This window comes from Streptomyces uncialis (assembly GCF_036250755.1).
Classification (GTDB): domain Bacteria; phylum Actinomycetota; class Actinomycetes; order Streptomycetales; family Streptomycetaceae; genus Streptomyces; species Streptomyces uncialis.
Map to the genome: position 1 here is coordinate 1,955,837 of NZ_CP109583.1, position 56,598 is coordinate 2,012,434.

Here is a 56,598-nt window from a genome sequence, read left to right on the forward strand (position 1 = left end):
AGGGCGTCGTCGCCGGCCCTCGGGCAGGTAGCCGATCCGGATTCGCTGGTCCGGAGCCGGGAGGTACACATTGCCGTCATCGTCGTGGGCGAGTTTCCAGTCGGCGTCGAGTCCGGGCTGCAGGCCGGGGTCGCCGATGGCGGTCGAACCTGCCAGGTGACGGGGGTGGACGTAGGCGTCCCCGTCGAGGTCAGTCACAGGCATTCCTGGAAGAGCTGATCGGGGCGGTGGCATGGCTCTGCGGCGGGGATGCGGCGGCGCGCAGGGTTCGGTTCGCCCGGATCCACTGGTGCAGCGCCCGTGCGGGTTCCGTCGCCTCGGCGGGAACGGCGCCCTGGGCGAGGAGGGAGAGGGTGGCCCGGACGCGAGTGGTGAAGTCGGCGCGCTGGGTGGGGTAGTGGTGGGCGCGGGCCCAGCGGGCGGCGGTGTCGTACACATCGGCCAGGGCGGTGCCGCTGCCGGTGAGCTGATAGGCGGGCTGCCCCGCCCGCTGTCCGGCCCGCACGAGCCGGTGTTCGCGGACCAGTACGGACCCGTCGCGGACCTGCTGGAGGGGGAGATCCGGGAGGGTGCGGCTGAGCATGTGCCGGGCGACGGGGCCGTGGTCATCGATCTCGGCGATCAGCCGGATCACCCCCGGATGGCCCAGAACCGCGACAGCTCGGTCGGCCTGATCGGCGGTCAGCGTCATCGGCGGTGTCCCCCCGTCAGGGTTCCTGCGGACGCACGGGCCGGTACCGGGTGCCGGTGGGAGAAGAGTTCACCGGCTCGCCACTGGGCGGATGGCGTGGTCTGCAGAGCCGGTGCAGGCGCGGCGGGGGCCGGGAGGCGGGAGGCGGCGGAGGCCCACATGCCGCCCGCGACCTGGGACGGGGCCGGCGGGTGGCCCCACACGGGATGGGTGGCGGCGTCGGTGAGAGGGCGCCCAGTGGCCCAGGCTGAGAGGGCGCGGTACACCGGGGCCAGGGCCTGGCCGGGCGGGGAGAGCCGGTAGTCGGCTTCATCCGCGTCGGTGTCGGTGTCGGTGTCGACAAGTCGGTCGTCGACGAGCTGGCGCAGGCGCGGGTAGACGGCGCTGAGGCCGTGGCCGGGCATCGCGTCGGCGGCGACCGCCTTGGCGCTGGAAGTTCCGCGGGCCTGGAGGGACCACAGGATCGGGGTGGCGTGCCGGGCGCCGATCAGGACCAGGGTGTCCTCGATGTTCTGGACAACCGCGCCGGCCCGCGCATCCGCTGTGCCAGGCGGGGCGGGGGTGGGCTTCTCCAGGTGGGTGCCGCCCCAGGCTGCGATCACCGCGAGGACCGGCAGGAGATCGGTGCTGCGGGCGGAGAGGCCGTAGGTGACGTGACGGGTGCCGTGTTCGGTGCGGTCGAGGAGCCCGGCGGCGGTCAGCCAGCGGAGCTTGGGGTGGAGCTGGCCGTCCTGCAGCCACGGCATCCGGGCCTTGATCTCCGTGTACCGCAGGGCCTGTGCGGAGACGGTGGTGAGGATCTGGACGTTCCAGCGGGGGCTGAGCATGCCGAGGGATTCGCTGACCCGTGACAGGTCGGCATGGACGGGGCGGGGCAGACCGGTGGGGATCAAGAGAGGGGAACTCCAGGGACATAGGGGGCGGGTCATTGCGTCCGGGCCGGGGCGGCGGGAGCGGGTCTGGCCGACGGAACAGGCGGGGCTGCTGCCGGGGTGGGCTGGGGCGTCGGGGCGGGGACGCGATGCAGGCTCTGCAGGACCGCACTGAGCGTTCTGGCATGGGCGTCGCGGACGGCGACGGCTTCGCCTATACGGCGGGCGTTGTCGAGCATGTGACCCGCGTCAAACGCTTCGATCGAACGCTCTGGGTGCGCGAGTTGGCGCAGCCGATCTTGATGGAAGGTGATACTCCGCTCGGCGAGCTGGAGATCGGTCAGGCTGCCGAGGAGGGCACTCAGCATGCTGTCGTGCGGAGCGGTTGCGATGTGGCCTTCGAGTGCGGCGAGCGGCTGTCCGTACAGGGTCTCGATCCGCTCGACCAGCATCCGGGCCGTGGGGGTGGGACGGGGTGTGGTCAATCAGCGGGCCTTCGCGATCGGAACCCCTGCCGTCCCGGCCCGCGCGGGGGCGGCCGGGGCGTCGGGGGGCAGGGCGGTGGTGATCCTGGCCTGGGCGAACTCCACCGGTCGGCCGGCCGACGGTCCGGGTGGGGGCATGGACCGCAGCAGGCCGGTCAGAGCGGTGAGGTATCCGTCGCGGGCGCTGAGTGCGGCGTCCAGCCACTGGGCGTCGACACGCAGGGCACCGGCGAACAGCTCACCCAGGTCACGGCCAGGGTCGGTGGCCTGGTGGACGCGGTCGCGGACCCGGACCGCCTGCTCCTCGGCCAAGGCCAGGAACGACCGCAGCTCCAGCGCCCGGCGCAGCGCGGCGGAGGTCCCGGGGGCGGTGGCGGCCACGTACAGGTGGTGGAGCGGGGCGCCGAACGCCTCCTCCAGCGCGGTGTCCTGGCTGGTGGGCCTGCTGGTCACGCTCACCGCGACACACCCCGCACCTCGGATACCGGAACGGCGGGGCGGGCCGGGACGGTGGTGTTCGGGGCGGGGCCCCGGCGGGGTGCCGGGGTGCTCCCGCGCCAGGCGCCCGGGCCGTGCTTGCCCGGCGCGTCCGGGTCGAGGAGGAAGCGTAGGACCATGGCCCGCCCGTCACGGAGGTCGACAGCGGCATTCACCCGGTGGGCGACCTCCATGGCCGGATCGTCGAGCTCGCCGCCCGGTTCGGCCATGAGGACTGTGACGAGGGCGTCCTCGGCGCGTTGCAGCGCTTCCTGAGCGGTGGTGAGGAGGCCGTACCAGCGCACGGCCTCCACCGCTTCGGCGCTGGCATGCGGTGCGGCTGCCACCGCTCGGCGCAGCGCCGGGAGGGTCATCTGGAACCGTTCCTCGATCCGATCCTTCAGGACGCCCATCACATCGTCGGATTCATCGGACACTGCACGTCTCCTCTTCATGATTCGGCCGTTCCGGGGCGGGAATGGCGTGGCCAAATGCTCTTGTTCAGCGGGAATCACGGCGGATACGGACGGCGGCTCGGAGTTCCGCAGCGGCGTCTAGTAGCTCAGGCACATGCGGACGTCGCGGTAGACGTAGGTGCCCGAGACCCAGCCCTTGACCTTGGTGGTCTTGTTGGTGATGTGGTGCCAATTGCCGCTGGTCTTGTGGACGGTGAAACTCTGCCCGCGGTAGAGGATGCCGACGGCCGTGGACTTGGTGGTCGCCTTGGAGCGCATGGTGACGGCCTTCGTGCCGATCACCCACGGTCCGGGCCGGTCACACGGCCGATGGCCATGCTCGGCAAAGATGGCAGGTGCGGCAGTCGGGGCAGCGGCGGTCGCCGTCGGTGCGGCGGCGAGAGGAAACGCGAGTGCGCCGAAAGCGGCGGCACAGACAGCGAAACGGGTCGAGCGCATGAGAAACTCCGGGCGTGACAGGAGAATGACGAAATGGCGCCCCGGGCGCAGCGTTCGGGGCAGTTCCAGAGTCCGGAGAATCCCCGGTTTCACGAACCGGGAATGTGCTGCTAACTTTCGCCAACCCCGCGCAGAGCAGGCGGGACTGATCCCTCGCATTCCCGGGACAAACGGGTGCCGGGAATGGGATTTTCAGCGGGCGCGCCCGGGCCCTGGTACGGCGGGAGGCCGGGGCGGCAGTCCGGGAACGGAAGTACGGCGCGCGGGGTGCGCGGGAGCCGGCAGCGGAACAGCCTCACCGCTCCAGTGGCCCTCCCACCAGGCGGTCGCCTCCTCGAACGACGAGAAGGCTCCTTCGCGCAGCGTGTGCGTCCAGGCATCGGTGTCGACCACTTCCAGCAGCACCCGAAAGGGAAGCGGCTCCCCCTCGTCCAACGCTCTCAGCAGCACGGTGGTCGTCGGCTTGGTGGAGGTGTCATCGGTGTAGCTGGTGAGGAGGACGAAGTCGTCACCGCCGCGCGTGAGGCGTTCTTCCAGGGCGCGGGTGGTGTCGTCGGCGGATGCTGTGCCCATGTCGTCGGGGAGGCGGATGGCGTCGGCCGGGCATCCGCGGGCGATGAGCCAGGACTGGGCCATGGCGGGCAGTGGCAGCGTGGTGTGCTGAAAGCGGAACGTTCGGCTTTCAGCGATGCGCTGTAGGTGGAGGGCGATGAGCTGAGGTTCGCCGGGAATGCCCCAGGTGACCGTTCTGTCGTGGAGGACGTAGTGACTGTGCCGCCCGTCGTCACTGTGATGTTCGGCGAGTCTGGTGAGGTCGTTCTGATTGATGGCGATGTGCTGCCAGAAGGCTTTATCGGCGTGGGGGTTGACGGCCTTGTAGCCGTCGAGGCGGAAATCCGGGGTGTGTGAAGGCAAGGAGGGGCTCTCGGGTGGTCGGATACGTGCGCCGTGAGGTGTCATGGTGGTTCAGTTGCGGGAGCGGGCTGCTGAGGGCCACGTCCCCGTCCGCGGAACGGCTCCGGTGACAGCTGCCGGTGGGCGCCGCGTTCCGGCAAGCGCGCTGCGGCCGGCGTCGGTGAGGGTGACGGGCTGTCCGGCGTGGACGGGGTGGCCGGTGTCCCGGACGACGAGGCCGGACCGCTCCAGTTGCTGGAGCTGCTCGTATCCGACACGGGTCCCGGAGGCGGTGACCACGGAGAGCCGCTGTGTGAGGAGGTGCTCGTGAAGTTTGGCGCCCTGGGTGATCGCGAGCAGGGCGGCGATATCCCGGGCAGGAAGGTCCACCGCACCGGCGGGCGCTTGCGCGCGGGCGGCCTCCTCGACCGGCTCCAGCACGGCCAGCACGCTCCTATGCTGCTCGTCGCGGGCGGCAGCCGCCTCTTGCAGCTGATCGACAGTGCGGCCGATCCGGTCGACCAGGGCCTCGTCGACCGGGAACTCTCCCGACGCCAGTCGGTGGAGCAGGACACGGTAGAAGGTCACCGAGGTCTCAGCCGACACGAGCGCGCGGTGAGCGTCGACCAGGCGGGCGCGCGGCTCGTCGAGGAGACCGGCGTCACGCTGGTCCCACAGGGTGTCGATGCTGTGACCGACGGCTGCCTCGACACGGTGGTCCAGGCCGGTGAGTGCCTTGGGCGCCGGCTGGGGCGCCGGTCTCACGGGCCCGGCTCCCCCGTCTTCGGTTCTGCCCCCGTCACCGGCGGCCCGCCGGTGCAGTGGCGAGCGCGGCACGCCGGTACGCCTTGCGGCGGCGGCCGTCCGGCAGGGTGACATCGCGGGTCGATATCTCGTAGGGGGCCAGCAACTGGGCGAGGCGTGCCTGGGTGAGGTCGGCGTAGCGCCAGCGGCCTTCGGCCACCCCCGGTAGTCGCCGCAGCGCGGCCACCAGCTCCTGCGAGGCGACGGCGTCCGGGTCACCGAGCTCGGCGAAGACGTCGAGGGCCGCCTGGACGATGCCGGAGGGGCGCGGGTGCTCGCCCGGGCAGGACAGGAAGTCCGCGTCGTCCTCGGTCATGTCCTCTTCCGCGGCGTCCGGGTAGCAGCAGGCGTGGGAGGAGAGGAGGAGGGCGAGGTCATGGCCGGCGGCGAGGCGTTCGGCGAGTGCTCCGGTGAGCTGGTCCAGCTGTCCCGCGTCGCCGAGCGGGCCGAGGGCGGTGAGATGTGGGCCGGTGATCCGCTCGTCCAGCCGCTGAACCTCGGCGAACGTGTCAAGGATGGCGCGGTGGTGGGGGTTCTCCCGGGGCAGTTCGACACCGCGCAGGGTGGCGGTGAGCTGGTCGAGGAGGGTGGGGAACGCGGTCGTCATCGAACGGGTCCTTTCGGGGGTGGTGCGGGGTGGGGAAGGCCGGGCCGCATGGCGGAAGGTGGCCCCGGCTTGGGAATCTGAGCCTCGTTGGCGGCCAGTTGGGGGGATCGGGTGCGGGCGGCGTGGGTGAGGGCGCTCATGGGGCGGCGGGTGATGCCGAGGCGGGAGCGGGCGGTGTCGTACGCGTCCTGCCGGGCGCGGGGCCGTACCGCCACCACGTGGATTTCCGCGCGGTGCGCCGACGCGGGCGGTGCCGGGCGCTGGGCGTAGACGACGCGCCACTCGGCGCGGTGATCCACGTAGAGCTTGCGGAATCCGTCGAGGTCGCCGGTCAGCCTGCCTCCGAACAGCTTCGCGGTGACGAGGTCCTGGAGCTGGGCGAGGACCAGGTCGCGGATGTCGCCCGGGGCGGCGAGGAGGTCGGTCAGGGCGCGCGGGTCGAAGCTGAGACCGAATGCCGGTGGCGGTGAGCCCCCGGTCATGATCCGGGCTCGCCCGGCGTCTCGGTCTGCGAGCGGACCGAGGGGGTGGGTCCGGCCAGCAGGCGGTGGGAGGGCCGGTCCGGGTCGGTCATGCACGCGGACAGCGGCCCGCCCGGGGCCCGGACCGCGGCCATGGCATGGGTGAGGAAGTCGCGGTGCCACACGAACAGCCCGGCCAGCCCGGCTTCGGGGTCCTTGTGCTGCTGGTAGGCCATCCACAGGGCGTGCAGCCAGGCAGTGACGTCCTGGTGGTCCTGCCACTGCTTGCACCACGGCGCTCCGGTGGTGACCTCCGCGCCATAGGCGGGCATAAGGAAGTCGTCCACCCAGTCCGACAGCGAGTCGAGTTCGTTCTCGTACGCCTCCCCGTCCAGTTCCAGGATCGGTTTCGGCTCGGGCGGAGGCGGGGGCATGCCGGGCATCCCCGCGAAGCCGGACAGGCCGAAGCCCGGGAACGGGTCCGGGCGGGGAGCGGGGTCCGGGGCGGCCGAGAGGCTGTCGAGCTGCCGTGCCTGCTCCGCCGTCTGGTCAAGCAGTTTGCGGACGCTCGCCTCGATGGACTCCAGACCAGCATCGGGCAGCCGCACCGGGGAAAATTCCCCGTCGCCTCGGGATTCTGTGGATTCGGGCACGAAAGGGGTCTCCTTGAAGCCGCCGCCGTTGAATCGGAATTGCGGCACCAACGATCCGAACGACTCCCGGTTTCGCCAACCGGGGATCCGGTGCTATATGCGCTCCGTGTACGGCCCGGACGGGCCAGCATGAGCTAACCGGCGCGTCCGGACCGGACAGCCGCAGGCTATGCGGTGAGGCCGAAGTCAGCCTGTGCGCGGGTCTTTTGCAGGGTTTCGGTGAGCCGGTCGGAGGCGATCTGCGCGTAGTGCTCCGTCTTCTCGACGCCGATGAAGTCGCGGCCCTCCAGCAGAGCCGCCACCCCTGTCGAGCCGGAGCCTGCACAGAAGTCGAGGACGGTGCCGCCCGGCGGAGCGATCTTGACCAGTTCCCGCATCACCGACACCGGCTTCTGCGTAATGTGCTGCCGGGCCTTCCCCGACGGCTGCGAAGCACTGTAGAGCCCGGGGAGGTAGACGGGGTTCCGGGCGGCGCCGATCGGACCGTTACTGGCCCACACAACGAACTCACAGTTTTGGGTGAACCTGCCGCGTTGCGGCCTGGCCTGCGGCTTGTGCCAGGCCAGGACGCCGCGCCACAGCCAGCCGGCCGCCTGGATCGCGTCCGTCGTGACCGGGAGCTGGCGCCAGTCGGTGAAGACGAGCGCGGTCCCGCCGACCTTGGTGAGGCGGTGGGCCTCGGTCATGATCTGCGTCAGCCAGAAGCCGTACGACCTCTGGTCCATGTTCTCGCCGGTGAAGTCCGGCAGGTCATGCCCGGCGTCGGCCGAGGTGTATTTCTGGCGGGCGCTACGGCTGGTGCGCTCCTTCGCGGTCCGGCCGCCGGAGTTGTACGGCGGGTCGGTGATCACGGAGTCGACGCAGTCGTCGGGAAGGGCGGCGAGGACGGTCAGGGCGTCGCCCTGGTGGAGGGAAAAAGGCAAAGGGATACCCCGGATTCGGGTCGGGAATGAGGGCAGGAGGAATCACCCCGGCTCGGCACCTGGCCTCGTCTGCAAAATCACGCATGCCGAAGCTCCCGCAGAAGGGCGGGGGCGCGAGGGGGAGATACCGAAACTCTAGGGCACGATCCCCGGTTGGCCGCTATCGCCACCGAACCGGCACCGAAGTGGCGAACTATTTCGCCAACCGGGGATCGGGGCTTACTGTTTTGGAACTGCCCGGCGAACACCGCCGCTGGCCATTTCCGATCACGCCCATTGGAGCATTCCCATGTCCTGAACGACACCGCTTCCCTGGGGCGCGAGCGGCAACTCGTGCCCCGGAGAACATCCCTGACGCCTCACCACCGGTCGTCGTCTCTCACACAGGACACCGCGGCCGAACCTCACTTCAAGGAACCCTCCCTGTGACACACCTCCGCTCCGCCATGTCCGGCGACCGGCCACCCGCTGACGATTCCACTCCGGGAGGCGGCACCGGTTGAAGGCCGCAGCCGCCGCCATCGGCGTCTTCTGCCTCTCCCCCCTCCTTCTCGCCGGGACCGCCGTCGTGGTCGCGTCCGGCAGCAGCGCCGCCCTCGACCACACCTTTTGCACCACCGGCACCGACGTCGACACCGAGGCGGTCGCGAAACAGGTCGCTGCCATCCTCGGCGGCGAAGGAGCCGACCAAGACCTGAAGATCGAGGGCCTCGAACTGCCCGCCGAGCAGATCCCTCACGCGAAGACCATCGTCGCCACCGGCATCTCCCTCGGCGTGCCCGACCGCGGGCAGGTCGTCGCCCTGGCCACCGCCCTCCAGGAATCACGGCTCCGGAACCTCGACTACGGCGACCGCGACAGCTTGGGGCTGTTCCAGCAGCGGCCGAGCATGGGCTGGGGCACCCCCGATCAGATCCGCGATCCCGTCTACTCCTCCACCCAGTTCTACGAAGGGCTGCTGGACACCCCGGGCTGGCAGCAGATGACCATCACCCAGGCAGCCCAGGCAGTCCAGAAGTCCGGGCTCCCCGACGCGTACGCGCAGTGGGAACCGCTCTCCCGGGCGCTGCAGACGGCGATCATCGAGATCCTTCCCGACCAGGGCGAAAGCTCCGGCGAGCCGGCCGGGGGCACGGCCGGGTGTGTGCCCGGTGAGGACGGGTCCGAGTTCGGGCCGATCCCTGAGGGCGCGGTACCGGAGGGATATGAGATCCCCAAGGACGCCGATCCGAAGGCCCGCAAGGCAATCACCTGGGCGATGCGGCAGCTCGGCACTCCCTATCAGTGGGGCGGAACCTGCACCGATCCGCGCGGGCCCGACCCGATGGGCCGCTGCGACTGCTCCAGCCTGACCCAGCAGGCGTACCGCGCGGCCGGCCTCACCCTGACCCGCACGACATACACACAGGTCAAGGAAGGCAAGGCTGTGTCCGCGCAGTCCATGCGTCCCGGTGACCTGATCTTCTCCCGCGGCACCGCCGCCGTGCCCGAGCACGTCAGCCTCTACATGGGCTCCGGGCTCCTGGTCAACGCACCGCGGACCGGGACGGACGTCCGGATCGAGCCGGTGAAGAACACCAAGATCCTCACCGTGCGCCGCGTCCTGTGACGACCCTCTCCCCTCCGGCACCTCGGCCGGCGTCCCCTCCCCCTCTTTCTCTTCCTCCGTTTTCCGCAGACCCGGTTGGTCTGCGTATGCAAGGAGTTCCGCCATAGCCATGTCTCTCGCCGACCGCGTCACCTATCTCGCCTTCGACCCGGGCATCACCCCCAAGGGCGGCGGCCTGCCGGGCCTCGATGTCCTCCGCAACGTCGTGAGCAGCATCAATATGTTCGGGATCATCGCCGTGGTCGGGGCGCTGGCTGTCTCCCTCGGGGTGTGGGCCTGGGGCCACCACTCCGGCGGCCACCAGGCCGAGGCCAACGGCAAGAAGGGCGCCCTCGTCTCTGCGGGCGCCGCGCTCGGCCTCGGTGCCGCGAACGGCATCGTCGCCTTCTTCTCCGCGCTGGGAACGCAGGTCAACTGAGATGAAACGATCCCGCACCACGGCCGCCCTGCACCGTCACACCGCCGGCTGGTCGGCCAACCGCCGCGTCCTTGCCGTTACCGCAGTGATCGCCGTCCTGGTCACCGTCGCCGGCCTCGCCGCCTACTTCACCGGCCGGGGCGAACAGGCGAGCAGCCCCTCCGCTCCCAGCGCTCCCGCGCATCCCTCTGCCCCGCCCACCGGCAAGGACGGCGATCCGACGCAGGGCCGGGGCTCGGTGGCCGCGCCCCCGCAGGTCTCCGACCCCCTCGCCTACGGCAAGGCCGCCGCCGCGATGCTCTGGTCCTACGACACCCGCACCACCAGCCGTGACCAGCAGCTCACCGGGATGCGGGCGTGGATGACCAACGAGGCGAAGTACAGCGACTGGACGGGTGTTCAGGCGCAGGTGCCGGATCCGGTGCTGTGGTCGCGGATGCGGGACAACGCGCAGCACGCCACGGCGAAGATCGGCGATGCCCGGTTTCCGTCGGCGTTCAAGCAGGCCCTGGCGGAGGACCCGACCGCATTGAGTGAGGCGTACATCTACGCCGTCACCGTCACCGGCAAGCAGTCGATCCGCTGGAAGGGCGGCGGGGGTGGGGCTGAGGACCGTTCGGTGACCCTCGCCGTCCAGTGCCGGCCGAGCGCGGACTGCACGCTCGTGTCCATCGCGCCGCTCATCGCCCCGTAACCGACCCCGCCACCCCGAGAGGAGGTGCGTTACCCCATGGATTTCTGTGACATCCCCCTGGCGAACACCGTGTGCGGTGTCGTCGATGCCGCGAAGTTCGTGTCCGACCCGGGCGCCGCCATCGGCTCCTGGATGGCGAAGAGTGCCGGTGAACTCGCCGCCGCGGCAGCCGATCTCGCGGCGGACGCAGTCAACGCAACCACCAGTATCGACCTCAACGCCTCCTGGTTTCGCGACAACTACGCGACGCTGCTGCCGATCGGTCTGATCGTGCTGGTCGCCACGTTCTGCGCCCAGTTGATCCGTGCCGCGATGAAACGCGACGGACAGGCGCTTGCCCAGGCATTCACCGGCACCGCCTCCGGTGTGATCTTCGCGTTCGCCGCGGTCTCCCTCACCACGGTCGCGATCGAGGTTACCGATGCCCTGTCGGACGGACTGTTCAGAGCGGCGAACTCGTCGATCGAGGACGCGGTACGGCGCATGGTCAAGGTGTCCCAGATCGCCGGCCTGTCCGGCCTGGGCTGGCTGGTGATGGTGTTCGCCGCCCTCGGCGCCGCCGTCGGTGCGTTCCTGTACTGGTGCGTGATGATGGTCCGCAAGGTCGGCATCCTCGTCCTGGTGACCCTCGCGGTGTTCGCCGCTGCGGGCGGCGGCTGGGAGGCGACGCGCCGGTGGCGCCGTGGCTGGATCGAGGCCACCGCCACCCTCATCGTCAGCAAGCTCCTGATGACCGTGGTGTTCCTGCTCGGGATCTCCGCCATGGGCAACACCGACGCCGACGGCGGCATCGCCGCACTCGCCGACGTCATGGCCGGCATCGTCATCATGATGCTCGTCCTCCTCTGTCCCTACGCCACGTTCAAGTTCGTCCACTGGGCATCCGAGGGCACCAACGGCGAGGACATCCACCGTGCCGGTGGCGCCGGTGCCCAGCTGGCGAAGCAGCACGCAGAGCGCGCCGGCCGGAAGGCCGCCGCGATGGCGGCGACCGCCGGGACCGGCGGAGCGGCGGGTGCCGCAGGCGGGGCGGGAAGTGCCGCGCCGCAGGGCCCGGACTTCGCCGACGGTGGGTTCCCGGGCGATATCGCCTCCTCGTCCACCAGCAGCGACAGCGGTTGCGAGCAGAGTGGTCAGGGCAGTGGTGGCCTGGGGGGTGTGTCGCCCGCTGCCGGCGCGATGGCCAAGGGCGTGAAGCAGGCCGTCCAGGAAGCCCCGGTCAGCCCCGCACCGGACAACGGCTCCAGCTCCAGCTCCGGCTCCAGCTCCGGCTCCGGTGGGCAGCAGGGCGGACCGGTACCGACGGCCGCGGAGCAGGACGGCAACAGCCAGTCGTCTCCTGCACCCCAGGCTGTGCCGCCCGCGGGGCCCGCGTCACGCGGTGCCCCGGTGAGTACCGCGCCGCCGCCCCCGCAGGGCGCTCCGCCCGCGCCGGACACCACGGCCAAGACCGGTCCGGTCTCGTCCGGCGGGCCGGCGAGCCCGCCGCCCTCGCCTACCGGTTCCTGACCTCTTCCTCCCCCTGCCGAGCGGGGTGCCACGGGCAGTTTGTCTGTGGTGCCCCGCCCGGCCTCCGCCCCCGCGATTCCCGGAACGGTTCTCGTCTTGTCTGAACTTGTCGCAGCCACACCCGTCGCACCGGTGACGGTGAAGTTCCCGCACCGCTCGCGGCGCGGCATCCTCCTGGGCCTGTCGCTGCCCCAGCTGACCCTGGTCTCCGGCGCGCTCGCCCTGCTGATGGTCACCGTCGTGTCCACCGGCCTGACCGGCGCCGCGGCCCTCGCTCCGCTGTGGGCTGCGGTCGCCGCCCTTGTCTTCATCCGCCGCGGCGGGCGTTCGCTGATCGACTGGGCGCCCATCGTCGCGCGTTACGCGTTCCGGCGGCGCTCCGGGCAGACGAAGTGGCTGGCCAGGCCGGTGTCGCGGCCCCGTAAAGACGGCGTCCTCCATCTGCCCGGCACCGCCGCCTCGCTGCGGGTCGTCACCCCGCACGGGTCCGAGGCCGCCGCGGTGCACGACCCGCACCGCCAGACCCTGACCGCCGTCGCCCGCATCTCCTCCCGCGCGTTCGCGCTCCTCGACCCCGCGACACAGAACGCCAACGTGAGCGGCTGGGGTCGGGCGCTGGCGAGCGTCTCCCGCACCGGGCACATCGCCGCGATCCAGGTCCTGGAGCGCACCGTGCCGGACTCCGGCGACACCCTGACCCGGCACTGGGTCCAGCAGGGCCATCCCGACACCCCGGTCGCCGGGCAGGTGTATGCCGACCTCGTCGCCTCCGCCGGACCGGCCGCCGCCCCCCACGAGTCCTACCTCGTCATCTCGCTCGACCTGAAGGCCGCCAAAAGACTGATCAGCCAGGCGGGCGGAGGCTTGCCCGGTGCGTTCACGGTGATGGAGCAGACCACCTCCTCGGTCACACAGGCCGCGCGTGGTGCGGGGCTGACGGTGAACGGGTGGCTGACCGCCCCGGAGATCGCCGCCGTGATCCGTACCGCCTACGATCCGGCGTCCCTGTCCCGGCTGCAGCAGTGGTCCGAGAACGGCCGGGCCGAAGCCACTCACTCAGCCGCCGGGCCGGTCGTCCAGGTCGAGGAGTACGACCGGCTGATCACCGACTCCGCCCGGCACGCCACCTACTGGGTCGAGGACTGGCCGAGAACCGAGACGTCGGCGGGCTTCCTCCACGGGCTGATGTTCACCGCCGGAGTCCGCCGCAGCCTCTCCCTCATCTACGTGCCCAAAACCCTGGAGGCCGCGCTGCGCGATGTGCAGCGCACCAAGGCGACGATCATCGCCGACGCGGCGGAGCGCAGGCGCCGGGGCATGGTCGACTCCGAGGCCGACAGCATCGAGTACGCCGACGCCAAAAACCGTGAGCGGCAGCTGATCGCCGGGCACTCCGACGTCGACCTGACCGGCCTGATCACCGTCTCCGCACCGACCGACGCCCTGCTGGACGCCGCGTGCGCGACCATCGAGACCGCCGCCGGATCCGCCCAGGTAGACCTGCGCAGGCTCGACTTCCAGCAGCCCGACGCCTTCACCACCGCAGCCCTTCCCCTCGCCCGGATCGCCCTGTGACCCCTCCGGACGACCTGGCCGCACAGATCCGCAACGTGATCGGCCAGCTCCGGGAAATGAACCGCCGCCACCAAGCACAGCTCGACGAGCACCGCCTCGACGGCGACGTGATCGAGGGCGAGTACGCCGCGTACGAGGACGCCCGGCTGGAGACCGCCATCGAGGCCAGCGACCGGCTCGACCGGCTCGTGGACGAACTGCAGCAACTCATCACGCCCGGCACGGAAGAGCCGTTCACCGTTGCCGTTTGCGGACCGGAGCGCCACGACGGAGAAGCGCCTCACCTCTTCGTGGTCAACAGCAGCGGTATCGAGGCCGCGTACGCCGCCCTCGTCCGTCTGCCGACCTACCGGGAGTGGCTGGCGGACGCCCGCGTCGGGGGGCCCTCCGACTACGGACCCGTCGTCGTGGTCGTTCCCGGCGCGAGCCACCCCGGACTGCCCGCTCCCGGGAGTTTCATCGACCTGCGGCACGAACAGGCCCGCACCATTCCGGCCTCCCCGCCAATGGCGGCACCTCCCGGCGAGCTTCCAACGCTTCCTCTCCAGCCCCCGGCCCGACGGTTCCCCGCCTTCTGAAGAGTCCGGCACACCCCATGTCGGCGTACACGTGAACGTCCCCAGCCTCGTACGGATGAAAGGGGACAGTTGCTGATGCGGTGAGACCTGCTGCTCGGCACTCTGCTGCTTGGTCGATACGGGCGGCGGAGGGGGCTGGCAGTGGTCTTGGATCCGCAGCGTTGGCTGGAGCTTCGGCGCTTTCGTGGCCTGTTGGAGTCCGGGGCGATGAGCTTGTCGGAGATCTCCAGGGAGACCGGGCTGGACCGCAAGACGGTCCGCAAGTACCTCTCGGCACCGGGGCCGGCGACGCCTCCGAGCCGGTCGCCGAGCGGTCGGCGGGTGAGGGTGATCGACGAGTTCGGGCCGCTGATCGACTCGATGCTCAGGGCCGAAGTCCTGATGAAGGCCGCGGTCATCCACGAGCGGCTGGCCCAGGAGTACGGCTTCACCGGCAACTATCAGCGAGTCAAGCTCTACGTCCAGACGGCCCGGCCCAGAATTGCTGAGGAACTGGGGATCACGCCCAAGGAACTGGCAGGGATGCACCGCCGGTTCGAGGTGATCCCCGGCGCCCAGGCCCAGGTCGACTGGGGCGATGAGGGCAAGATCCTCGCCCACATGGGGATCGCGAAGGTCTACTCCTTCCACATGACGCTCTCGTACTCGCGAGACCCGTTCTGCTGCTTCACCACCAGCCAGGACCTGCAGACGTTCTTCGACTGCCACCGCCGCGCATTCGCCCACTTCGGCGGTGCCCCGATGACGATCGTCTACGACCGGACCAAGACCGTCGTCAGACGGCACGTCGCTCCTGGTGAGGCGGTCCCGCTGCATCCCGAAGCTGTCGGCTTCGCCGGCCACTACGACTTCGACATCGACGTCCTGGCCGCCTACCGGCCGCAGGGCAAGGGCCGGGTCGAGCGACAAGTACTGATCGTCCGCGACCACGTTCTGTCGGGCAGGTCGTTCTCCTCTCTCGAGGAGATGGACGCCGCGTTCACCGCCTGGGTGCCCCTGCGGCGGGGCCAGATCCACAAGACCCACCGGGAGGTCATCGCGGAACGGGCGGCCCGCGATCACGCGGCTCTCAAACCGCTGCCGCCGACCCCCTATCTGGTGGCCGAGCGGCAGCTGCGGCACGTCGGCAAGGACTGCCTGGTCGCCTTCGACGGCAACCTCTACTCCGTGCCGGCCCGCCGAGTCCGCGCTCGCCAGCTGGTCGAGATCCGGGCCACGAAATCCCAGGTCATGCTGCATGCAACCCTCGCCGACGCCCACGGCAGCACGCTCCTGGCCGCACATCCCCGGGCCATCGGCCGCGGTGCCCGTGTCGTCGACGAGACGCACTGGGACGGCCTGCCCACCGGCAAGAACCGCCGGACCGCCACCGGCGACGTCCCGGTTCAGCCTCGCCCCGAACGGCCGCGGGGCGAGGAGACCGGCCCGTTGCAGGCCCTGCTGAACCGGGCCGCGGCCACCCGGATCGAGGTCGGGCGCCGACCATTGTCGGTCTATGACGAGCTGACCGGCACCCGTCCCTTCACCACCCATCGAGCGACGAAGGAATCGTCTTGAGCGAGCTGACCGGCAACCGCATCCGCACCACGGCCAGCAAGCTCGGCCTGCCCCACCTCGCGGAAACCATCAACGAGTTCACCCGCCGGGCGGACGAGGCGAAGATGGGCTACCTCGACTTCCTCGACCTGGTCCTCTCCGAAGAACTGGCCGTCCGCGACGACCGCCGCTTCCGCCAGGGCCTGCGGCTCTCCCGGCTACCGCACCACAAGACGCTCGATGAATACGACTTCTCGTTCCAGCCCGATCTCGACCCGCGCAAGGTCAAGGACCTGGCCACGCTGTCGTTCGTCGAGGCGAAGGCGAACGCAGCTCTCCTGGGTCCGCCGGGGGTAGGCAAGACACATATTGCTGTCGCTCTGGCTGTCGCGGCCTGCCGGGCCGGCTACTCGGTCTACTTCACAAGCCTCGACGACATGGTCCGCAACCTCAAAGCCGCGGAAGCCGCAGGGCGTCTGGCCAATAAGCTGGGCACCTACCTGCGGCCGGGTGTTCTCGTGGTCGACGAGGTGGGCTACGAGATCCTCGAGCGCGGAGAGGCGAACCTGGTCTTCCAGGTCATCTCAAAGCGGTATGAAAAGGGCTCGATCATCCTGACCTCGAACAAGACCTTCAGCGAATGGGGACAGGTGTTCGGCGACGAAGTCCTCGCCACTGCCATCCTCGACCGGCTCCTGCATCACTGCGACGTGATCTCCATCAACGGCCCCAGCTACCGGCTCAAGAACCGGCTCAAGGCCATCGAGCGGGACACGGACGTAGCCTAATAGGCCACTTCACAGAAGTGGCCGGGGGCTTGGTCAGTCGTCTTCGAGTCGCTGGAAGATCGCAGTGAACTCGTCGTTCTCGATCAGTCCGGCGATCACCTGGGTCATGCTGTCGATGCCGGGATCCCTGACGATCAGGCCGTCCGAGACCCAGAAGTAGCGGCCGCCGAGAGCCTCGCCGCTTCCAGCCCAGGTCTGCATCAAGCGTTCGACCTCTGCGACCGTGAAGACGGTCGCGCTCCACCGGGATCCGTCCTTGAGGTCCACGAAGACGTCGACGTTGCACACCGAGTCCAGGTTCTCGCCTGAGCTAGGCAGGAACGATGCCTCGAAGGCGTCCGTGCGAACCCGGTACCACGGCTCGTCCCAGCCTCGTTCGACCGATCCGGGCGATGCGCTACGACTCATCATGCGAGTGTCTCCGGCCGACCTGACGATCTCAACCAGGTTCCTCAGCCGTGCTGCCTCCCGCGACGTAGCTGGGGACGTTCATCCGTACGCGGCTGGGGAGCATATGTCGTACGCCGACACCCCACCGCCTGGCACCAAGGACCCTCTTGACCTCTCCCCCCGACGCCTCCCCCTACCTCCGGGCGGCGACCGCCGGCCTGCGCCATCACGCCCGGCACCTCACCACCACTACCCCCTGCGCACCGCGGCCGGCGGACCGTGCTCACCTGGACACCCTGCATGCCCATCTCAGCGCGCTGCACCGGCTCCTGGACCAGTGCGCCGAGCAGATCCGGCCCCCGCACCCCACGGCCGGTCGGCACCTCGCCGCCGCGCACACCCGGATCTGGCAGGCGACCGCAGCAGTCCACGACGCCTTCCACACCCTCCCCGCCACCCCCGGCGCGACCGGTTCGGACTGTGAGCCGGAGCGACTGCCGCAAGGCCCGACGGTGCTGACCATCTGCCAGCGTCACCTCGCCGCCGGACACGCCATCCGCCGCAAGACCACCCCCACCGATCTCACCCCGCTCCACGGCCACACCACCCGGGCCTCATGAGCGGGCCACGCCGCCGAAACGAGCCTCCGATGAGTCACCGGCCGTCCCGACGCGCCCGACGCGCCAGCGCCTCTCCCCTCTTCACCCCGCACGGCACCGACCGCGCCAGTCGCAGGAAGGCCCGCCGCGAGCTTGCCGAAGCCGCCGCCCAAGCCCGCGCCGCTGCCAGCGCGTACTCCGGCGGACAGCAGATGGCCGAGGAGGAGATGCCGCCCCCGCTCTACGGGCCGGGCGGACGTCCCGGACCCGCGTCCGCCCGCGGCAGCAGACTGCGACTGCCCGCGCACCGCATGACCACGGCCACCGCCAGCGGGGCGTACCCCTTCCTCGCCGAGGGCGGCCTCGGCGCCGACGGCATCTACATCGGCCGCGACGTCCACGCCGAAGCCGCTTTCTCCTTCGACCCGTTCACCCTCTACGGGAAGATCGAGGGCTTCACCAACCCCAACGTGCTGCTGGCCGGGGTGATCGGACAGGGCAAGAGTGCCCTCGCCAAGTCCTTCGCGCTGCGTTCCATCGCCTTCGGCTACCGGGTCTACGTGCCCTGCGACCCGAAGGGCGAGTGGACTCCCGTCGCGACCGCTCTCGGCGGCACCTCCATCGCCCTGGGCCCCGGCCTGCCCGGCAAACTGAACCCCCTCGACGCGGCCCCACGGCCGAACAGTGTGTCGGAGGCGGACTGGGCGAATGAGATCCGCAAACGGCGGCTACTGCTTCTCGGGTCACTGGCAAGGACCGTCCTCGGACGCGACCTCGCGCCGATGGAGCACACCGCCCTCGACGTCGCCCTCGACGCCGTCGTCTCCCACGCCACCAGCACGGGGCAACCCCCGCTGCTCGGCGGCATCGCCTCCACCCTCAACAACCCGGGCCTGCTGGACATCGCCGGCGGCACCATGACCGGACGCCTCGGCGACGCCGCCCGCGACCTCGCCCACGCCCTGCGCCGCCTCGTCCACGGCGACCTCGCCGGGATGTTCGACGCCCCCTCCACCGTCACGTTCGACCCCGGCAGCCCGATGCTCACCATCGATCTGTCCCGCCTCGGCGGCGCCGGCGACGACACCGCCCTCGTCCTCGCCATGACCTGCGCAAGCGCCTGGATGGAGTCGGCGCTGACCGACCCGGACGGCGGCCGGCGCTGGATCGTCTACGACGAAGCCTGGCGACTCATGCGCCACCCCGGCCTCCTCCAGCGCATGCAGGCCCAGTGGAAACTCTCCCGCGGCCTCGGCATCGCCAACCTCATGGTCATCCACCGGCTGTCCGACCTGCTCACCGCAGGGGACGCCGGGTCCCGCGGACGGGCGCTGGCGGAGGGACTCCTCGCCGACTGCTCCACCCGCATCATCTACCGCCAGGAGACCGACCAGATCCAGGCCGCAGCCGCCCTCCTCGGCCTCACCAGCGTCGAAACCCAGGCCATCGCCCACCTCAACCGCGGCCGAGGATTGTGGAAGGTCGCCGGACGGTCCTTCATCGTTCAACATCTTCTGCATCCGAGTGAGCGCGACCTGTTCGACACCGACGCCCGCATGCACTGAAAAAGCGCCGCGTTCACGAATCCCGAACGCCTGCTGCGCACAGCAGCCTTTCCCCCTCCCCTCCCCTCGCTCAGGCCCGCGGCACCCGTACCTCCAGCCGGCTACGACCCCGCCTACGCCAGCGGCACGCCCATCACCCGCGAGACCATCGCGCACGCCATCACAGCCCTGACGGAGATGGACCAGACCTGGCAGGAGCGTGACATCCCGTGACACCCATCGCCGACATCCGGCTCCGGCGCATCGTCGAGCAGAGCGCCATTGACCTCAGCGACAGCGACGGCCGCATTCCACAAGCGCCGCCTCACCGACGTGGTGCGCGAGCAGCTCACGAGCGAAGACCTCGACCCGCACATCAAAGCCGCCGCTCTGGACAAGCTCGCCCAGAGCCTGGTCACGGGGTTCGGCGAGCACCGCAACCCCCGGCGCCGACGGACCGGTGCTCTCTTCCACCCCCGTGACCTCGTGGAACTCGGCACCGGCGTCTGTGTATGGATGGACCGGGCCACCGACTCCGACCTCCTGGAGTGGAGCCGCCTCTCCCGGCGCAACCGCGCCCGCGTCGACCTGGCGGACACCGAGGTCCAGGGCTACTTTGGCCCAGCGCATCGACGCCCTCCGCGCTCACGCCGATGTCGTCTACCTCGGAGACCGGGAACGCCTCGCCTTCGGCTGGAGCGCCGAGCCGACCGACACGCTCCCGGAATACCCGGCGGAGCACCGGGAATCCCGCGCCGCGTGAACCCTGCGCTGCCCCTCCTTCAGAGCCGGAGGCCGCTTCAGGATGGAAAGAACCACTCTCTCGAGACGCCCCCGCCAGTTCACACCTTCCGAGGCTCCGCACACACCATGAGGACCGATGCCCAGCCCCACCACCGAGGAAATGACGGAACAGCTCAAGACTCTGGTCACCGGCCTGGACGACGCGTTCGCCCGGTTCGAGCTGCTCGACGAGACGGGCCGCGTCCCCTCAACTCCCCTTTTCAGCAGACTGATGCAGCATGCCGACGCAGCCAAGGAACTCTCCCGCACCGCCGTTCACCTGGCCGCCGTGGTCGGCATACCCGACGCGGACTCCGTCGTGGACCGGGAAATGGACAGCAAGATCCGCGCCCGGCTGGCCAACGTCGCGGAGCACACCCTCCGCGCCGTGGACCTGTTCACCCGGACCGCGGAGACCTCCGCATCCCCCACGCCGGCACCCGGCTCGGCCGGCGCGCAGCGGCGAGAGGGCCGGATGGTCGTGGATCACGCCTCGGCCCGGGCCGAACTGCGGCGCGCGGCCGAGGCCACCGGCGAAACCATCACGCTGCTCAAGGAACACGCCGAACTGCGGCGTCTCCTCGCCTCCATGCTGCGGCGTCCCACCACCACACCCTTGCCGCCACAACCCCGTCCACGGCGAACACGGTGACCCCCGTCGGCCGGTCATGAGACCGGGCCGCGCCTGGCTACGGAACCACCTCGTCATCGCTGCCCGGCTCCGCCGCTTACCCCGACCGTCATCGGACGATCTGCGAGTACACCCCCTATGGATCACTCCGGCCCCGAGCGCACCTTCGACGTGGCGATGGACGGGACGCGGCACTTCACACTGCGCGCCCTTGACGAGGACCACGCCCGCGAAAAGCTGGCGGACCTCGAATCCTCCGAAGCCGGTTTGGCGCCGTGCTCCCGGACGGCGTCCGCCTGACCCACATCGCCTACGGCACCACCGACAGCTACAGCCTCAGCCCCACCGACGCCCCGGCGAATACCTCCTCGGCCTGCACCTGCAGGCGCTGACGGACCAGCTCAACGGCGCCGACTCGTACAGCAGCGCCGCCGCTCAGGCGATCACCGACCAGTTCCTGCCCGCCTACCACCAGGCCCTCCAGTACCGGCGTATCGAGACGGTCGAACGGGCACTGACCCGCGCCCGCGCAATCGTCCAGAACCAGCAGCAGGGCAGCCCCGCTGTCCCGGGAGACAACGGCCGACCCGGCGCCCTGGACAATGCCGTTGCCGAACAGGCGTGGTACGAGCTCCGTGAGTTCCTCGTGCACGGTCCCGCGCTGTTCGCGCACGGCACGTCCGACCACTGCCCGTCAGCCGACCGGGCAGCGCTGGAGCGGCTGCGCGGCGCCCTGGAGACGGGGCGCGAGTTCCTCCACGACTGGCAGGCGGCACAACGAAACCCGCAGCAGGCAGCCGTCCTTATTCAGGCTGAGCGCGATCCGGTGGCGAAGGCCCGGCGCAGCCGACAGGTGGGGCCGGCGATCCGGACCTGGCTGGCCGACGGTGACGTCCTGACCCTCCAGGCCCGCGCCGCCGCACCCGGCTCCCATTCCCCCGCGCTCCCGGCAGCCGCCCCGAGGGCACTGCCCCCGCCCGCAGGCGCCAGCCCTCGCCGCTGACCCCGACAGGAAGAACCCCCAAGCCTATGGACCACCGCTCCCACTTCGTGTTCGGCACCCACCCCGACCACGGCTTCGTCGCCACCGCCACCGCACACACCCCGATCCATCTCGCCGACTGGTACCTCACCCGCGAAACGTTCGAGCAGGTCTCCGGCACACCGGGCCTGTACCGGCTGACCCGCCCCGAGCAGGACGGTCCCCGCCGCACCCGCCAGGCCGTGCATGATTTGCGCGCCCAGGGGTTCGCCGTCTACGCCGACTACTCGCTCGACCCGATATCCGAGCCCAGCCTGTCGGAGCGGCTCGCCCTCGCCCGGCAGGCCCGGCTCGCCCGGGCCGCCGCCGCCCGCTCACCCCAACTGCGCACCACAGGGGCCCCGCTACCGGTGCCCGCCCCGGTACTCGGCGCCGCGGCGACGGCTGCACGGCGGGCGGGGAGAAGCCGGTGACCGCCCGCATCACGCCCATCTGACAACCGACGTTCGTTCGCCGCCCGCGGTAGGCACTGGACGGTACCCCCATCATCCACGCATCACTCAACCACGCCGAGGATGCGCTCACCGCCGACGTGCCCGCGGACGGACAGGAGACGGCCGAGCTGCTGGAGCGGTGGCTCGAACACGGCACCAGCCTCACGGACACGGTCGACGCTCTCGCCCCCCTACCCCGCCGACAGACCCACACCCCCGCGTGCCGTCCCAGGGCTGCCACCCGGGCCCCCGGCAAGACCAACAGGACCCCGCCCGCACTGACCGACCCGCACCGAGTGGGCTCGTTCCGCCCCTTCCCGACTGAAAGCCCACCACCCATCTCTGCGCCACGCTCCGCCGAACAACCGGCCCCCACACCACCGCGCGGCCCCCTGCGAGTGGTCCTGGCGCGCCCCCATGTCGTCCGGCTGCTGGCCGCCACGGTGGTCGGGCGGCTCCCCACCGTCATGGTGCCGGTCGCGGTCATCCTGCTGATCACCACGACCAGCGGCACTCTCGCCACCGGCGGGCTGATCGGCGCCGTCTACTCCCTGACCGCCGCCCTGTCCCAACCGGCCAAGGGCAGGCTGCTGGACCGGTACGGACCCGTGCGGGTCTCCGGACCGGGCGCCGCTCTGCACGCCGCCACCCTGCTCGCGCTCCCGTACGCCGCCAGCACGCACCGGACCGGCGCCGCGGCAGCGGCGATGTTCGCCGCCCTGACCGCTCCCCCGCTGGAAGCGGGCCTGCGGGCCCTGTGGCCCCGGATACTGACCGACCCCGGCGAACGACGGGCCGCCGTCGTCCTGGACAGCACATGCTCCGGCCTCGTCTTCATCACCGGCCCCCTCCTCACCGGAGCCCTGGCCGCCGTGCACAGCCCCGACGCCGCACTCACCATGGCGGCCGTCCTCGGAGCTGCTGGCGCAGCAGGCGTCCTCACCTCCGTCCCGGCTCGTTCATGGCGCCCGGCAAGCCGCCCGGTACGGGCGTCCGGACGGCTGCTGACCACCTGGCTCGGAGGGCTGGTCGCCGTCCTGACCGGAACGGGCCTCGCGACCGGCGCGATGAACGTGTGGGCCGTCCAACTCGCCGACGAGAACAATGACCCGGCCCTCACCGGACTGGTGCCGGCCGTCTTTTCCCTCGGTGCCCTGATCGGGAGCGTCCTGCTCGCCCACCGCCTCCACCCCGGAGGCGCCCGACGGCACCTGGTCGCCGGCGCGGCTGGACTCCAAGCGGCCTGGTTCGTCCCCCTGCTCGCCGCGCACCACCAGCCGGCGAGCAGCGTCACCGTGGCGGCCATGGCTGCGCCGGGTCTGTTCCACACCGTCGTCACCACCAGCGTCGTCCTCACAGTGCAGGCCCTGGCCCCGGCGGGACGACGGGCGGAAGCGTACGCATGGCTGATCCTTGCCGGCGGCTCCGGGCACGCTCTGGGCACCGCCCTGGCCGGCGCCCTGTCCGCACACCCCCTCGGAGGGCCCGTCCTCCCAGCCCTCGGCGCCGCACTCACCCTCGCCGCGGCCCTCCGCACACCAGCACACACAGCGCCGAACATACGGTCGTGACCCATCCAGGACCGTCCACCAACTACTCGTTCAGGAGGCACAGATCCCCTCAGCCACCCAGCAGTCCGCGCTCTCGGCCGACCGAGCCCGCGACTTCGCCCTGCGGTTCTCGGTCATACACCTGCGCTGCGAGACCGTCCTCGACGGCCTGCGCAACCAGCACGGAGTCATTGTCGGCACCCGCGCCGCCGCCGCGGCGGTCGCGGAACGCAACCGGGCCGCCGCCGACGCGTACCGGACCGTCCTCATGCCGCACACCGAGACGCTGCTGGCGTCGGCACGCGGCGCGCTGGACCGCATGCCGCCCGCCCGGCACCACGCCGGATGGGCCGCGCGGCTGGACTGCCTCCAGCACGCAGCCGATCAGATCCAGCAGACCCTCTCCGAGACGGCCTCCGGGTCGGACAGCGAGGCCGCCCACGACCGGGACCAGGCCGTGTGGCCCCTCCTCGTGACGTGGGCCGAGCACACGGGCACCGCCTGTGACCTGGCCGACCAGCACCGGGCCCCGGCAGCGGCTGCTCTGTCCGGCGACGAGCTGCGGGAGTGGACGGAGATGGCCCGGGCGGGCGTCCGGCCGCCTCGACTCGTATGAGTCCTGGTACGACGCCCATCAGCGGCTCATCGCCATCGCCGTTCTCCAGCACGAGGACGAGACGTACACGGCGGTGGCGCTCGCGGGAGACCCCGACAGTCCGGACGTCCAGGTCCTGGGGAACTACTGGGACGAACTGGAGGCCATCGACGCGAGTCCTCCTCCCGTTCCGGCCGGAGTGCTGCACCCTGACGCCTCCCGGTACGCAGAAAGCGTCCACGCCCCTGAAGTCAGTTTCCAGGTCCTGATCCAGGAGGTGCGCGAGGCACGGCGGGCGTCCGATGTGGCGGAGGCGATCGAGACCGTCGCCGACCGCTACGGCACAGGACGCGGCCAACTCGTTCGCTTGGAGGAGTTCGTCAGCATCTGCGCACAGTTTGCCCAGGCCCTGGGGACCAGCACGCACAGCGTGTCGCGGGGCGTCTGAGCGCCCTGGCCAGCCAGTTCGGCGCGCTCACCGCCGAACTGCGTGAGGCCGGTGAGGATCTGGGCTCCACTGTGGCCGTGCTGCCACCCCACCGGACCCCGCTCCCCCACCATCTTCCCGGCACCGGCCCGCCGGCCATCCCTACGACGATCCCGGCCACGGCACCGCCCGCCAACACGCCCGCGCACCCGCCGCTGATCCCTAAGGTCCGGGCAACAGCGGCACCGGCACAGAACCACACCTCAACTCCCCTGACCCCGTTGAGGATCACTTGGCTGTTGTCGGTACACCCGGCTATCAGAACATGCGGAGGGCGAGTCAGGTAGCTGCGGGGCGGTGAGGCCCGCCCTGGAGCATGTGGGCAGTCAGTGCCCATCGTTCGTGGTGCAGCCACGCACCGTCGATGTGCCGAAAGCTCCGGGCCCGCCTCGCCTTCGCCCAACACCCCACCGCTTTGCCGCCACCACCGATAGGAGATCCGTCTTGCCCGAAGCACCAGCAGAGCCGTTCATGACGATCCGGCACACCGTCACCGGCGAGATCACCACCACCGGCTACAACGCCGCCGCCCGGCGGATCCTGCTCCAGGATGGTTTTGAAGAGACGCCGGGCTGCGCCTGCCGAGCGGTGGAACCCGGTACGGAGCGGACGCACGGGCCTGCTCGGCAGCCAGCGAGTTGCTCGTCGCCGGCCATTCCCTGCACCTGGACCGAGCCCTCGGTCGTCCGGTGAGCGCCGACGGTACGCCCCGGTTGGCTCGGTCGCCGATGTCGGCACAGTCCGTGATCCGCTCCGAGCGGCCAGCCTCTCCGGCAGATCGCCAACCCCGAACGCATCCAGACCTGTTGAAGGGGCCTCGTTCTTGACCACACCCGGAACGCCCACCAGTCCAGCGCGCACCAAGGGCGGCGAGCTACGGGCCAAGGTGGCCCGACTGCTGACCGACCGACCGGCGGACACGCAGACCATCGGGGACATGGCCAGGCAGCTGGGCCACTCCCACGGCGCCGTCCGCAACGCCGCCCTCACCCTGGTGCGACGCGGCGAGGCCGACCAAGGCGGAACCGGACAGCCGGAGTTCCGCGCGAACGCGAAAACCGCCGCAGCCGCGCAGACCGCTGTGATCAGCCCACCAGGCACCCACTCTCCCCGCGCCCAGGCGGCCACGGCCCGCACGACCCTTCCCGCAGCAGCCACGCCCAGGCAGACCGGCCCGATCCGCCGCGCGGGGGGCCAGGTCTACCACCCCCGGGAGCTGGCCGATCTGCCCGACGTCGAGGCGTTGAATCGCTTGCGCGACGCCGACGTGCCGGTGCTGCTCTACGGCCCTCCGGGCACCGGCAAGACGAGTCTGGTCGAGGCGGCGTTCCCGGACCTGCTCACCGTCGCCGGTGACGGCGACACCACGGTCGGCGACCTGGTCGGCGAGTACACACAGGACGACGCGGGAGCCTACGTCTTCCAGTACGGTCCCCTGGTCACCGCGATGACCGAGGGCCGCGCCCTGCTGATCGACGATGCCACCTTGATCTCACCGAAGGTCCTGGCGGCGCTGTATCCCGCGATGGACGGGCGCAGGCAGATCCAGGTCAAGGCCCACAAGGGCGAGACCATCAAGGCCGGGCCGGGCTTCTACGTGGTGGCGGGCCACAATCCCGGCGTTCACGGGGCGGTTTTGACGGAGGCGCTCGCGAGCCGGTTCAGCGTGCAGATCCAGATCGGCACGGACTACGACCTCGCCCTGGCCTTGAGGGTCGACGCCCGGGTGGTCCGGGTCGCCCGACACCTCGCCCGCCAAGTCGAACTCGGCGAGCTGGGATGGGCCCCCCAACTGCGGGAGCTGCTCAGCTACCAGAAGACCGAGGCCGTCCTCGGCACCAAAGCCGCGCTCGCGAACCTCGTCGGCATCGCTCCTGTGGAGGATCGCGACGCCGTCGCCGCCGCCGTCATCAAGGCTGCTGGCGTCGCGAAGATCGCGCCCCTCACCCTCGGCAAGCAGCTCCCCGCCTCAGCCGCCCGGCAGCCCCCGGGCAGCACCGTCTCCGCACACCGGGGCCGCTCGCGATGAGCGCCCACCACCACGTCCAGTCCCCCGCCACCACGCCGGATAGCGACGCCGACCTCGCGCGATGGGACGACGACGGCGCCCCGCCCGCGCAACTCCGTTCCTCCCCGGACGCGTGGCTGCGCGTGGGAGCCGAACTCGGCGACCGGCTGGTCGCCCTCTCCGGCCGCCAGGACCTCCTCGTCACCTGCCGCCCCGGCACGCGCAGCGGCGCACCGGCCGCGTTCTTCCCCACTCTGGGCGAGGTCGAGTTCGACGCCGGCCTGTTCGCCCCGCTTAAGCCCCACGAGATCCATCCGCGGATCGTGGGCGACGAGGAGCGGTATCCCGCCGCCTGGGGAGTGTTCGTCCACGAGGCCGCGCACGCGGCCCACTCCGTCTGGACACAGCCTGCCGGAGCGGACCCCCGTGTCGTCGAGGCCGCGCTCCTGCTGGAGGAGAGCCGCGTCGAAGGCGCACACCTGATCACGCGGCCCACGGACCGCACGTACCTGCGCACCAGTGCCCGAACCCTGGTCATGCCCGACATCGCCCACCCCACCTTTAAGGGCATCGAGCAGGCCGCCGCCGTGGCGGCCCTGGTCCTCGGCCGCCGTGACGTCGGCATCCTGGACGCCGGGGAGACCCGGGCCGTCACCGATCTGTGCGAAAGGGTGCTGGGCGCAGACCTGCTGGCCACCCTCACCCGCATCTGGACCGCAGCCCACCAGTGCGCCGACCACGACGCCACGACCATGCTCGCGCACGCTCAAAAATGGTGCGGCGCTCTCGACACCGCGACCCCCGCCCTGCCCGTGCCGGAGAACCTCACCGATCTGCTGTCCGGCGCCGTGGGGGTCGTCATGGACAGCACGGCAGCCACCGACGCCGCCGACCTCGCGGCACAGGCCGCAGCGGCCAACGCCATGGCCGCGCAGTCCAAGGCGCAGGCTCAGGACCGCGCCCAGCGGGCCGGCCAGCGACGCAAAGCCGCCGCCACCGCCAAGTCGGTCTTCAACGCCCGCGGCGCCACCGTCACCCCCGACGGCACACCGGCGCCCTACGGCAACCCGGTCACCGGCACCCGCAGGCCCACCGCCGCCGAGCAGAGTGCCGCCGCGCGCCTGAGCCGCGCCCTGCGCGCCGCCGCCTACCGCGAGCGGACCGAGGAGCGGACCACCAGCCCCACCCCGCCCGGCCGCCTCAACATGCGCGCGGCCCTCGCCCGCGACGCTCAGCGCGCGGCCGGGTCGGTCCCCACCGCGGAACCGTTCACCCACACCCGCCGCCGGAACTCCCCCACCCCACCGCTGCGTGTGGGTATCGCCGTCGACGTCTCCGGCTCCATGCGTGCCGCCTGCGCGCCCGTCGCGTCCGCCGCCTGGATCGTGGCACGCGCAGCAGCCCTGACCGACCCCGACTCCCTTACCGCCACCATCGCCTATGACAGGCACCTCACCGCATTGACCCGACCCACCCACCGAGCACCAGAGCGCGTGACGACGTTCGATGCCAACGGCGGCCACCACAACCTCGGCGACGCCGTCGACGCACTCGACCACGGCCTCGAACTCAGCCGCCCCGGTGCCGGCCGCCTCCTCGTGATCGTCACCGACGCCCGGTACAACAGCGACGAAACCGCTCAAGCCGTCACCCGCGTCAAGCAGCTCACGACCGCCGGCTGCGCCGTACTCCAGCTCACCCTCACCGCGAATTCCCACCACTTGCCGGGGACCACCTTGCTGCACCTGCCCCAGCCCTCCAGCGCTCCCGTCGCCATCGCCACTGCGGCCACAAACGCCATCCGCAGGACACGCTGAGACGACGCAGAAGGCAGAAGCGTCCCCGAGACCACCGCCAAGCGCTCCGGACCACCTCCGTCCGCCGCATGACTCGTGCATCTGATGCACGACCCTCCGCAACGACGCAGGCCACCACCCCAACCGCCAACGAAAGGGACTCGATTTGAAGCCCCAGACCAGCAGCCCGACCTCGAACGCAACGCCCATCAAACGGAATTCCCCGGGGGTCCGGAAAAGCTGGACGGTTGCCCACACCTGTGGACACGAGATCACGCACGACCTATCCGGCCGCCCCGCCGACAAGCGCGCAGGATTCGCACGCTGGCTCGGCGGCCGGGACTGCACCGACTGCTGGAAAGCCACCCGCGACAGCGACACAGCCAGCCGGGAGGAATGGCTCGCCGCCAAGCGCGCCGAAGAACAGGAAGCCGCCACCGCGTGGGCCCGACAGTTCGACATGCCGCCGCTGGAGGGCCCGGAGAAGGCCCTGGCGTGGGGCGAGCGGTCGCGTCACCAGCTGATGACCGCCGCCCATACCGCCCTGGTCGCCGAAGGGACCTGGGACGAGGCCGACTGGGCCGTCCTGGAGGAGAAGACCCGTACCGTCTCACGAGCCGGGTGGTGGATCGACCAGCGCGATGCCGATGGCACTGACCTGCCCGAACTCCTCGACGCCGCGGCCGACGCTGATCGCGGGACGGAGAACCCGTACCGGTAGGCGCGGGGCTCTATAGCTGATGATGCCCGGTTCGTGAAACCGGGGATTCTGCGGACTCTTGAATCCTCCCCACCGCCACCCGCGCTCTGTGGAAGGACTCCGCCGTGTCCCACGCTTCCCGCCCGCCCTATGTTCCCGACGACATGCTCACGCCCCACCGGGACATCACCCACGTCCATTTCCGGCCCGGTGACCACGTGATGGTCGTCAAAGGCGTGGCGGGCGGGGAGTTGTGGGGTGAGGCGATGACGGTCGTCACCCCGTCCTGGCACACGCCGACGGACGAGGACGGATGGCGGCTGCGCAACCCGTCCGGCGGTCGGCAGACCTACGTCACCGCGCACCCCCGCTACATGATCCACCCCTCCCGCCGGTGCCCGGACTGCCTGATCCACCTGCGGGCGATGGAGGACTACCTCCTGCCGAAGCTGATCTCGGCGGGTGAGCCGGTGGACTGCGGCTGGTACTCGGTCACCGTGCTCAACCATCTGGTGCACACCGACGACGCGCGGAGCGGCCGGTGATCCCCCGCATGTGGGGGCGGAGCCTCCTGGCTGCCGACGCTCTCGAAGAGGCGCTGGGCCGTCCTGTTGTCGAGACGGAGGGCCTGACCAGCCACACGGTCGTGGCTCACTGGAACCGTCTGGACTACCACACCGAGGGGGAACAGGAGGGGTGGACTTCCGTCGGCTGGGCCGAGCACCTCGACGACCCCGCCCTGGAGTTCTCGTTCACCGCCGACGCCCGGGGGAACCGCGAGCCGGTCTTCCACCTGTCGGTCGAACTCCATCCCGGGGACTGCGAACTGGAGCCGGCGGAGTGGAAGGAGATCGCTCACCGCTTCGCCCGCGCCAGCGGCATCGCACCGCCGGGTGACGAGCAGGCGTGCCGCTGGATCGTTGTCCAGGCCCAGCCCGGCCGCCTCGACCTGCTGGCCAGCCTGATCCGCCTCGACGGCACCTGGCAGAACCAGCCCTCCCAGCTCCCGCGGCATCTCGCGGCGGAGTCCCGCCGCATCGAAGCCGACCTCGGGCTCCGCCCCCCCCTCGCCGCCCCGGTGAGCCGGACGCGGATGCGCGAGTCAACGTCGCCGATGCGGGTGCGCATATCGGTCTGGTGCTCCGTCAGCCGGCCGACGAGACGAACGGCCCACTGGCCATGGTGCGCGGGTCGAGTACTCCGCCCACCGCCTCACCGAACTGCCCGGAGGGTACGGGCCCGAGGCCGGACAGCATCTGGAATGGACCGCGCGCCACCTTCACGTCCTCCAGCAGGACCTCGACACCACCGCCGCCACCCTGAGCCGCGCGGACCGAAGCGTCCCGCCGTCATCGGGTGCCGCCGCCCGACCGCCCGCGCCCCGAGCGCACCGTTCCCGGACCTGACCGAACAGAGAGCCGTCCTTGTCCTTGGCCCACCGCTTCCTGACCCTCCAGCGGGGACGAGCACTCCGGTGAGGTCCTCGCCCGGGGAGGCGGTCCGGAAGCCCACAGCATTCTGGAACGCACGGGTTTCGTTCCCGTCATGCGCACCCACGAGCAGTGCCACCGGCTGCCTACCGGCCCCGACCACGGCGAGGAGATACGGCTCGCCACCTGCGCCGTCGCCCGGCTCCGCACCGTCGGCCATCCCCTCCAGTGCGACGAAGCGTTCGACACCGACACCCGCGAGGCGCGCTGTCTCCCCCTCGGCACCCAGGTAGGCAGCCTCGCGGACAACATCCGGGCGACGACCAGCGGCGAGGTCGCCGACATCAGGGACGAGGTGACGGCCGCATACGACGGCATCTTCGCCGGACTCGCCACAGTTCTCGCCGCCACGGCCGACTTCCACCAGGGCCTCGGCCATCCTGCGGACAAACAGATGGCCGAGCGGCTGCGCTCTCGCCCTGCACGGGCTCGGCGCCGTCGCCGCCGACCTGCGCGGTATCCGCACCGGCATCGCCGACCGTCACACGCCCCACCCGACACGGTCGGTGTGCAGCGGCGAGGTCCCGCCCGACGGACGCGCAACCTCCGCCGTCCGCGCATGCCCACCCCCGGCGCCCCGCACCCCGTCCGCGGCTGCTCCGGCCGCGGACCCCATCCGCAGAGGAACCTGTTGCCCGACACCCCTGACACCCACGACCTGGAGTCGTTCGCCATCGCCCTCGCCGACGCACTCCCCGGCACCTGGCGCAGCGCCTACCACCAGCACACCGACCATCCCGAACAGTTCTCCCGTGCCGAGGACGTGTGGGACATGAACCTCGTCTCCGGCGCCCTGGCCCAGCGTGTGCTGGGGCAGGACGCGGTAGTGACCCGCGACGACGGAACACGGCTCTACGTGATCGGCCGCCCCGGCACCGAGGAGTTTCTCGTCGGCGCCATGGCCCCGCCAGGCATCGGTCCCGAGGCGTTCCGAGGGGTGCGCGAACCGGACGGGATCGCCGTACCGGACGACGCGTCCCGTGCCGTGGAGGACATCGTCGTCGATCTGCTGCCCCGCTACGACAAGGCCCTCGCCCAGGTCCAGGACAACGACGTACACCCGGCGGCCGTCGCGGCACCCACGCCCGCCCGGGAGGCCGTGACGATGACCTGGTTCGACGACGGGCTGCTCGCCGCGCAGCCCGGGAGCCAGAAGGCTGCAGCCGTCCTGCACACGAACGGATTCGTCTGGGACCCGGCGGAGAAGGCGTTCGTCCTGTCCGGTGACGACATCGCCCGCCAGGCGCAGGCCGCCCAAGCCGTCGGTGCGCAGCTGTCCGTGCTGGGGATCGGCACCGTGGTGCGGCATCCGCCGAACCGGCCCGCCCCCGCCACGGCACCTGCGGCGCAGCCGCAGCGCGCCAGGTCTGCCGTCCGCGCCCGATGAAGCCTTGCGGGCGACGGAACAGCTCCTGGCCCTGCTCGCCCAAATCGGCCTGCACCGACAGGCCCTGGCCACCGCAGGAGCCACCTACGTGTGACACGAGGCCCTGAGGCCGAGGCCGAGCAGAATCGTCTCGTCACCCGGGCCGCCCCGGCACTCCTCATAGCCGGATACTTCGTCAGCATCACCGACGACATCGTCGACCCGGCCGCCTACCAGGAAGCCGTCGCGCAGTACCGGAGCAGCAGCCCGCCGCGGCGGGTACGGCCCCGTGCCCTGACCGGCAGCCGCGCCGACGCCTGCTGTTACCCGACCCGCGTCGGGGTCGGGGTCGGGCCACCCCTATCACGCGCATGTTCCTCCCTGGAGTTCCGGCAATCCCCGACCGCACGCCCCCGTCCATCAGCACGTCCCGGCCGCCCCGGCTGGCCGTGTTCCTCGTCCGCCGCTATCTGCGCGCCTGCACCCCCATCAGCCGCGGACGACCGCATCCGCTCGCCCCCGCCGACTGGGTGGCCTTCCACGAAGCCCGCTGCGGCCAGCACCTTTGAGCGTCCCCATCATCTCTGTGTCCGGGAGGACCATGACCGACACGAATCCCTACCACGTACGCCTCGCCGGGGAGATCGCCCGGCAGATCGACCAGCTCGCCGGACACCTCGTTCAGGCCCCGCCCCGCGAGGCCGCCCAGATCATCGCCACGGTCCTCGATCCGGACGGCGGCGTCCTCGGGCGGATCACCACGTTGCTGGCCACCGCCTCCCACTACGCGAAGGACCGCACCGAGAACAGGGTGTTCCCGCCCGAGGTGTGGCTCGCTCTCGGGCGCGCCGCGAACGAACTCCATGACGTGGGTCTGGACCTCGACGCGTACGCGGACACGTTCCGGCAGCTCGCCCGGCGAACGGCGGCCGACGGCACGGCCCCGCCCCCGAAGCCCGCCGACGGGTCTGCTCCGGGGAGGGGCCGGTGAGCAAGCAGTTCTGGGACGAGCGGAACGCCCGGCCCCAGCAGCACTACCTCGTCGAGCCCCGGTACCTGGCCGGCGGAGGTGACCTGCGGCATGTGACCGAGTACCTGCGCGCCTCCGGCTGGAAGGACCTCTCCAGGGCCGGCGGGCCGATCGTCTTCGACAGCCCCGACAGGACTGTGCGTCTCGGCTTCGACCCGCTCGTCCGGCCCGGCGGCTGGACCATCCGCGGCAAGGCCAGCGGCCACCAGGAGACGTGGCACGCCGCCCTCGGTCACCAGACTCCGGTGGAGATCGTCGCCGGGTTCACCGACGCGCTCACCCGGTCGGGCTCCGCCCACGCCCCCAACCCGTGGGCGCCCCTGGAACGCCAGGGGTGGGAGGCCAAGCCGGGCCCGCAGGTCACCGCTGTCAGCCCTGACCAGAATGCCTGGATGCAGTGGCACGAGTCCGGGGCGGGCGAGGCGCACTGGTGGGCCTCGGCACGTACCGAGCACGGCACGGCGTGGCACGCGGTCTTCAGCCCCACCACCCCGATGCACCTGGTGGAGGCGTTCAGCGCGGCGCTGGCCGACCCGAAGCCGGTGATGCGGCCGCGCGGGATGTTCCCGCCCAGCACCCGGATCCGCACCACCTCCGTCTCCGTCCGGCCCGCAGAGCTGTCCGCGTGGCAACAGGCACGCATCACCGCCGCCCGCGCCGCCGTCTGGGCACGGAGCAACTGGGCCGGGGCCCGCCCCCGCACCACCACGCCCGCCGCAGTTCCGTACTCACCTACCGGGCAGGCCCACGCGCGCCGCTGAGCCCCGCCTCGCCGCAAGGGGACCACGGCGCGCCGGACATCACCCACCGTCATCCGACTCACACCGTCTCCGCCGCCACCCTCACTCGTGCCGCAGACCCACCGGCCCCGTCTGCGCATCGCGCAGAGCCCAGGTCACGAGCCCGGACCCCCGTGCTTCCCCCTACCGCCGCCGGGGCACACCGGGTCGGCCGAGCACAGCCGCTGACCACCCTGGCCGAGCCCGCCGTGCCCGGCCCCGCCACATATCCGCAACGTCATCAGGAGCCCTTTCCCATCCCTGACCTCACCCCGGCCCCTGCCGCGCCGTCCCGGCTGCGCCGCCTGGCCAGATCCCTGATCCGCCGCTCCTCTTCCGCCCCGAGGGCAGAGCGCGAGCGCCGCGATCCCCCGGTCATCCCCACCTACTGGGGGCCGCTCCTCGAAACGCATCGCCGCCAGAACTCCTGACGTCCCCGCCCGGACCGCAGTGGAAGGACCCCCGCACCACGCCGCTCCGTCCCGGCCGCGGGGCGGAGCGGTCGAGCCCGAAGGAACGACCATCGACCCGATCACCCAGCCCGACGACCATCTCGCCCGGCTCGACCGCTTCCTCCGCCAAGCGGCAGCGATCATGCACGCCTTCGAGCGCGATCCCGCGCAGCAGCAGGACGGCGACGGCCGACCGACGGACGGCGAAGCGTTCGGCTGGGCCGCCCACCGCCGCGACCGCACCCTGTGGGAAGCGTTCCGGCCGGTTCGCGAACATGCCAATGCGATGCTCGCCACCGCCGCCGCGCAGCTCAACCAGATCCCCGGCGCGTACCGCGGCGCGTGGGAGTCCAGGATCACCGCTCTGTCCCATGCGGCCGAAAGCCAGGCCACGGAGCACGACCGCGCCATCGACCGGCTGCGGAACCATCTGGTGAAGGGCGACTCCGGCGTGGCCGCCGTCGACTGTATCCTCACCGAGTTCTACGACGAAGCCTGGCCCGCGCTCGGCACCTGGGCCGTCGGCGCCAGCGCGGTCACCGAACTCGACGCCGCCGTCAGTCCCCGGGCCGCGGCCGAACGCAAGCGGTCCAGCCTCCGCCCCGCAGCTCGCGGCTCCTCCAGCGGCGCCGTTGAGAGGGCACTGGCGCCCGGCCCGACTCCTTCGCGTCGGCAGGGCCACCGGTGAGCCCGGCTCCGGTTCCGGCGACCGGACTGTGGAGTGCGCCGTGCTGAGCCGGCAGCAGTTGGACGTCTTCGCCGACGATCACACCGGAATCCTCGACGACATCGCACCCCGGTATCTGGCCGGGCCGGGGGACGCCCGCCACATCACCCACGCGCTGGCCGCCGCCGGGTGGAAAGTCAGGTCCGATCCGCTCGCCCCGGTGGTCGACCTGGTCAGCCCCGACCTGCGCTACCGGCTGCGGCACGAGCCGCAGACCATGGCGGGCGGTGCGGTGTGGCGCCTGCGTAGCAACGACCCTCACGAACACTGGTACGCGCAGTTCACCGCGATCCCCGCGGAGATCCTCGCCGGCCTCACGGACCAGCTAGTCCTGCCGCGCCCGGTAAAGGAGCCGCCCTGTGTGTGGGATCTGCTGGCCGACGCCGACTGGAGCCACACCACCTCGCACGGCGACGGCGCCGAGGCCCGGTCTCCCGACGCGCTGGTCAGCGTCGAGCACCGGCGGATCGCTGAGGGCTACGAGGGTCGCGCGTGGCGGATCGAGGTCCGGCCCAGGCCGGACGAAGGGCCGGTGATCTGGACCGCCTGGATCGCGTACGAGCCCCCGCCGCACCTGATCAGCGCACTGGCGGCCACGCTCGCCGACCCCGCGCCGCTGCAGCGCACCTGGACACAGAACAGGGCGCACTACAGCGCCCGGCGCACCGAGAGCCGGGTGACCTCCGAGGCGCACGTCGCGGCCCACCGCGCCCGTATCGAGACGGTCCGCGCCAGAGTCCGGGCCGCCCGCCGCGCCAACTCCCCGGCCAGCACGACGCCTTCACCCGCCCCACCCCCATCGCTACGACAGGCAAGGTGACACCACCATCTCCGCGCACGACCCCCGACCCGATGCCCTGCTGGCCGCCTTCCTCACGCGTATGAACCAGCTCCAGGACGCGTGGGAGTCCTACATCGACACGCACACCGATCCGAGCGGCGTTCCGTACGACGACGAGGTCCACCAGCAGGTCGAATTCCAGCGCAACGCGGAAGCCTGGGCGGCGTTCGAGCCCATCGCACTGATCGCCGCACGGCTTGTGACCTCCGGTGAACAGCACCGGCCCCGTCTTGCCGCCGACCTGGTCCAGCCCAGATGGGGCTGGCAGCTCTCGGTACTCACCGCCGCCACCCACCACCTCGACACCATCGGCACCTCGGCCGAGCAGGCTCTCAGTGAGCTTCCGCCCGGCGCCGGGCCCGGCAGCAACGCCCATGACGCGGTGCTCGCCGCGCGGAACAGTGCCGCGTGGCCGCTGCTGGAGGAGTGGGCCCTGCATGCCCCGGCCGTCGTCGGCATCCGCGCGGCAACGGTCGGGACGGACCAGCCGCGGCTGACCACCTCCGCCCCTGCCCGGCCGGTGACCGATGCCTCCACCACACCGGCGGCACGCCGGTGACCAGCGGGAGCACCGCCGTCCAGGCCCTGCTCTCCCCACGCGCTGTGGCCGGCGGCGGGAACCCGGCGGTCACCGTCCCGATCCACCGGGCGGCCGGGTGGAGCCACGAACAAGACCCGCTGCTGCCCCTCCTGTTGTCCAGCCCCCATCAGCAGACCCTGCTGCGCCTGGAGCCGAACCCGGACGGGCAGTGGTGGACGCTCCAGCACACGCGGACAAGCGCTGGTCCAGGGTGGTCGGCCAGCTTCGGGGCCCGGACTCCCGTAGAGATCAGCGCCGCCCTCACCGACCCTCCGATCCGGCAGCCGGGCGCCCCGGCAGAATCCGATCCGTACACCCCCGCTCGTGGAGAACGGCAGGGTACCCAGGCCGTATGTCAGTGGTCTCCCGTCTCCCGACGGCCTGACCATGATCACGAAGGCCCCCGAGAAGGGTCCCGGGAGCTGGCTGGTCACGACCCTCGAAAAGAGGAACGGCGTTCCTCTGTGGCGGGCCTGGTTCAGCCGTCACACGCCCCCGCGTCTCGTCACGGCGTTCACCCGCGCGCTGGGCGACCCAGCGCCGCTGGTCCAGGACCCCTGGGCCTGCCGCCCAACGTCTGCGGCCTGTCGCGGAGGCGTGCGGTCCCGGCGGAGGAGGTGGCCCACGCGCCGGAGCACCGCGTCCAGCAGCTGACGTCCCGCCCCTCGAACGCGCCGGAGGCAGGTCCGCGTGCTCCGCGCGTTCCTGCCCCGCACCGCCGCACCCGCTGACCCCAGTCACCTTCTCCCCTGGACCGTCCCGCTTGCCGAACTCCCCTTCCGCCTCCAGCAGCCCGGGCACCGACCTGGCCTTCAAAGCCCTCCTCGGCACCTTCGCCGTCGCTGTCCCGACCGCCAACGCCGCCTGGCTCAGCGGCAACCTCACCGCCCGCATCACCGGTGAACCCTGGGCCCCCTACCAGCCCGCCGACGCACTCCTCCACCCCGACCGGCTCTGGCCCGGCATCGGAGAAACATCCCTGCTCATCGGATGCCGGATCGTCCCCGCCGCGTTTCTGATCCTGCTCGCCGTGATCGCCACCCTGTGCTGGCGGCAGCACAGAGGCGGCAGCAGCGGCCGGAAGGTCGCCGGGATGGCCAAGGCGAAGGACGTCGAACCGCTGCTCGCCAAAGCCATAACCGCCAAGGCCCGCTCCCTGCGCCCCAGCCTCAAGGAGGCGAAGTCCATCCCTCCGGCCGACACCGGGATACTCCTCGGCAACCTGGCCGGGACCCGTACCGAGGTGCGGATGGGGTACGAGGACGTCGCCGTCGCGATCATGGCCCCCCGCTCCGGCAAGACCACCAGCCTGGCGATCCCCTCCATCCTCACCGCCCCGGGCCCGGTCCTCCTCACCAGCAACAAGGCCGCGCAGGACGCATTCACCACCACCGTGGACGCACGCGCAACCGTCGGCCGGGTGTGGACGATGGACCCCCAGCAGATCGCCCACGCCGCCCGGAAGATGTGGTGGAACCCCCTCGACTCCGCGAAGACACTCGACGGCGCCGGCAGGCTCGCCGGCCACTTCCTCGCCGCGTCCGTGGACGCGAGCCAGCAGGGCGACTTCTGGTCCAAAGCCGGATCCAACATCCTGTCCCAGCTGTTCCTGGCCGCCGCACTCGACGAACGGCCGATCACCGACGTCATGGACTGGCTCGCCTTCCCCGCGAACCGGGCCCCGCTGGACATCCTGCGCGACCACGGTTTCGCGGCTGTCGCCGCCCAGCTCAAGGGCACCGTCGAAGGACCGCCCGAGACCCGCGACGGCATCTACGAGACCGCCCGCCAGTACGCCGCCGCACTCCTCAACACCGAGATCGCCCGCTGGGTCACCCCCCAGGAAGACGTACCGGAGTTCCGACCAGGCGACTTCGTCACCAGCAAGGACACCTTGTACCTGCTGTCGAAGGACGGCGGAGGCGGAGCGAGCGCGCTCATCGCCGCGTGCGCGGACTCCGTCATGCGGGCCGCGACCGCCCAGGCCGAACGCGCCGGCGGTCGACTCGACCCGCCGATGCTCGCGATCCTCGACGAGGCCGCCAACGTGTGCAAGATCAGCGATCTGCCCGACCTCTACTCCCACCTCGGATCGCGCGGAATCATCCCGGTCACCATCCTCCAGTCCTACCGCCAGGGCCAGAAAGTGTGGGGCGACGCGGGCATGGACGCCATGTGGTCCGCGTCCACCATCAAGGTCATCGGGGCCGGGATCGACGACCCCGACTTCGCGGACAAGCTGTCCCGGCTGATCGGGGACCACGACGTCGAGACCAAATCGACCTCCACCAGCGATTCCGGCACGTCCACCAGCATCAGCATGCGGCAGGAACGCATCCTGCCCGCCGACGCCATCCGCGCCCTCGCCAAGGGCACCGCCCTGCTGTTCGCGACCGGCATGCGCGCCGCAATGCTCGACCTGCGCCCCTGGTACCAGGAACGCGGCGCCGACGCCCTGTCCGCCGCGTCCGCACGGGCATCGAAGGCGATCACCGCCCGAGCCATCGGCAAGCACAACCCTCAGCCGGACGACTACGACACCGCCGCATAGCCAACGCCCCAACACCACACGCAAGACGACCGGTTGTCCGGACTTGCCCCAGGGCTCGTATCGCCGTCGCCGACCGTCACGACGTGTTCGCCGGCTCCACCGACGACGGCCGGGCCTCCGCTGTCCTCAGCACCTCCCTCCCCACCGCACACCGAACCCTGACCACCGCCGGATTCACCGCCCGCACCCACCAGGACCGCACCGTCTACCTCCTGCCGCCCGGCCCCCGACGCGTACGAGCGGACCGGCGTGGCGCTGTACGGGCTCCTCGCGCACACGCCGGAATTCGCCGACGTGAGCTGGACCACCCGCCGGCCCGGCCCCTGCGCCGAGAACGCAGTTGTGCACGTCGTGTTCAGCGACAGCCAGGTAACCGCGACTGCCCGCAGCACGCGCCCCGCGCCCGGCACGGCTTCCTCCCCACGGCGACCGGAATCACGCTCCCCGGGGAGCTGAGCGAGCGGAAGCGGATCGACACCAGCCGTCCACGTGGAAGCCACCTGCACACCGAGCGCATCGCCGTACGGCTGTCCCTCGGCATCACTACGCCCGATCCCGCCGGACACATCCTCCCGCGCCCTCACTCGCCCGGCCAGGCCAGCCCCGCACCCGCTGACAACCCGGCCCCTTCTCCCGCAACGGACCACGCCCAATGCCCCAGAACCCTCCAGGCGACCGGAGCAGTCAGCTCCGTGATCTCGCCGGCCGCTTCACCGCCCTCCACCACGAGATCCGCACCCTCGCCTGGGGCCCCGGCACCGACGCCCTGGCAAAAAACGGCCCCCTCGTCGCCCGGGCCCAGAGCCTCACCACCGCGACGCTCGCCCGGCTCACCGCACTCAACGCCGACACCATCTCCCGAGCACTCCCCGGCAGCTCCACCCGGTCCACCATCGCGTCCGCCGCCTTCTCCGCCGCATGCGCCGTCACCGATCTCACCGCCGCACTCATGGAGAACCCATACGACGCCAGCCCCTTCGCCGGACACCTCGCCCCCACCCAGGAGGAACGGCGCGCCCGGCACAGCGAGGCGCGGACCATCATGGCCGAGCACTTGGCGGACGCCGCTCACCAGCTCGACGCCGGCGCGATCTGTCTGCACTACGCCGCCGGCAGCACCGGCACCAGGCACCCGTCACCCGACGGCCCGAAGGCCGGGCGGCCTCGTGTCCCCAAGGCCCCGGGGGCCGGGCCGACCGGGACGCCGCGACGATGACCTCACCCGTTGCCGACCTCGCGGCCGGGCCCGAGGAGCGTCTTCCCGAGCGGCTGCTCGCCCTCGCGGAGAGGTTCACCCGTCACAACGACGCGCTGCGCATGGTCCGTATCGGCGAGCGCGCCCCGGCCACCGCGGTACTGGACCACGTTTCGCTCACCCGGGAACTGGCCCACCAGACCGGTGATCTGCATGAGGCGGTGTACCAGCTGCCGCTGCACCACCCGGGGGATGGCCGAGACGCGCGCATCCGGCTGCGGCACCTCGCCCACCTCACCACCGAGGCCGCAGAACACCTGATCGACGCCGGTGATGCCATCGACCGCGCACGGGACGAGACCACTGCGATTGAGGAGGTGTTCGTGCCGCACCGCCACATGCCCCGGTCCGCCGACGACCGCCTGGTGCTCGCGCGGGACCTCACCGCGCTCGGGCCCCGCACCTGCGCCGAGACAGCGCACACCGTCACCGCCGAGATGGTGCGCCTGGCCACCGTCCACCCCCACCTCGCCCGCCACACATCCGTCGCCGCGTTCCTCCGCTACAAGCCCACCGGCCTCTCCGCCACCCAGAACCACGCCCTGCACGCGATCGCCGCAGGCCACGTCACCATCAGCACACGCCACTCCCGCTCCCGCTCCCGCGTCACCAACCGCACCGGGCTCACCCTGGCCACCCTGCGGTCCCTGGAGAACCGCGGCCTCCTGCACCGCGAACTCCTGCCCCGCACCACCACCGAACACCGGCTGCACCTCACCGCGGCAGGGCGCACCGCCCTGACCTCGGCAGCCGTTCACCAGGCCCCACGTGCCCCCGTCTCAGCGCGGCCTGCGCAGGCAGCGGCGCCCGTTCCATCCGTCAGCGAGCTCCAGGGCGGAGTCCGCCGGTAAACCGCCGGGGGCGACCGTGTCCTGGCCTCCCCGTGCCCCGTACTCACTTCTCCGCCGAAACCCTCGGCACCCCGCCGACTGCGGCGAGCGGTTCGCCGATGCCCTCAGACCACTCGTCCCTCTCCTCGGCTGGACCACCGCCCACGACGCCGATGTCTCCCTGTACCCGGCCCTTTCCGCGGCCCGCCCGGGGCGACACCCCGCCCCCAGCGCGAGCGCGCACCCGCCCCTGGAGTCACCACGTCCGACAGCACCCCGACGCCCCATGACCTCGCCCGCGCCCTCGCCGCCCGGATCGACCCCGCCGCCGCTCCCCGCGACGTGATCGTCTCCTTCACTGTCCGACGGCAGGCAGCGGCCGACTTCGGCCACAAGTCCACCGGCGGCCCCGTCACATCACTGGCCCAGTCGCTGCACGCCCAGCTCTACGGCCTCCCCGCCGACGCCGACCCCCTGCCCACCGCCCTCGACGCACTCCTCCAGGCCACACACACCGCATCCACCAACGACCAGCACGCGGCGATCCTGCGGCGGCTCGCCGACCAGCTGCGCAACGCGGCCGAGATCATCCACCGCTACCAGCACGAAGCCAGCTGGAGCCGCCTCCCCGACGAAATGGCCACCCGGCTCCGCCACGCCCACGCCCACGCCGGTGAGATCGCCGACACCCTCGACCACGCCGCCCACGCCTTCGGCACCCCGGCTCCCCCCACACGGACAGGACCCTCCACAACACCGCCCGGCACCACACCCGCCCGGCACGCGGCGCCCGCGTCCGGCCGCCGCCCATAGAACCCCCACCCGTCAGGAACCGTCATCTCCGCCACCCCTCGATTCCGCGCCATTTCCCTGGGCGCGGGCATTCAGTCCAGCGCCATGCTCGCCCTCTCCGCAGAAGGCCACCTCCCCAAGGTCGATTACGCCGTCTTCGCCGATACCGGCTGGGAACCAAGGGCCGTCTACGACCACCTCGACCGGCTGGAACAGGAGATCGCCGCACCCGCAGGAATACCCATCCTGCGGGTCTCCTCCGGAAACATCAGAGACGATGCACTCGACCCGGAACACCGGTTCGCGAGCATGCCTCTCCACATCCTCAACAAGGACGGACGTCCGGGAATTACCCGGCGGCAGTGCACAGTTATCTGCACCAAGTCCCCTCGTTGATGAGCGTGATGGTCAGTGCGATCAACGAGGAGGAACACCGTGGAACTGCGACATGAACTGATCGAGGGGCGGGCCGAGCTGCCCCGGGTGGGGGCCGTTGTCCCCGCTCGGGGCGTCCACCCGCCGTACATCGTCGTGAACGCGTACGACGACGAGATCGAGGCGGCCACCGCCTACCTGCGGGACCTGGCGCTGAACGACTGCAGCCCGTTGACGGTACGCAGCTACGGGTACGGCCTGTTGCGGTGGTTCCGGCTGCTGTGGCTGTTGGGGGTGGCGTGGGAGAAGGCGACCGAGTCTGAGGTCGCGGTGCTGGCGGGATGGCTGCGGACGGCCTCGAATCCGCAGCGCCAGCGGACGCAGGCAGGTGGCGCCGCGCCGGGGTCGGTGAACCTGAGGACCGGCAAGCCTGCGCTGCGTGCTGGGTATGCGCCCAGGACGATCAACCACGCGTTGTCGGTGGTGAGCGGCTTCTACGGGTTCCACGCCCATCAGGGCAACGGGCCGGTGGTCAATCCCGTCCCCATCTCTCCGCAGCGTCGGCGGGCCCTCGCCCACCGGAGCCCGTTGGAGGCACGGGCGGTCGTGGGGCGGGCCCGGCTGCGGCAGAAGGTCTCGGACCGGCCGCCCCGCTCAATCCCGGATCGGCTTTGGGACGAGCTGTTCGACCGCATGGGCTGCGAGCGCGACCGCGCCCTGCTGGAGTTCTACGTCTCCAGCGGCGCCCGAGCGGTCGAGTTGCTCGGGGTCGGGGTGGACGACATCGATTGGGCCGGCAAGCGGATCTACGTGATCTCCAAGGGCACCCGGGAGAGGGAAGCGGTGCCGGCCTCGCCGCAGGCATTCCTCCGGCTAGCCCGCTACCTCGACGAGGCGGGCACGCCGTCACGGGGCGAGTCGGTCTGGCGGACCCGGCGCGGGAGTGATCGCCCCCTGTCCTACTGGGCGATGCGCCGGATCATGCAGCGCGCGAACGAGCTGCTGGGCACGAACTGGACCCTGCACGACCTTCGGCACACGGCGGCGTCCCGGATGGCCAACGGCGGGAAACTCACCCCGGTCGAGGTCCAGGCCATCATGCGGCACGCCAACATCCAGACCACCAGCCGCTACCTGACCGCCCGGGTGGAGGAGATGTTCGACAAGCTCGCCGAGCACTACAGCACTCCCCGGCCCGCGACGAGCTATCCCACCGGGTACTCCGCGGACGACATCAAGGCGGTGTTCGGTGCCTAGGTCACAGGCCAGCCCGACCACGGGCGTCAGCCGCCGACACGGGCCCATCGTGGAGGGGCTCACCTTCCCGAGCCGGTTCGTGGGCGGTCCGATGAAGCCGCAGGCCGCAGTCGCGGATACTCCGCCGCGACCGCGTGGAGAGCTGTCTGCCGCCTCGATCAACCACATCTCCCGACTGGCCTTCGACGTCTGGGCGGACGCTCCCACCGTCACCCGACACCAGCGCAGCCAGGCCACCCGCGGGATCCTCCAGTACCTGTCCACCTACCCGGGCCAGACCTGGCAGGAGCGCTGGGATGCCAGTCCTCTGGGCAAGGGGCTGATCAAGGCGAACAGCCTCGGATCCCGCCGGACGACCGGACTCGCGGTCACCCCTGGGGTCCGCACGCTGTTCTGTCTCCGCGTCGTCCAGCCCTCGATGATCGCCTTCCGGCAGAACCAGCTGAACAACTTCACGCCGCTGTTCATCTCCGCGCAGAACGACCCGTTGCTGATCACCTTCGAGGAGCACATCGCCGCACAGGAGCTGCGGCTCAAGCACCAGCGGGAGGCGGTGCTCGACATGTGCACCCTCCTGACCTATCAGGGCGTCGCGCTGGCCGACGTCACGCCGGCGTCGATCCTCCAGTACGCGCACGACAACCGTCTGGCCCGCTGCCGTCTCCAGCCCGGTCAGCCCGCCTCCAACCGCCTGTTCGGGCACGGAATGTGGACGGCTCTCATCGGCATGGGCCGGTTCCCGGCCTCCACGCCGACGACCATGCGGGCGGCCATGATGCGCGGTCAGCGGACCATCGAAGAACTCGTCGACCAGTACGGAGTCCGCGACCAGGCCGTCCGCGGGCTGCTGATCGACTACTTCGGCCGCCGCCGCGCTGATCTCGACTACGCCAGCTTGAAGCAGCTTGCGCTCCTGCTGGTCAAGCACTTCTGGGTGAAGATCGAACAGCTCAACCCCGGTCAGCAGGGCCTGCGGATTGCTCCGGACCTCTATACGCGCTGGCGGGAGACGATCCGCCTCAAGGACGACGGTTCCCACAGGATGGGCCAGGACGACATCGTCATCTCGGTCCGGAGCTTCTACTACGACCTGCACACCTGGGCTGCTGCCGAACCCGAGCGCTGGGCCACCTGGGTCGCACCGTGTCCCGTCCCGCCAGGTGAGCTCCACGGTCTGGGCGTCCGCCGGCGGAAGGTGAGCGAACGCTCCGCGGACCGCACCCGGCAGCGTCAGCCTCTCCTGCCTGTCCTGGTCGAGCACGTCGAGTCCCGCTACGACCAGGCCAGGCTACTGCTCGAACGCGCCGACCAGGCCGCCGACGGCGAGGTGTTCACCCATGCCGGTGCCGCCTACCGCCGGGTGATCAGCGAATCGGACCGGAAGCGCCTCCGGCACGGCGACGCCGTTCCCACCCGTGTACTGAACCAGAACTCCGGCGAGCTGGTGCACCTCGGCACCGAGGAGGAGGCCGCTTTCTGGGACTGGGCGGCAGTGGAAACCCTGCGGCACTCCGGCGTCCGCATCGAGGAGATGTGCGAGCTGACCCACCTCAGCATCCGCCAGTACCAGCGCGCGAACGGCGAGGTCATCGCTTTGCTGGTCATCGCTCCATCCAAGACCGACCGCGAGCGCGTCATCCCGATGTCCGCCGAACTGTTCCACGTCATCGCTTCGATCATCCGCCGCCACGGCCGGCGGGGAAGGCCGATCCCCCTAGTCAGCCGCCATGACCCGCACGACAAGGTCTGGAGCGCTCCGATGCCCTTCCTCTTCCAACGCCAGAACGGAGCGATCGGATCGAAGATCTTCAACCCCGGCACCATCCAGAAGATGATCAGCCGACGCTGTGAGGACCTGGCCGAGACCCACCCCGGCTTCCGCGGGCTGAAGTTCACCCCGCACGACTTCCGGAGGATCTTCGCCACCGAGCTGGTCAACAGCGGCCTGCCCATCCACATCGGCGCCGCCCTGCTCGGCCACCTCAGCATCCAGACCACCCGCGGCTACGTCGCCGTCTTCGACGAGGACGTAATCCGCCACTACCACGCCCACCTGCACCAACGGCGCCAGGTCCGGCCCTCGGAGGAATACCGGGACGCCACCGAGCAAGAGTGGACCGAGTTCGAGGAGCACTTCGACCGCCGCAAGGTCGAGCTCGGCTCCTGCGGACGTCCCTACGGCACCCCCTGCCAGCACGAACACGCTTGCATCCGCTGCCCGATGCTCCACGTCAACCCCAAGATGCTCGCCCGACTCACCGAGCTGGAAGCCGACCTACTGCACCGCCGACAGCAAGCCGAAGCCGAGGGCTGGATCGGCGAGATCGAGGGAATCGACCTCACCCTCACTTTCCTTCGCGCCAAGCGCGACGAGACCCAACGCCGAGCCCAGCGGCCAGCTGTCCACCTAGGCATCCCCGCCCGCCGCCGTCCGAACGAGTCCGAATGACCTTCCCCAGACCGATGCCTGGAAGCAATCAGCTGTCACCGAAGGATGATGCTTACGCCCTGTTCCTCGAAGATCTCCAGGAGCAGGTCGAACAGCGCAACCTCGCGATCGCCGGCGGGCACACGCTCTACAAACCGTGCCCTGCTCTCGGCCGACGACTCCCAGTGCAAGGTGAACGGGGCGGTGGTGCCCCAGCCGCCGCTCAGACAGTCATCCAGGGCGGCGAGGTTCCAGCCGAAGTATCCGCCGGGCCCGTTGATGGCCTCACCGATCGCGCAGTAGAAGGTGTCCCTGTCGACGATGTGCCGGCCGTCCAGGGTGAACACCTGGCCTGCAGGAGCGTCGGGCTTCCCTTGACGTTGGTACTCCCGGGACCACAGCGCCACCGACAGCCACGCGTGTCTGTCCTCGGGGGCAAGTTCGTGCCACATGCCGGTGCGATTCAGGTGCCCCGTGCGGATCAGGTCCCACACCTGTTCCGCTCCAGTCAGGGCGTTCTCGCACCACAGGGTCACCGTGAGGTCGACGAGGCCGGCGCCGCGGGCGGAGGGCTTGACGTCGATGACGGTGACCTCGTTGACGAAGTAGGACCCCATGGTGGCACCGTCACCGTCGAGGAGCTCGAACCAGGCGTTCCCCGCCACAGCACGACGGCCGCCAACGTGATCGATGCCCTTCAGTAGGCCACCTTGCGGGAGGCAACCTGCGAGGTGCACTCGGCGTGCTCCCTCCTCATCCGGCAGGGGCGTGAACAACCCCTCGGCTTCGTGAGCAAAGCCCCAGAAGTCGCTGTCGTCTTCGTCCGAGGTCAGCGCGTACTTCTGCCCCTCGCCGCCTCGCCCTGATGTTCGCATCGCACCCCCAGTGAGGTTTTCTCAGCGATGATCATTTCCAGATTCCGTTGAGGACGAGGGCGGCTCGGGTGATGTCGCCGACCCGGCTGGGGCTGAGCGTGATGTGCTGCAAGGTGCGCCATCGCTGTTTGAGCTCGGCGACGGTGCGCTCGCCGAGGGCTCGGAGGTGTCGGATCAGGGTGTTTGTCATGCGGGTGTCGATGTGAAGTGCGCGCTCGGAGCGGCCTTTTGGGCGGCGGACGGGAACGCGGATGCCGATGCCCGCGCCGATGTAGCCCTTGTCGGCCAGGGTCGGCAGGCCGGCGGTGGCCGCCTTGTACAGCGCGGGCAGCACGTGGATGCGGGCGGCGGTGATGTCGGGGACGCTGCCGGGCTCGACGTCGGAGACCCACAATGGGGTGCCGTCCGGGGCGGACAGGAACTGGATGTTGCCGCCGAATGCCTTGTGTTTCTGGCTGAACCACAGGTCGTTGCCGTTCTCGCGGACACCGGCCACGCGGTCGCATTCGATGAGCGTCCCGTCCAGGACCACGTGTGTCATGCCTTCGCGTCGACAGCGGGCGAGGACCTCGTGCAGGTCCGGGGCATGCTCGGCAAGGACGTCGATGCCTTCGTGCAGGTAGCGGTAGCCGGTGGCCTGGGAGATGTTGGCGTCGCGGGCCAGGCAGTGCACGCAGCCGCGCTCGCGGAACCAGCGCAGGACCAGCACGGCCTGGCGGAACGGGCCCAGGGCCCGGCTGCCGCGCGGGGTACCGATGTGCCGTCGGTGTGCTGCGAGCAGGCGGGACAGGTAGTCCACGACGTGGCGTGGGACGTCGAGCGTGGCAACATAGGTGACCAACGTGAAGCCTCTGGTGGTTACGGACATGATCTTGTGGTGAGACCTGTCCTACCAGGGGCTTCACGTCTGTTCGGAGCCGGGGCTGTCCAGCCCAATCCACCCGGGTGTACCGATCAACCCGCTCCGCGAAGATCATTTCACTGAGAAAACCTCAGTGAGAGCGCTGATCTTACCGACGCGTGGGGATCTGCCCTGCGCTCCCGGCGCCCCCCCTGACCCCATCCCATCCATCTCGGAGGCCCTTTGACGAGTCACATACCCGCCTTCACCCATGAGAGTGAAGTGCAGAGAAGCACAGGCGAATATAAGATAAAGCCGATAAAGAAGCAGGTCAGGGACCTTCTCGGCTACCCCTATCCGGTACGCATCCCGAAAGGTGTTTTCGTCGAGCAGTGGGTCGGCATATCCACCGACGAATTCCACCGGGCCAAGGATGCCGACGTCCAGTACATGCGCAACCGGCACCCCCTCATCGATATGGACTGGTCGCGCGCGGACTGCATCCGCTACCTGACCGCCCGTGGACTGGGCGCCACTCCGAAATCCAGCTGCCTGGGATGCCCCTTCCACGGAAACGCGCAGTGGCGGAACATCAGGGACGAATCCCCTGAAGAGTGGGAGGACGTGGTCGCTTTCGACGCGGCGATCCGGCAGGGCAACGCCCGGGCGAACGCCTCCGGAAATCCACTGCTGGGGCAGGCATTTCTGCACCGCTCCCGTGTCCCCCTCAGCGAGGCGCCGATCGACCACGTCACCGCCGCCGAACGGACCGCCCGCCGGCAGGACCTCGACAGCGCCGGACCCGACGCGGACGAACTGGAGACGGGCATCGCCGACGGCTGCTCCCCCTGGGCGTGCCGGGAACCCGGATCCGAGCAGGGCGACTTCGGGCTGGCCGCGTGAGCGGGCTCATCCTGGACCTGTTCGCCGGTCCGGGTGGCTGGTCGTATCCGCTGAGCGTGTTCGGTGTGCGCGATGTCGGTCTGGAGTGGGACGAGTGGGCGTGCCGCACACGGGCAGCAGCGGGCCAGCTCACCATCCAAACGGACGTCGCCCTTTACCCGGTCGGGCCGTTCACGGGCCGCACCAGGGGGGTGATCGCCAGCCCGCCGTGTCAGGCGTGGTCGACGGCGGGCAAGCGACTCGGTCTGCTCGACCAGCCTCTGGTCCACCAGGCTGTCGCCGACCTCGCCCAGGGCCGGGACACACGCGAACGGCTGCTGGGCGCCTGCCGGGACGAGCGGAGCCTCCTCGCAGCGGAGCCGATGCGCTACCTCCACGCCCTCAACTCGGTCGGTGAGCCGGAGTGGGTGGCGATGGAGGAGGTCCCGCACGTCCTGCCCCTGTGGAAGCAGTACGCGGCGATCCTCCGTACCCGGGGATTCTCCGCATGGACGGGAATCCTGAACGCCGCGGACTATGGGGTACCGCAGACGCGGCGCCGCGCGATCCTCCTTGCCTCCCGCGTCCGGACCGCCGAACCGCCCCCGCCCACTCATGCCAGGACATGTGAGCCGGAGACGCTGTTCGGGCCTGGCCGCCGGCGGTGGGTGTCCATGGCCGAGGCCCTCGGCTGGGGCGCCACCGACCGGCCCGTCCCCACCGTGTGCGCGGGCGGCGGGCCCGGGGGCGGACCCGAGCCCTTTCCCTCCGGTTCCCGCAAAGCCCTCGCCGCTGCCCGTGACCGGGGCGCCTGGGCCCGGCGGAAGGCCGGTACGGGGATCCTGCTCGGGTCCCGCCTGGAAGGGGCCGAGCGGCATGGCACCCGCGAGTACCGTCCCGTCGACAGCGCAGCCCCGACCTCCGCTTCGCAGGCGCACCGCTGGTCGTGGAGCCTGCGCAGCAACAACCAGGCCAACGCCACCGTCCGCCGCGCCGACGAGCCGGCCGGAACGCTGTTCTTCGGCCATCGCGCCAACGAATGCGTCTGGGTCGCCGAGTCCCTCCCGGACGAGACCGGCGGGGGCAGCGGAACGGTCGAGCCGATCCGGATCACCGCGGCTGAGGCCGGCGCTCTGCAGACCTTCCCGGCCGACTACCCGTGGCAGGGCACCAAGGGGCAGCAGTTCTCGCAGATCGGCAACGCCGTCCCCCCGAGGCTGGCCGCCCATCTCCTCGCCCCGCACCTCGGCAGGACCCTCAGCCCCGACGACTTCACGCTGGCCGCCTGATGCCCGACGCGAGCGACCCGCACGGAGACGGTGCCGGGCCTGCGGACCTCGTGCCGTTCCCGCCGGTGCACCACGCCGAGCAGGCCCTCCTCGGCGCCCTCCTGCTCCAGCCCCACCGGCTCAGCGGCCTCCCCCTGGCGGCGGCGGAGTTCTCCACCGCCGCGCACACCGCCCTGTTCACCGCGATGAAGGCCGTGCAACCACCGGACCCGGCTGCCCACGCGAAGGAGCCGCTGTGGCTCAACACCGTGCTGGACACGGCCCGCCGCGAGGCGCGCGGACTCACAGCCTCCTACCTCCACACCCTCATCAGCGCCTGTCCCGACCCCGCCCACACCGACGTGTACGCACGGATGATCCGTGAGGAGCACGCACACCGCACCCTCGACCATCACGTCGCACACCTGGCCCAGCTCGCCACCGACCCCAAAGCCCCCGGGCCGGTGCCCCCCGTGCTCGCTGCGGCCGACACACTCGCCCGCTGCCTCGACGAGATCGCCGCCCGTTTCCCTCCGCACCCCGGTCCCGCTCCCCGCACCCCGCTGCCACCGGACCCGGCGCCCAGGAGCGACGACGACGTGACGGCGGAAGAGCGGCTGCTGCTGGCCTGCGCCACCGCCCACCCCGACCGGCTCGACCGGGTGCGGTGGCTGCTGCCAGAAGACCTCACCGTCCCCCTGCACACCGCTCTCTACCGCTGCATCACCACCCTCCACCGGCGCAGCGAGCCCATCGACCCGGTGACCGTGCTGTGGGCAGCCCAGCGCCACGGCCTGCACCGCCACCCCACCGACCCTGCCGCTGTCCTCGCCCTGCTCGCCACCCCGGCCGGCACCGTCGAGCACTGGGCCGAACGCGCCCTGGAACGGTCCCTGCTCCACCAGGCCCACACCGCCGCCGCGCGCATCCGCGCCCTCACCGCCGACCGGGCCAACAGCCCGCACCAGCTGACCACCGGCGCACGCCGGGCCCTCGCCGGCCTCCACGCGACACGCACCCGGTTCGACCGGACCGCCCACCCACAAGCACCAGCAACGGCGCCGGCCTCACGCTCCCCCGCCGCAACGCCCCGGGCCGGACCCGCACTCCGGACCACCCCGCCGGCCAGCACAGCCCGCGCAACCCGATAGCCGCCACCGAACGGCCGAGCCCAGCCTGGCTTTGTCCACGACTTCGACGTGGACAGAGCCACCCAGCCCCATATGCACCGCTCCCGTCCAGGGCACCCGTTACGTACGCACCCCGTAAGGATCACCCGATGCCCACCCAGCCCCGCGCGGCCCACGTCCACCTGGCGCTCCACCCCGACCACGCACCCTCGGTCACCGCCACCCTGACCGGCCCCCCGGCAGCAGCCGCCCGAGCGGTCCTCCTCTCCCACGGATTCCGGGACACCCAGGAAGGAGTGATGGTGCTGGGCCGCATCGACCGGGAGGAACCCCACTACGCGTCACGGGCAGCCGAGGATCTCACCCACCACAACCACACGGTGACCGTCGACCCCGCACTGCAGGAGGAGATCGACACCGAGTGGACCTGGGCCAACTACCCAATGCCCTGGCTGACCCGCGACGAGGTACGCGAGGTCGGCGCCGCCGCCCAGGAGATCCACGACGACATCACCGCAGGCCGCCTCACCATCCATCTGCACGCCCACGACGGGTGGACCACCGTCGCCGTCGGCACCCACGAAGACGGCCGCCACCTCCACCTCCACGGCGAGAACCACCTCCGGCAGATCACCCGCATCCACGACACCGAGACCCAAGCCGTCGCCAAATTCCAGCGCCTGTACACCGTCGCCGTACGCCCCGGCCCCGCACCCCCCACCGACACCGAACGCGCCGTGACCGCAGCACACGGCACCAGCACCCATGCCGATGCCGGTCCCGAACGCGTCGCCCCGGATGCCCTGCCCGCCCCCACCGCCGGCCCCGGCGACCACGAAGCGCTCCTCAACGAATTCCTCGACGTCCGGGGCGAATGGGAAATACCGGACCTGGTCCGACTCCACCACCCACGCGGTCCACGAAGGCCTCACCCTGCGGGCCGAGTTCGTCCACGAATCCGACCCTCGCGACACCGCCTGGACCATCGCCGCATACGAGTCACCCGTGGGAGAGCGCCTCTGGCACGCCACGGCCACCGCCTCCACCCCCACCGACGTCGTCCGCACCCTCCTCGACAGCCTCGCCTCCGGGGACGCCTGGGGCGCCGGGCTGGACACCAAGGTCAGCGAGAAGACCCTCGCCAAGGTCACCCGCCCGTTCGCCGATACCGGCTGGCCGCAGACATCCGACGGTCGCTGCATGAACTGGACCGCACCCGACGCAGGCGCAGCCGGGCTCCGGTTCGATGCCTTCGCCGCCCAACACGCCAATGGCCCCCTTCCCACATGGACCCTTTGGGGCGGCAACACCCCCCACCAGCCCACCTGGACCATCCACCTCTCCACACACACCCCCACCGCAATCCTGCAAGCCCTCACCTACGAACTCGCACACGGCGAAAGCACCCGCGAACTCCCAGACCCGAGCCCGCATCAGGCCATGCCTCACGCCACCGGAACACCCCTGCCGGGCCAACCGGTCGCGCCCCCGACTCCGACTGCCACACGCATACGCTGACCCGCACCTACACCGCGTCGGGGTCAGCACCGCGCCCGGCCCGAAGGGGCCAAGACGCTCGGCTGGGCAACCCCAGCCGAGCGTTTCGTCAAGTGCCTGGCAGCTGGTGCGCTCAGGTGATCGTGTAGGGCTTGGGGCAGCCCCTCCGGTCGTCCTCTGCGGTCTCGGCCTCGACGTGCTTCAGGGCGTGATCGCGGCCGTATCCTTCCAGCAGGATGACCGTGGTACAGATCGCGAGGGTATTGATCTGGTCCTCAAGCGCCAGCCCTTCCACCGCGCGGGTCAGCCCCACCTCACCGGTGGCGAGCCGGCGGACCGCCGCCGTCGTCGCGAACTCGGTCTCCATCGGTGCCAGGGCCGCCATAGCGTCGATCTCGCGCACCGACATGGACGGCTCGCCCAGGTTGTCGAAGAGCTCGTCGTGGTTGAGGATCAGCCAGGCCAACACGCGCTCCAGCCGACCGGTGTCCAGACCGGTGAGGCAGTCCGTGACTCGGTCCCGGTTTCCGGCGAGGTAGGCCCGAGTCAGATCGGCCGCCCGTCACGTCGCATCAACCATCCACGGATCGTCTCCGATTGTCATACCGCCCGTTCTAGCGGCTTGATCGCACGGCAGCGGACTTCCTCGCCGGATTCACCACTATGGGGAGGCGGTCGCTGTTGATTCAGGCTCTTGCCGCTGTCAGTTGACCACCTGTGTTGCAACGGCTACTGGAATCCGCCCGTCAGCGACCGGGGCTTCGGCAGCCGCCCGGCACAGCCGGGCCTTCATGGTCACCTTCGCCGCCGCCAACCTCCTCGGCGCCCTCGCCGCCACCCTGCACCGCTGACCAACCCGCGAACCGGGAAGTCGCGGTCTGCGCGCCGAGGACCGAACGGCCCCCGCCGCCCTGGACGAGGACGGCCTCGACCGCGACCAACAGTCCCAAGTGGTGCGGCGCGAGTACCGGCGAACGCCAGGAAGAAGCCCGGGCCCATGTCCAGCGCCGTCTATTGCACCGCCCACCACCAGGCACGCGGCGGGCGAGCCCCGAGAGCACCGCCTCGAAACCACCGCGGAGTTCACCCTCGATCCGCACGTCCTCGGAGCCACCGCTCTCGAGACGTACCTGGCCATCCGCCCCCAAGACCTGCTCCGCCGCTGTCCCGGAGACCAGCCCCGTTGTCGGGGACGGCGGGAGACAGCAGGGGTTCCCCGGTTCGCGAAACCGGGGAACCCCTGGACCCTTGAATACTCCACCGCCACGTCCTGTCCACCTCTTCCGAGGGGAACACCAGCGACGACAACCACAGCCCGCCGCAAGCACACAGGACGAGCCCTACGCCCCGACGTACGCCAGACGGAACAGGTCCACAGCCCGCTCCAGATCACGCTCGGACCGGAGCTGGACCTCCAGGTCACCGGTTCCGTGGTGGCCGAGCCCGGTCACGTCCCGGGTGAACCCGGGCACGAGGTGCACCTCCTTCGGGTGAAGCCTCACGTAGGCAAGGACCTTGGCCTGCTGCGGATGCGGAACACAGACGACGTTCCGCATCCGCCGGTAGGCCGTGTACTGCTTGCGCCGCACCGCCGTGACATCGGCACCCAGCCCGAGCAGCACCTCACCCAGAGCCGCCGACAGATCCGCCATCACCCTCTCCGACACCCTGCGGCGAGGCGACACCCCGGCCGGAAACCCGCACCCCGGCGACCCCGGGGCGCTCCCGTGTGCCCGGATACCGAGGCTACGGTCTCCAGCGCGATGTGGTCGCAGCCGTAGAACCGGTAACGGACCAGATCGATGCCACGCCGGTGCTCGCGTACGGCGTGGATGTCGTAGCGGGTGAAGTCCCCGGCGACGCAGATCACCCGGGGCGCGCTCCACAGGGTCTGCCCGGCCGCCTCGGCGCCGAGCCGGTCGCGGACCAGGCGCTGGAACTCGTCGCGGTGGTCCATCAGCCAGGCCAGATAGAACAGGCCCTGGTGAATCACCCCCGCGTCAGTGGCCCGCTTGTACTCCACAATCACCGGCGCGCCGTTCTCATCCAGGCCCAGTGAATCGATCCGCCCACCATGAACGGGCCCGGTGCTGTACTCACTCGCCAGGAACCGCACCCCAAGCATGGCCTCCATATGCGCCTCGATCAGGCCCTGGACATCCGCCTCGACCTCCGCCAGACGCGGAAAGACCTCCCGGACGCCATGCCGCACGCTGAACAGCCTCAGCCTGGCCACCCCCTCTTTCTCGGCTCCGCCACATGCAACGCCCGCCGCAGGCGGAAATGTTTCCGCAAAGACGCCCGGAAGTATGAAGGTGGACGTGAGAGGCTGCGTTCGCACCACAGGAGACACGCGTCCCTTGGTCACCGAAAATGGGCTGGTCCCCCATGCGTCCCCCAGGGCGCGCGGAACAACAGCGGGAAGTCATGTTTTCGCAGGTCAGAGTCTATAGGGCGCCGCATGTAGCGAGATCCTTCTGAGCGTCGGCTCTGTTCACTTGAGGTATCCATGGCTTCACGCCTCAGCAACCGACAGTTGGCGCAACGCACGAACAGACCGCGGTATGCGGTCTCCTTGCCGTCCTGGAAACCACGGATGCGTGCTGGCTATCACTCGGCGACCCCGGCGTCCATCTAGTGGTCGCCGCAGAGGAAATCCAGCTGAAGGGCTTGATGCCCTCACAGCGTTGCAGGCCAGCCCAGACGTTGCGACGAAGGGAGCCTGGGAGCGCCACTCGGGCCGTTGAGTGTGGGACGGGGCGCCGACAACGGGTCCACGAGATGCGCTCCGAGCGCCTCAAGCATCACTTCAAGGCGCGCCGTAGCAGAATCGTCAGGCGCCTGCGCCGCCCACCGGGTGCGTTGCCGCTCATGGTCGCGGAGGTGCCGACGTCACCCGGCCCGTACAGCCATAACGATGACAAGCACCAGCACCACGGTGGCTGCCAGCTCCCGTCGCCCGCTAGGAACTTGACGCCGTTCGCGGAGTGGTAGATGCAGCCCTGCCGCGCTACATGAACGTTTGGGGGAGGGGAGCGCCCTCGGAAAATCCGTGCCGCATCCGTGTCTCGCCCATAGGCGAGATCATGACCCCCGTGGCCGAACAGAACGGACCACGTTCCACATCGCGTCCAGGCCCACCACCAACGATGACCGAGGGGCTGTCCGTGGCATGCTTAACCGACCTGGCCGGACCAGTTCTGACGAGCATCGATACACCGGTCTGACCTGCGCAGTTGCATCATCGCCCGATCACTGCGAAATACTTGGCAACAAGAGTACGAAAAGGGCTGTTGACCAGCAACTTTACTCTCGGGTCGTCATCAACCCAGGAGGGTTCGCAACGCGGCGAACTCCGGTGCCCGTTCCTCCTGCTGCTGGGGTCGTCATCAACCCAGGAGGGTTCGCAACGAGGTGTTGGTCATGCTGCGACCGTAGGGAGCTCTCGTCGTCATCAACCCAGGAGGGTTCGCAACCCTTCTTGACGGCCTGGTCAGCTTCGCCCTGCAGGCGGTCGTCATCAACCCAGGAGGGTTCGCAACGACCCGGCGAGGCGGACGAGCGCTCGGAGGATGATGGTCGTCATCAACCCAGGAGGGTTCGCAACCGGGCGGGAAAAGCCACTCCACCGGCCACGGTCCCGGTCGTCATCAACCCAGGAGGGTTCGCAACGCGTCAAGCGCTTCCTGATCCGTGGACGCTGTCTCCGTCGTCATCAACCCAGGAGGGTTCGCAACTCCGGCGCGACCGTGTGCGCCCGGTGCGACGGCACGGGTCGTCATCAACCCAGGAGGGTTCGCAACGCCGTGTAGAGGGCGATGATCAGGCCGTCGATGCCGGTCGTCATCAACCCAGGAGGGTTCGCAACCCGCTCACCTCCTGACCGCGCCTGGTGAACCGCCCTGTCGTCATCAACCCAGGAGGGTTCGCAACGGTGATCCGGCGCGCCCGACAGCCGGTGCAGCACCGGTCGCCATCAACCCAGGAGGGTTCGCAACTGGGTGAGCTGTCCGCCACCCGGCCCGGCCTGGTCATGTCGTCATCAACCCAGGAGGGTTCGCAACAGCGCCGTCTGAGGCATGTCCAGCAGGGCGCCGAGGGGTCGTCATCAACCCAGGAGGGTCGCAACACCCACGGTGTGCCTGTGTCGCCCTGATACCACCACAGGAGTCGCCATCAACCCAGGAGGGTTCGCAACAGGTACGCGCTCCCGGTGAACGGGGTGACGAGGGTGGTTGTCATCAACCCAGGAGGGTTCGCAACCACCCGGGGTACGCGCAGCGCGGCGCGGCGGTGGTCGTCGTC

63 protein-coding genes, 3 pseudogenes and 1 CRISPR repeat array (1 of these 67 running past the window's edge) are annotated in these 56,598 nt (G+C 70.6%); of the genes and pseudogenes, 43 read left to right on the plus strand and 23 right to left on the minus strand.

Annotation, left to right across the window (positions count from 1 at the left end; all coding sequences use genetic code 11):
* From OG711_RS07790 to OG711_RS07850, 13 genes are all read right to left on the minus strand, one after another.
* Positions 1-71, minus strand: partial view of a DUF317 domain-containing protein gene (locus tag OG711_RS07790; protein WP_329558848.1) — the beginning only. The gene continues 1,138 nt to the left of window position 1, outside the view; only the first 71 of its 1,209 coding nucleotides appear in the window; its start codon is at positions 69-71; the stop codon falls past the left edge of the window.
* A 119-nt stretch (positions 72-190) separates the two neighbouring features.
* Entirely contained in the window at positions 191-691 is a 501-nt protein-coding gene (locus OG711_RS07795; protein ID WP_329558849.1) for a hypothetical protein, read from the minus strand.
* Positions 688-1,584, minus strand: a complete 897-nt coding sequence (locus OG711_RS07800; RefSeq protein WP_329558850.1) for a winged helix-turn-helix transcriptional regulator — start codon at positions 1,582-1,584, stop codon at positions 688-690. Before OG711_RS07800 ends, OG711_RS07795 begins: the two co-directional genes overlap by 4 nt.
* Before the next feature lie 32 nt (positions 1,585-1,616).
* Positions 1,617-2,015, minus strand: a complete 399-nt coding sequence (locus tag OG711_RS07805) for a hypothetical protein (RefSeq protein ID WP_329558851.1) — start codon at positions 2,013-2,015, stop codon at positions 1,617-1,619.
* 33 nt (positions 2,016-2,048) lie between these two features.
* A complete protein-coding gene (locus OG711_RS07810) occupies positions 2,049-2,507 on the minus strand; it encodes a hypothetical protein (protein ID WP_329558852.1) in 459 nt (152 codons plus the stop codon).
* Positions 2,504-2,962: a hypothetical protein gene (locus tag OG711_RS07815; RefSeq protein WP_329558853.1), complete on the minus strand. Its 459-nt coding sequence runs from the start codon at positions 2,960-2,962 to the stop codon at positions 2,504-2,506. Before OG711_RS07815 ends, OG711_RS07810 begins: the two co-directional genes overlap by 4 nt.
* A gap of 117 nt (positions 2,963-3,079) precedes the next feature.
* Positions 3,080-3,439 carry an SH3 domain-containing protein gene (locus tag OG711_RS07820; protein WP_329558854.1) on the minus strand — a complete coding sequence of 120 codons (360 nt, stop codon included), beginning with the start codon at positions 3,437-3,439 and terminating at the stop codon, positions 3,080-3,082.
* Positions 3,440-3,631: 192 nt separating this feature from the next.
* The gene (locus OG711_RS07825) at positions 3,632-4,354 is read right to left on the minus strand and encodes a hypothetical protein (protein WP_329558855.1); all 723 of its coding nucleotides are present in this window, start codon (positions 4,352-4,354) and stop codon (positions 3,632-3,634) included.
* Positions 4,355-4,405: 51 nt separating this feature from the next.
* On the minus strand, positions 4,406-5,098 hold the full coding sequence (locus OG711_RS07830; RefSeq protein ID WP_329558856.1) for a hypothetical protein: 693 nt from the start codon (positions 5,096-5,098) through the stop codon (positions 4,406-4,408).
* A gap of 34 nt (positions 5,099-5,132) precedes the next feature.
* Positions 5,133-5,744, minus strand: coding sequence for a DUF3631 domain-containing protein (locus OG711_RS07835; protein WP_329558857.1), 612 nt, complete (start codon positions 5,742-5,744; stop codon positions 5,133-5,135).
* Positions 5,741-6,226, minus strand: a complete 486-nt coding sequence (locus tag OG711_RS07840; protein WP_329558858.1) for a hypothetical protein — start codon at positions 6,224-6,226, stop codon at positions 5,741-5,743. The genes OG711_RS07835 and OG711_RS07840 overlap by 4 nt, the downstream gene beginning before the upstream one ends.
* Positions 6,223-6,858: a DUF4913 domain-containing protein gene (locus OG711_RS07845; protein ID WP_329558859.1), complete on the minus strand. Its 636-nt coding sequence runs from the start codon at positions 6,856-6,858 to the stop codon at positions 6,223-6,225. Before OG711_RS07845 ends, OG711_RS07840 begins: the two co-directional genes overlap by 4 nt.
* A gap of 167 nt (positions 6,859-7,025) precedes the next feature.
* Positions 7,026-7,781: a DNA-methyltransferase gene (locus tag OG711_RS07850; RefSeq protein WP_329558860.1), complete on the minus strand. Its 756-nt coding sequence runs from the start codon at positions 7,779-7,781 to the stop codon at positions 7,026-7,028.
* Between the two features lie 499 nt (positions 7,782-8,280).
* Here OG711_RS07850 and OG711_RS07855 point away from each other — a divergent pair, with 499 nt between their 5' ends.
* The 8 genes from OG711_RS07855 (at position 8,281) to istB (ending at position 16,488) form a co-directional block, all read left to right on the plus strand.
* Positions 8,281-9,390: a C40 family peptidase gene (locus OG711_RS07855; protein ID WP_329558861.1), complete on the plus strand. Its 1,110-nt coding sequence runs from the start codon at positions 8,281-8,283 to the stop codon at positions 9,388-9,390.
* 109 nt (positions 9,391-9,499) lie between these two features.
* Complete coding sequence (locus OG711_RS07860; RefSeq protein WP_266506793.1) at positions 9,500-9,808, plus strand: DUF6112 family protein; 309 nt, start codon at positions 9,500-9,502, stop codon at positions 9,806-9,808.
* Position 9,809: 1 nt separating this feature from the next.
* Complete coding sequence (locus tag OG711_RS07865) at positions 9,810-10,502, plus strand: hypothetical protein (RefSeq protein ID WP_329558862.1); 693 nt, start codon at positions 9,810-9,812, stop codon at positions 10,500-10,502.
* 36 nt (positions 10,503-10,538) lie between these two features.
* Positions 10,539-12,011, plus strand: coding sequence for an SCO6881 family protein (locus tag OG711_RS07870; RefSeq protein WP_329558863.1), 1,473 nt, complete (start codon positions 10,539-10,541; stop codon positions 12,009-12,011).
* A gap of 96 nt (positions 12,012-12,107) precedes the next feature.
* Positions 12,108-13,586, plus strand: a complete 1,479-nt coding sequence (locus tag OG711_RS07875; protein ID WP_329558864.1) for an SCO6880 family protein — start codon at positions 12,108-12,110, stop codon at positions 13,584-13,586.
* Positions 13,583-14,164 carry a hypothetical protein gene (locus OG711_RS07880; RefSeq protein ID WP_329558865.1) on the plus strand — a complete coding sequence of 194 codons (582 nt, stop codon included), beginning with the start codon at positions 13,583-13,585 and terminating at the stop codon, positions 14,162-14,164. Before OG711_RS07875 ends, OG711_RS07880 begins: the two co-directional genes overlap by 4 nt.
* Before the next feature lie 207 nt (positions 14,165-14,371).
* A complete protein-coding gene (gene istA / locus OG711_RS07885; protein WP_456341293.1) occupies positions 14,372-15,721 on the plus strand; it encodes an IS21 family transposase in 1,350 nt (449 codons plus the stop codon).
* Positions 15,718-16,488: an IS21-like element helper ATPase IstB gene (gene istB / locus OG711_RS07890; protein ID WP_266506654.1), complete on the plus strand. Its 771-nt coding sequence runs from the start codon at positions 15,718-15,720 to the stop codon at positions 16,486-16,488. Before istA ends, istB begins: the two co-directional genes overlap by 4 nt.
* 33 nt (positions 16,489-16,521) lie before the next feature.
* Here istB and OG711_RS07895 read toward each other — a convergent pair whose 3' ends face one another.
* Entirely contained in the window at positions 16,522-16,896 is a 375-nt protein-coding gene (locus OG711_RS07895) for a hypothetical protein (RefSeq protein ID WP_329558867.1), read from the minus strand.
* Between the two features lie 149 nt (positions 16,897-17,045).
* On the opposite strand from OG711_RS07895, the gene OG711_RS07900 reads away from it, so the two are divergent.
* Both OG711_RS07900 and OG711_RS07905 read left to right on the plus strand, forming a co-directional pair.
* The gene (locus OG711_RS07900; RefSeq protein WP_329558868.1) at positions 17,046-17,498 is read left to right on the plus strand and encodes a DUF6238 family protein; all 453 of its coding nucleotides are present in this window, start codon (positions 17,046-17,048) and stop codon (positions 17,496-17,498) included.
* 29 nt (positions 17,499-17,527) lie between these two features.
* Positions 17,528-19,042, plus strand: coding sequence for a VirB4 family type IV secretion system protein (locus OG711_RS07905; protein WP_329558869.1), 1,515 nt, complete (start codon positions 17,528-17,530; stop codon positions 19,040-19,042).
* A gap of 267 nt (positions 19,043-19,309) precedes the next feature.
* Here the strand turns inward: OG711_RS07905 and OG711_RS07910 are convergent, their stop codons facing one another.
* Positions 19,310-19,495 (minus strand): hypothetical protein, encoded by a 186-nt coding sequence (locus tag OG711_RS07910; RefSeq protein ID WP_329558870.1) that lies wholly within the window; start codon positions 19,493-19,495, stop codon positions 19,310-19,312.
* A gap of 142 nt (positions 19,496-19,637) precedes the next feature.
* Here OG711_RS07910 and OG711_RS07915 point away from each other — a divergent pair, with 142 nt between their 5' ends.
* The 3 genes from OG711_RS07915 (at position 19,638) to OG711_RS07925 (ending at position 20,735) form a co-directional block, all read left to right on the plus strand.
* Positions 19,638-19,784, plus strand: coding sequence for a hypothetical protein (locus OG711_RS07915; RefSeq protein ID WP_329558871.1), 147 nt, complete (start codon positions 19,638-19,640; stop codon positions 19,782-19,784).
* Positions 19,785-19,901: 117 nt separating this feature from the next.
* Complete coding sequence (locus tag OG711_RS07920) at positions 19,902-20,456, plus strand: hypothetical protein (protein ID WP_329558872.1); 555 nt, start codon at positions 19,902-19,904, stop codon at positions 20,454-20,456.
* Positions 20,457-20,573: 117 nt separating this feature from the next.
* A complete protein-coding gene (locus OG711_RS07925) occupies positions 20,574-20,735 on the plus strand; it encodes a hypothetical protein (RefSeq protein WP_329558873.1) in 162 nt (53 codons plus the stop codon).
* A 28-nt stretch (positions 20,736-20,763) separates the two neighbouring features.
* Here OG711_RS07925 and OG711_RS07930 read toward each other — a convergent pair whose 3' ends face one another.
* Positions 20,764-21,087 (minus strand): hypothetical protein, encoded by a 324-nt coding sequence (locus OG711_RS07930; RefSeq protein WP_329558874.1) that lies wholly within the window; start codon positions 21,085-21,087, stop codon positions 20,764-20,766.
* Between OG711_RS07930 and OG711_RS07935 the strand changes: the two genes are divergently transcribed.
* The 3 genes from OG711_RS07935 (at position 21,082) to OG711_RS07945 (ending at position 23,482) form a co-directional block, all read left to right on the plus strand.
* Positions 21,082-21,438 carry a hypothetical protein gene (locus OG711_RS07935; RefSeq protein WP_329558875.1) on the plus strand — a complete coding sequence of 119 codons (357 nt, stop codon included), beginning with the start codon at positions 21,082-21,084 and terminating at the stop codon, positions 21,436-21,438. The two genes, OG711_RS07930 and OG711_RS07935, sit on opposite strands and share 6 nt — an antisense overlap.
* Positions 21,439-21,464: 26 nt before the next feature.
* A complete protein-coding gene (locus tag OG711_RS07940) occupies positions 21,465-21,890 on the plus strand; it encodes a hypothetical protein (protein WP_329558876.1) in 426 nt (141 codons plus the stop codon).
* A 119-nt stretch (positions 21,891-22,009) separates the two neighbouring features.
* On the plus strand, positions 22,010-23,482 hold the full coding sequence (locus OG711_RS07945; protein WP_329558877.1) for an MFS transporter: 1,473 nt from the start codon (positions 22,010-22,012) through the stop codon (positions 23,480-23,482).
* Between the two features lie 49 nt (positions 23,483-23,531).
* Here the strand turns inward: OG711_RS07945 and OG711_RS07950 are convergent, their stop codons facing one another.
* Complete coding sequence (locus OG711_RS07950) at positions 23,532-23,738, minus strand: hypothetical protein (protein WP_329558878.1); 207 nt, start codon at positions 23,736-23,738, stop codon at positions 23,532-23,534.
* Between OG711_RS07950 and OG711_RS07955 the strand changes: the two genes are divergently transcribed.
* From OG711_RS07955 to OG711_RS07985, 7 genes are all read left to right on the plus strand, one after another.
* Positions 23,730-24,077 (plus strand): hypothetical protein, encoded by a 348-nt coding sequence (locus OG711_RS07955; RefSeq protein WP_329558879.1) that lies wholly within the window; start codon positions 23,730-23,732, stop codon positions 24,075-24,077. The genes OG711_RS07950 and OG711_RS07955 overlap by 9 nt on opposite strands.
* A complete protein-coding gene (locus OG711_RS07960) occupies positions 23,965-24,504 on the plus strand; it encodes a hypothetical protein (protein WP_329558880.1) in 540 nt (179 codons plus the stop codon). The genes OG711_RS07955 and OG711_RS07960 overlap by 113 nt, the downstream gene beginning before the upstream one ends.
* A 510-nt stretch (positions 24,505-25,014) precedes the next feature.
* Positions 25,015-25,236: a hypothetical protein gene (locus tag OG711_RS07965; protein WP_329563679.1), complete on the plus strand. Its 222-nt coding sequence runs from the start codon at positions 25,015-25,017 to the stop codon at positions 25,234-25,236.
* A 193-nt stretch (positions 25,237-25,429) separates the two neighbouring features.
* A complete protein-coding gene (locus tag OG711_RS07970; protein ID WP_329563680.1) occupies positions 25,430-26,572 on the plus strand; it encodes an AAA family ATPase in 1,143 nt (380 codons plus the stop codon).
* Positions 26,569-28,368, plus strand: a complete 1,800-nt coding sequence (locus OG711_RS07975) for a vWA domain-containing protein (RefSeq protein ID WP_329558881.1) — start codon at positions 26,569-26,571, stop codon at positions 28,366-28,368. Before OG711_RS07970 ends, OG711_RS07975 begins: the two co-directional genes overlap by 4 nt.
* Positions 28,369-28,618: 250 nt before the next feature.
* Entirely contained in the window at positions 28,619-29,068 is a 450-nt protein-coding gene (locus OG711_RS07980) for a hypothetical protein (RefSeq protein ID WP_329563682.1), read from the plus strand.
* 143 nt (positions 29,069-29,211) lie between these two features.
* Positions 29,212-29,592, plus strand: coding sequence for a hypothetical protein (locus OG711_RS07985; protein WP_329563684.1), 381 nt, complete (start codon positions 29,212-29,214; stop codon positions 29,590-29,592).
* 600 nt (positions 29,593-30,192) lie between these two features.
* On the opposite strand, the gene OG711_RS07990 is transcribed toward OG711_RS07985, so the two are convergent.
* A complete protein-coding gene (locus OG711_RS07990; protein ID WP_329558882.1) occupies positions 30,193-30,324 on the minus strand; it encodes a hypothetical protein in 132 nt (43 codons plus the stop codon).
* 268 nt (positions 30,325-30,592) lie between these two features.
* Between OG711_RS07990 and OG711_RS07995 the strand changes: the two genes are divergently transcribed.
* From OG711_RS07995 to OG711_RS08060, 16 genes and pseudogenes are all read left to right on the plus strand, one after another.
* Positions 30,593-31,924 (plus strand): hypothetical protein, encoded by a 1,332-nt coding sequence (locus OG711_RS07995; RefSeq protein WP_329558883.1) that lies wholly within the window; start codon positions 30,593-30,595, stop codon positions 31,922-31,924.
* 350 nt (positions 31,925-32,274) lie between these two features.
* On the plus strand, positions 32,275-32,472 hold the full coding sequence (locus OG711_RS08000) for a hypothetical protein (RefSeq protein ID WP_329558884.1): 198 nt from the start codon (positions 32,275-32,277) through the stop codon (positions 32,470-32,472).
* 32 nt (positions 32,473-32,504) lie between these two features.
* A complete protein-coding gene (locus tag OG711_RS08005) occupies positions 32,505-32,894 on the plus strand; it encodes a hypothetical protein (protein WP_329558885.1) in 390 nt (129 codons plus the stop codon).
* Positions 32,891-33,694, plus strand: coding sequence for a DUF317 domain-containing protein (locus tag OG711_RS08010; protein ID WP_329558886.1), 804 nt, complete (start codon positions 32,891-32,893; stop codon positions 33,692-33,694). The genes OG711_RS08005 and OG711_RS08010 overlap by 4 nt, the downstream gene beginning before the upstream one ends.
* 468 nt (positions 33,695-34,162) lie before the next feature.
* On the plus strand, positions 34,163-34,852 hold the full coding sequence (locus tag OG711_RS08015) for a hypothetical protein (RefSeq protein ID WP_329558887.1): 690 nt from the start codon (positions 34,163-34,165) through the stop codon (positions 34,850-34,852).
* A 40-nt stretch (positions 34,853-34,892) separates the two neighbouring features.
* Positions 34,893-35,711 (plus strand): DUF317 domain-containing protein, encoded by an 819-nt coding sequence (locus tag OG711_RS08020; RefSeq protein ID WP_329558888.1) that lies wholly within the window; start codon positions 34,893-34,895, stop codon positions 35,709-35,711.
* Between the two features lie 61 nt (positions 35,712-35,772).
* Positions 35,773-36,291, plus strand: coding sequence for a hypothetical protein (locus OG711_RS08025; RefSeq protein ID WP_329558889.1), 519 nt, complete (start codon positions 35,773-35,775; stop codon positions 36,289-36,291).
* A gap of 44 nt (positions 36,292-36,335) precedes the next feature.
* A pseudogene (locus tag OG711_RS39065) lies at positions 36,336-36,569 on the plus strand (DUF317 domain-containing protein); the annotation flags it as partial.
* A 130-nt stretch (positions 36,570-36,699) separates the two neighbouring features.
* On the plus strand, positions 36,700-36,966 hold the full coding sequence (locus OG711_RS39070) for a DUF317 domain-containing protein (protein WP_405672972.1): 267 nt from the start codon (positions 36,700-36,702) through the stop codon (positions 36,964-36,966).
* A 109-nt stretch (positions 36,967-37,075) separates the two neighbouring features.
* A complete protein-coding gene (locus tag OG711_RS08030; RefSeq protein ID WP_329558890.1) occupies positions 37,076-38,863 on the plus strand; it encodes a type IV secretory system conjugative DNA transfer family protein in 1,788 nt (595 codons plus the stop codon).
* A 652-nt stretch (positions 38,864-39,515) separates the two neighbouring features.
* Entirely contained in the window at positions 39,516-40,079 is a 564-nt protein-coding gene (locus tag OG711_RS08035) for a hypothetical protein (RefSeq protein ID WP_329558891.1), read from the plus strand.
* Positions 40,076-40,969, plus strand: a complete 894-nt coding sequence (locus OG711_RS08040) for a hypothetical protein (RefSeq protein WP_329558892.1) — start codon at positions 40,076-40,078, stop codon at positions 40,967-40,969. The genes OG711_RS08035 and OG711_RS08040 overlap by 4 nt, the downstream gene beginning before the upstream one ends.
* Before the next feature lie 321 nt (positions 40,970-41,290).
* Complete coding sequence (locus tag OG711_RS08045; RefSeq protein WP_329558893.1) at positions 41,291-41,761, plus strand: hypothetical protein; 471 nt, start codon at positions 41,291-41,293, stop codon at positions 41,759-41,761.
* 84 nt (positions 41,762-41,845) lie between these two features.
* Positions 41,846-42,109, plus strand: a pseudogene (locus tag OG711_RS08050) (hypothetical protein); the annotation flags it as partial.
* A gap of 66 nt (positions 42,110-42,175) precedes the next feature.
* Entirely contained in the window at positions 42,176-43,372 is a 1,197-nt protein-coding gene (locus OG711_RS08055; RefSeq protein WP_329558894.1) for a tyrosine-type recombinase/integrase, read from the plus strand.
* Positions 43,365-45,821, plus strand: coding sequence for a tyrosine-type recombinase/integrase (locus tag OG711_RS08060; RefSeq protein WP_329558895.1), 2,457 nt, complete (start codon positions 43,365-43,367; stop codon positions 45,819-45,821). Before OG711_RS08055 ends, OG711_RS08060 begins: the two co-directional genes overlap by 8 nt.
* 35 nt (positions 45,822-45,856) lie before the next feature.
* Here the strand turns inward: OG711_RS08060 and OG711_RS08065 are convergent, their stop codons facing one another.
* Both OG711_RS08065 and OG711_RS08070 read right to left on the minus strand, forming a co-directional pair.
* Positions 45,857-46,675 (minus strand): barstar family protein, encoded by an 819-nt coding sequence (locus OG711_RS08065; RefSeq protein WP_329558896.1) that lies wholly within the window; start codon positions 46,673-46,675, stop codon positions 45,857-45,859.
* 31 nt (positions 46,676-46,706) lie between these two features.
* Positions 46,707-47,516, minus strand: a complete 810-nt coding sequence (locus OG711_RS08070; protein WP_266510418.1) for a transposase family protein — start codon at positions 47,514-47,516, stop codon at positions 46,707-46,709.
* A 282-nt stretch (positions 47,517-47,798) separates the two neighbouring features.
* Between OG711_RS08070 and OG711_RS08075 the strand changes: the two genes are divergently transcribed.
* Genes OG711_RS08075 through OG711_RS08085 form a run of 3 tightly spaced genes read left to right on the plus strand, consistent with a single transcriptional unit; the run spans position 47,799 to position 50,817 of the window.
* Complete coding sequence (locus OG711_RS08075; RefSeq protein WP_266506851.1) at positions 47,799-48,419, plus strand: hypothetical protein; 621 nt, start codon at positions 47,799-47,801, stop codon at positions 48,417-48,419.
* Positions 48,416-49,687 carry a DNA cytosine methyltransferase gene (locus tag OG711_RS08080; RefSeq protein ID WP_329558897.1) on the plus strand — a complete coding sequence of 424 codons (1,272 nt, stop codon included), beginning with the start codon at positions 48,416-48,418 and terminating at the stop codon, positions 49,685-49,687. The genes OG711_RS08075 and OG711_RS08080 overlap by 4 nt, the downstream gene beginning before the upstream one ends.
* Positions 49,687-50,817 carry a DnaB-like helicase N-terminal domain-containing protein gene (locus tag OG711_RS08085; protein WP_329558898.1) on the plus strand — a complete coding sequence of 377 codons (1,131 nt, stop codon included), beginning with the start codon at positions 49,687-49,689 and terminating at the stop codon, positions 50,815-50,817. Before OG711_RS08080 ends, OG711_RS08085 begins: the two co-directional genes overlap by 1 nt.
* Positions 50,818-51,137: 320 nt before the next feature.
* Here OG711_RS08085 and OG711_RS08090 read toward each other — a convergent pair whose 3' ends face one another.
* A complete protein-coding gene (locus OG711_RS08090; protein WP_329564262.1) occupies positions 51,138-51,704 on the minus strand; it encodes a hypothetical protein in 567 nt (188 codons plus the stop codon).
* Between OG711_RS08090 and OG711_RS08095 the strand changes: the two genes are divergently transcribed.
* Entirely contained in the window at positions 51,595-52,314 is a 720-nt protein-coding gene (locus tag OG711_RS08095) for a DUF317 domain-containing protein (RefSeq protein ID WP_329563687.1), read from the plus strand. The two genes, OG711_RS08090 and OG711_RS08095, sit on opposite strands and share 110 nt — an antisense overlap.
* 112 nt (positions 52,315-52,426) lie before the next feature.
* Here OG711_RS08095 and OG711_RS08100 read toward each other — a convergent pair whose 3' ends face one another.
* A complete protein-coding gene (locus tag OG711_RS08100) occupies positions 52,427-52,759 on the minus strand; it encodes a hypothetical protein (protein WP_329558899.1) in 333 nt (110 codons plus the stop codon).
* An 874-nt stretch (positions 52,760-53,633) separates the two neighbouring features.
* Positions 53,634-54,427: pseudogene (locus OG711_RS39075) on the minus strand (transporter).
* Positions 54,428-55,609: 1,182 nt separating this feature from the next.
* A CRISPR array of direct repeats spans positions 55,610-56,358; the repeat unit is 29 nt; unit sequence GTCGTCATCAACCCAGGAGGGTTCGCAAC.
* The last annotated feature ends 240 nt before the right edge of the window (positions 56,359-56,598 follow it).

Bases quoted from the DNA above. Each gene is read 5' to 3' on its own strand.
- OG711_RS07795 (WP_329558849.1), bottom strand. From the start codon at position 691: ATGACGCTGACCGCCGATCAGGCCGACCGAGCTGTCGCGGTTCTGGGC.
- OG711_RS07805 (WP_329558851.1), bottom strand. From the start codon at position 2,015: ATGCTGGTCGAGCGGATCGAGACCCTGTACGGACAGCCGCTCGCCGCA.
- OG711_RS07820 (WP_329558854.1), bottom strand. From the start codon at position 3,439: ATGCGCTCGACCCGTTTCGCTGTCTGTGCCGCCGCTTTCGGCGCACTC.
- OG711_RS07835 (WP_329558857.1), bottom strand. From the start codon at position 5,744: ATGACGACCGCGTTCCCCACCCTCCTCGACCAGCTCACCGCCACCCTG.
- OG711_RS07840 (WP_329558858.1), bottom strand. From the start codon at position 6,226: ATGACCGGGGGCTCACCGCCACCGGCATTCGGTCTCAGCTTCGACCCG.
- OG711_RS07860 (WP_266506793.1), top strand. From the start codon at position 9,500: ATGTCTCTCGCCGACCGCGTCACCTATCTCGCCTTCGACCCGGGCATC.
- OG711_RS07865 (WP_329558862.1), top strand. From the start codon at position 9,810: ATGAAACGATCCCGCACCACGGCCGCCCTGCACCGTCACACCGCCGGC.
- OG711_RS07870 (WP_329558863.1), top strand. From the start codon at position 10,539: ATGGATTTCTGTGACATCCCCCTGGCGAACACCGTGTGCGGTGTCGTC.
- istA (WP_456341293.1), top strand. From the start codon at position 14,372: ATGAGCTTGTCGGAGATCTCCAGGGAGACCGGGCTGGACCGCAAGACG.
- OG711_RS07895 (WP_329558867.1), bottom strand. From the start codon at position 16,896: ATGAGTCGTAGCGCATCGCCCGGATCGGTCGAACGAGGCTGGGACGAG.
- OG711_RS07905 (WP_329558869.1), top strand. From the start codon at position 17,528: ATGAGTCACCGGCCGTCCCGACGCGCCCGACGCGCCAGCGCCTCTCCC.
- OG711_RS07920 (WP_329558872.1), top strand. From the start codon at position 19,902: ATGCCCAGCCCCACCACCGAGGAAATGACGGAACAGCTCAAGACTCTG.
- OG711_RS07925 (WP_329558873.1), top strand. From the start codon at position 20,574: ATGGATCACTCCGGCCCCGAGCGCACCTTCGACGTGGCGATGGACGGG.
- OG711_RS07940 (WP_329558876.1), top strand. From the start codon at position 21,465: ATGGACCACCGCTCCCACTTCGTGTTCGGCACCCACCCCGACCACGGC.
- OG711_RS07955 (WP_329558879.1), top strand. From the start codon at position 23,730: ATGCCGCACACCGAGACGCTGCTGGCGTCGGCACGCGGCGCGCTGGAC.
- OG711_RS07965 (WP_329563679.1), top strand. From the start codon at position 25,015: ATGACGATCCGGCACACCGTCACCGGCGAGATCACCACCACCGGCTAC.
- OG711_RS07975 (WP_329558881.1), top strand. From the start codon at position 26,569: ATGAGCGCCCACCACCACGTCCAGTCCCCCGCCACCACGCCGGATAGC.
- OG711_RS07985 (WP_329563684.1), top strand. From the start codon at position 29,212: ATGCTCACGCCCCACCGGGACATCACCCACGTCCATTTCCGGCCCGGT.
- OG711_RS07995 (WP_329558883.1), top strand. From the start codon at position 30,593: ATGCGCACCCACGAGCAGTGCCACCGGCTGCCTACCGGCCCCGACCAC.
- OG711_RS08000 (WP_329558884.1), top strand. From the start codon at position 32,275: ATGTTCCTCCCTGGAGTTCCGGCAATCCCCGACCGCACGCCCCCGTCC.
- OG711_RS08005 (WP_329558885.1), top strand. From the start codon at position 32,505: ATGACCGACACGAATCCCTACCACGTACGCCTCGCCGGGGAGATCGCC.
- OG711_RS08025 (WP_329558889.1), top strand. From the start codon at position 35,773: ATGAACCAGCTCCAGGACGCGTGGGAGTCCTACATCGACACGCACACC.
- OG711_RS39070 (WP_405672972.1), top strand. From the start codon at position 36,700: ATGATCACGAAGGCCCCCGAGAAGGGTCCCGGGAGCTGGCTGGTCACG.
- OG711_RS08035 (WP_329558891.1), top strand. From the start codon at position 39,516: ATGCCCCAGAACCCTCCAGGCGACCGGAGCAGTCAGCTCCGTGATCTC.
- OG711_RS08040 (WP_329558892.1), top strand. From the start codon at position 40,076: ATGACCTCACCCGTTGCCGACCTCGCGGCCGGGCCCGAGGAGCGTCTT.
- OG711_RS08065 (WP_329558896.1), bottom strand. From the start codon at position 46,675: ATGCGAACATCAGGGCGAGGCGGCGAGGGGCAGAAGTACGCGCTGACC.
- OG711_RS08085 (WP_329558898.1), top strand. From the start codon at position 49,687: ATGCCCGACGCGAGCGACCCGCACGGAGACGGTGCCGGGCCTGCGGAC.
- OG711_RS08095 (WP_329563687.1), top strand. From the start codon at position 51,595: ATGCCCTGCCCGCCCCCACCGCCGGCCCCGGCGACCACGAAGCGCTCC.